A 57,671-nucleotide genomic window follows, 5' to 3' on the forward strand; every position below is an offset into this window, starting at 1 on the left:
GAATGTGGACTGTATAAGTAAGAAGTTTGAATATAGCGATCAGATATCTCTCTCGCAACAATTCTAAAAAATATATTATTTTGCTTTTTATTTTTATTGATAAACAAAAAAATTGAAGCTAATAATTTTATAAAATGCTCATTATTTTTTACTAAGTTGGCAGTATTCATACTTTGTCCAGCTCTACCAATTAAATATTGGTAAATATCTAAATTGTAATAGACGAAATTTTTGGCAAATATAAATGGATATAAGATGTACTCATTGTCCACATAATATATCCCTTCTGTAAGTCGTATATTATTCTTTCGTAAGAGCTCAAGTTTATAAATAACACTATGCATTGGCATTATAGTTGTTAACTCTAAAAATGATGTTAGCTGATTTGCAGGATATAATTCATTGTATCTATGATTTATAACAGTATTATTATACACATGCTGTTCAGTGAAATTTGTAAATACTACTTCAGCCTCTTCATTAGATAAATTAATAAGCAATTTTTCAAAATCCTTAGGATTTATCCAATCATCTCCATCAAGACTTAAATAGTACTTCCCTATAGCCTCATCGATACCCCTATTAACCGCTGAACCGTGACCACCATTTTCTTTAGTAATGATTCTAGCATTCAAATAGCTTTTTGATAAAAATTCTTCAATTACTTGAACTGTATCATCTTTACTACCATCATTCACAAAAATTAATTCAAATTTACAATAAAAATCTTGTGAAACTTCTGAAAAACTTTCTAAACATTTTATCACATAATCCGATATGTTATATGACGGGATGCCAACCGATAGAATAATTTCCTTATTCATATTTATCTCCACAACTTCCTAATAATTCATTTTTTAAAATTTCTTCAAGTTTAATGGCATTAGTATGCCACGAATTTCCTCTCATATCCTCACTAGCCTGCTTTGCAATGCGCAACCTTAATTCTTGATCCTCAATTAATCTAATGATATTATTAGTCAATGAATCTATATCATTTATGTCTGAAAGCAATGCATTTTCATTATGTCGTGCATATTCAAAGACACCTGCATACGCGGTTGATGCCAATGCGCATCCACAAGCCATGCTCTCCGCCCCAGTAAGTCCGAATCCTTCATTTATACTTGCACAAACAAATATAGAAGCGGCATTATATATTTTTTTTAGCTGTAGAGGAGTTGCTGCACGTTTATAGGTAATCCAATCTTCTAAAAATTTTGGTTCTGCAGGAACTCCAAACAAAGCTAATTGCAATTCAGGGAACTGCGACTTCACTCTTTTTATAGCTTCGAAAGCTATAGGAAAACCTTTATGCTCATCTACATGGTATAAAGCAGCTAACTGATATGGGTTACGTGAACTAATATCTTTTTCTACATAAAACTTATTTGTATCAATAGTATTAGAAATGAGCTTCACATTTTTGTCCGTCTTTACTACAATATCTCTTAGCCATTTAGAAACAACGATATTTAGCATACCATAACTATAAGTATTTCTTACTTCTTCATCCGACATGGCCCAATTTTCAAATCCCTGTATCAAATAGGCTTTACGGCCTTTTGTATTATCCAATTTCTTAACGAAATCGACTGTACTAATTGCAGTAGCAAATACGAAATCTGCTTTTGGAATATCTCTTCCATCAGAATAAGGTGTCACCTTCAAAATAACCTGAGGTAATAAAGTGAACCATTTAGGTCTCTTAAAAATATTACCAATTATTCTTTTTATAAAATTGGAACTAGTAATTTTTGATAATTGTTTATCTACTAAGAAGAATATATTAACTTCATGTCCTAGTGCCACTAATTGATTAGCATACTCAAAAACAACTTTATAACCACCGATAGGCTTTCGACTAATTGACGGTAAACAGAACGTTATCTTCATGTTTCTTACTCTCTCTATCCATATTTATCTTATCAAGGAGGTTGCTTCCTAGCAAAAGGAAAAGAAATGGATTATGCCATAATAAAAATAGTTGAGGATCTATAATTGCCCTCAATGCCCAAAAAATTAGTACAATAACAAGAGATACGAATTCTTTATATTGAACCAACCTCCAAATTAAGTAACTGTAGCTAATTAATATAATAGCAAATAACACAACACCGTAACTTATCAGCATATTTATATATGACGAATCAATATAAAAGTATGAAGAGCTTGATGATTCCCATTTTATATTTGTTCCAAAAAGAGTTACAGGATACGTTTGCAATCCTAATTGCCCAAAACGTAACCTTTGACTTAATATTACATTTAATGAATTCAAAAAGGGATTGTTTGGAGAGTATTTTATTGTCAATATCAATGCTAATAACGCTGAAAGTATATATATACCTATATATACTCCTCGTAAAATCGTTTTAGAAAAGTCTATACCTTTAATTCTATCCCATAAAAAAACTAACAAAATTCCCCAAACCAAAATATAACCTGTTCTAGTTTGTGTATATTGATATATAATAAAGTTAAACCCTCCAACGATAATTAATTCAGTAATTGTCCATTTCATTCTTTTTTTCAAATACGCATACTCTAATACTATACTTGTGAAAAAATTAGGAAGAAATGTCGAATAAGTAAATCCCAAAGAATATCTAGTTCTAATAAATGTAGTCGCAACCGATGTTTCTACTAAGTTAGGAAGTATATTAAATATAGCTCCTAATACTGTCATAAAAACTATTACAAGTTGGCAAATCATTGTATTCCTTACAAGATTATCAAATTCTATAGTTCTAGAAGACAGTATTAAAAATATGCTGTAAGCAACAAATGAAGCATTGCCATTCCCAATAGTTATTATAATTCCGATTATTCCCATTAAAATTGATAATAATAAATAAGATATCTTATTTGACTCTAGTATCAATTTTATAAATAGGAATATCAAACCTACATACTGCCAAATATTAATAAAAGCATATGGAGACAAAAAATCTTTATAAAAAGTTGCAGTCAATATCCAAGCTAATATCCACGGGTAATAAGCAAACGCAAACAACAATTCACTTGATTTTACTTTAAACGTCATTTTTATTTTCTCCATAAATACCAAAATTAACATTTAAGCGTTTGTGATGATTCCTTGAACTTTCTGGGGGAAGTTGCATATAATCTCCATATAAATGTTTCAAATATATATCTATGTTCTGAAAGCTCGTAAACAATCTATCTTCAAACATATAAACATCAGATTCTTGGAGCCATTTTTTGGGAAATGTCTCCTTTGTTAAACCGTAGCTACCATCACTTACTACAACATAATCGGCATCTTCATTTTTGGCAAGAGTAATAAAATAGTTTTTTGCTTTTTTTAAAAAATAAATACTGAAAAAACTTGAAAATATTCTTCCAACTCTGTATCTAACTCCCTGTTTTCTATCGTCTTCTCCATAGCCACACTTTATCCATAGAAGGTTTCTAAAAAACCAAAAACCTTTTAGCTGAAAAAAACGTTTTATTGGATTAAGTGAGACATTATCAATAGGAAAAATATCTATATAGATACCAGTATGAACATCTGCTTTTTGAGAGAATTCTTCCAAAACACTAGTCCCATTTAATCTTATTTTTATAAAATTGAAAGGATAAAACTTATCATTTTCATCTGACTGTAAAAAAAATCTACTTTTATCAAGTTCAATATTACAAATATTTTTAAATTCTTCAAAATCTGAGCGAAGCATACCAAAATCCATATCATCATCCCATGGAATAAATCCTCTATGTCTAATAGCTCCTAGGGCTGTGCCTGCTAACATAAAAATTGGCAAATTGTATTTTTTACAAATCCTAACTAACTCATCAGCAAGAAGGAGTTCTAACTGATGTAATTTTTGTAATTCATTATTCATTCTCATTTCCCTTTTATAAAGATTATCAAATCTGCAAAATATGATTTAATAGACCAATATAAGCTTCTATACTTAAACAAATAAAACCAATATATTAATTTTCTATCTGTATATAATCTCTTCCTATACATTATCCATTTTTGATATTCCTTGAATATTTTGTACTCATTCTCATTTTTATCCTTGTTATAATTACTATTAAATCTTTCTAGCCTTTGTAACATATTATAATAGTAGTCTATCTGTTCTTTACGCTTTAAATATCCTCTTACTTTTTCACCTGTTGCATTATTGCTGTGTCTTCGGAAATCAATTGTCGAATATGCATATAAACGGAGACCTCCAAGCATAGCTGCTAGTCTCCAAAGTAAAGCATCATGTGGATCTCTATCATCATGAAATTCTTTGAAGTAAGTAATTAAACTTTTATTAATAGCATAAACACAACCAGGTCTTCGGATATAAAAGAAAAATCTTTTAAAATCTGGTACGTATACTCTACCACTATCATCTAAATCAGTATGATCTAAGTTAATTGTATTTCCCTTCCCATCATAGAACGGAGAATAATTTGAAGATAGTAATAATATACTTGGATCATTTTGCATGATTTTAGACATTTTTTCAAGTTTATCTAAGTGCCATATATCATCTTGATCACAAGGGAAAATAATATCTCCTTTTGCTTTTATTAGTAAATCATAAAAATTTTTTTTCCAACCTTTATTTCTATTGTTAATAGTCACTGACCAATTACTTAATTTATGATTCTCGATATAATTTTTTATAATCTTGACAGTATCATCCGTAGAACAATCATCACAAATGAGAACCTCGTCGGCTGAAATAGTTTGGTCTTTTAAAGAATCTAATTGCTCAACGATATGTTTCTCCCCATTATATGTAGATAACACAATAGATATTGTCATTTTGTTCTCCTATTTAATCCCTTTTAATAATCTATTATAAAGAGTAACCAATTCAACTGATTCCAGTTCAATATCATAACCAGCTTCTCTCGCAAGTCTTTGATTCTCAATTGATTGTCTCAATCTATCTTCTGAACAGAAATCTCTTATCGCTTTTTCCCAATAAAGAGGGGTCTCGATTGGTAAAGAAGCCACTTGTTTAGTGAAGATACACTCCTTTGTTATAGTATCAGATAAGATACATTGTATTCCATTTATTTGCCATTCTACTGATACCAGAGGAAGACCTTCGTACAGACTTGGGAGAAGCATTATATCCATAGCAGACACAAATGATTTCATATCATTTAGATGACCTAAAAAGAATACCCTATCTTCTAGAGATCTTTCAGAAACCATATTCTTAATTTTTGATAAAGTTGACCCCTCACCCACTAAAAATAATTTAACATCTAATCCTTGTATTACTAAATTTTCCATTAATAACACCAGAAATTCATGATTTTTTTGAACATTAAAGCGACCAACATGACCTAAAGCAAGAGTTGTATCTTTAAGAGATAGTTTTTTTCGAAATTGTTGCCGTTTGGACTCACTAAATTGATAACGCTTTATATTTCTTGCATTATGAATAATAGTATATTCTCTATTAGTAAAAAGCCATTCCCCAGCTCCTTCCCCACATGCCCATGCCTGCGTATATAACTTATGAAATACTGGCCGTAATGCTTTATCTAGTTTTATATGGTCACAAGTAGTATTATGACTATGGGCAATCCTTACTGGGACCCCTACAATTTTTGCAACAGATAGCTCGATTGACATTAAAGAACTACTACCATGAACGTGAATTATATCATATTTATTAGCTCTTATTAATTTGTATAATTGACGCATATAGTGAATAATCGCAGTTTTTTTCCGCTCTAGAACTACTACCTGGACACCCAAATTCTCAAATTTTGCTTTATCTTCTAACAGTGGAATATTAGTAGCTAAAACTGTCACTTCCCATTTATCTAGATCCATACATTCTAAATAAGAATAAATAAACGTCCCTATTCCATCTGAAAATAAGCCACCCGTTGGAATATGCAAAATTTTCATTCATCTTCTCCATTATTTCTTATCAAATACGAATAGTAATCATTAGAATATAAAATTCACTATTTAATAACGATATAGTTTAAAAAGCTCTGACTATGTGACAATTATTAGTAACACAAAAAACGGCAATCACACATATCTTATATAAACATATTTTCAATTATACCTGACAGTTCATTAGTAAACTGACTATTATGAGAACTAACTTGCTGGATTTTTGAATATTTAATATTCTCATTAAGTTTATCAATTTCATCGATTACAACTAGATCGTATCCTTCGCCTAGTAACTTTAAGCAAAATTCCATTTGGTGATCATTTACATGCTCGCCAAATTTTTCTTGTCGAGGTACTACAATCGGTCTCTTCCCCTTGGAAATCACTCCCATAAATGTTGCAGGTCCGCCATGTGTAATGATAATATTTGCTTCATCCATATGGCGATTCATCTCGTCATAAGAAATCAGATTCTTCCATTGGCAGTACACTGGTTCATAATCTGAAAAACCTGTCTGAATAAAAACATCATCCTGAATAAGTCCCTCACCTTTTAATCTATCAACCTCTTTAATAAGTCGATTAAACTGTTGCTCATGAGTACCTACTGTCACAAAAATCATTAGAAAATCCCTCCAAGATTAATTGCTTTCGGATATACTTTTTTCATTTCCTCCCACTGAACTATGAACTTATCTGTTACTGGATATACTAACTTCCCTGTTAAGGTTGGCGCATCAATACGGTCAAAAACTTCAATATAGACTGTCTTAGCACCAAATAGTTTTCCTAAGTAAAAGAAAGGAACTGCCACAGCAGCCCCTGATGAGATGATAACATCAGGGTGTTCCTTTCTCAAAATATTGAAAGCAAGAATCGTATTTTTAATAAGATTTTTTAAATTACGATTAGTAGGATAATGGCAAGGATAAAATGTCTCATTTTCCAAGATACTTCTTGCATCTTCTTTATCAAAAGTTACCCAAAATCTTTCTTTCTTTTCCCAAAACGGCTTCAACAAATATAAATGTGTTAGATGTCCTCCGCTTGAGCCAACTAAACATATTTTCATATTCTCACCTTACTTCTTTAATTCTGACTTAATTTTAGTTGTACTAATCTCCGGCGTGCGTGGAAGATAGACAACCTCAACACCTTCATTCTCTAAAAAATCAAAGTGCCCTTCCCAATCATCACCCATTACAAATAAATCTATATCGTACTTATGAACATCCTCTTTTTTTTGATTCCAACTTGATTCTGGTATCACTAAATCAACATAGCGTATTGCTTCTACCAGAGCTTTTCTCTGTTCATAAGTAAAGTAACAAACTTTATTTTTCTCTTCTAAATTAAATTCATCAGTTGAGATTGCAACAATAAGGTAATCTCCCTTACTCTTAGCTCTTTTTAGCAAATTAATATGACCATAATGCAGTAAGTCAAAAGTACCGTAAGTAATCACTCTTTTCATAATCCCTATTTTGCTCCATCTTTCATTAGTACGACTTTAACAGTCTTTAGTAAAATTTTAATATCTGACCAGATGGTCCAATCATCAATATAAGACACATCTAGTTTTACAACATCATCAAAATTCGTGATTTCACTACGGCCGCTGACTTGCCAGAGGCCTGTGATACCTGGTTTGAAACTCAAACGTTTTTTCTGTTCAGGCGTGTATTTTTCATACTCATCCACAGTTGGCGGACGCGTACCGACCAGACTCATATCGCCTTTGAGGACATTCCAAAACTGAGGCAACTCATCGAGACTTGTCTTGCGAATAAAGTGTCCAATCGGTGTGATACGAGGGTCATTATCGACCTTAAACATACCGTCTGACATCGTATTTTGCGCCATCAGCTCTTTTTTACGCTCTTCAGCATCCACAGCCATGGAGCGGAATTTATAAAATTTAAAGATACGACCATTCTTTCCAACTCGATCTTGAGAGAAAATAGCTGGACCACCGTCTTTTTTGATCTGGGGCACTAGGAAAATAGCAGCTATCCCACAGAGCAATAAGCCAAATAGGGCACCAACAATGTCTAGAAGTCGTTTCAAAAGAACATGGTAGTAACTATAAAAGCGAGTCGAAAACGTCACGATATTGAAACCAGCCACATTACGAATGCGCTTCTCGCCATTGGTTGGAAAATCTAGGGCATTGATATTAACATTGACATCGATTCCCATATGCTCAAACTGAGAAATCAAATCTTCCAAGCGATAGAGATCGCTAGGTAGATTGATAAACACTTCATCCACTACCGACCGAGTCGCATACTCAATCATATCTTTTTCCGGCACCACATCAAAAGCAGAACTTGTAAAGGAAGGATCATCCACTACTGTAACTGCCACTATCTGACCAGCAAAGTCTTGTGCTTTTTCTATTTGAGCAAAAAACTTTTCTATCCTAGAACTTGTAGTAATGACAAAAACTTTCGTACTGTTTTTTGACCGAGCATGAATAGACGAATAGTAGTTTTTAAACAAAATATTGGCTGCGTAAACTAGTAGGCCATTTAGTAAGATAAAATAGATGAGCCCCCGGCGCGAGATAGAAAAATGTTCCTCCATGATAAAGGAAGCAAAAGTGACAAAAAGAGCATAGAAGGCACTGTATTTTAAAGTTTGGATAAACTCTACAAAGTAACCTCTACGGAAAAAGTGATGAAAATAATTACTAATATAAAAAGCAAGGATATGAAGCAAAGAGAGGATAAAGACACTTGTCCTTGTCAAGTCAGAATTAGAAATAAGGCTCACTAAAACCGCTGCTAGCATAGACACCAGCAGTTCCAATACAGCTACTCCTAACTCTTGGATTTCCCTTTGCTTTCTAAACATATATTTTTCTCGCTTTTCTACTATTCTTTACTCAAATTATCCCCATAGTGTCCATAGGAACCATAGAAACCGTATGTATCTGCTTGAACATTGTATTTATTCAAGACCACACCAAGAAAAGGTGTAGAGGATTGTTCCAACTGCATTTTAGATCTTTGAACCATCTTCCGCTTAACTTCCTTTGGTGCCACAACCAAAAGGCTAGCATCACAGACCCTAGAAATAAGAGTCGCGTCTACTACCATACCAATCGGTGGTGTATCTACAATAATATAATCATAGTGACGGCGCAAAACGTTCATCATCGTTGCAAATCGATCACTCTGAAGAAGTGCAGTCGGGTTAGGGGAGATTTGCCCCGAAGAGACAACGAAAAGATTTGGCTCATCCGTTTCGCACAATCCTTGAGATAGATCTGTAGTCCCAGACAGATATTCTGTCAAACCAGTGACTTTTCCATCACTCTTAAAGACTCCACCTAACATTTTAGAATTCCGAATATCTGCATCAATCAAAAGTGTCTTGTGACCCGCTTTAGCAAAGGTCAGAGCGAGATTGGTTGAAGTTGTTGTCTTTCCTTCACCCGGGAAAGTGGAACTAATAGCAATTACTCTGATGTTCTCTCCGCTAAGCTGGATGTTGGTTCGAAGAGCATTATAGTACTCCTCTACCCGTGAAATAGACATTTTCTTCTTTCTTGCTAACTCTAATATTGGCATTGTATCTCCTAACCTACCTTATTCATATCTGGGACGACACCAAGCAAGGTCATTCCTAAGACTTCTTCAATATCTTCTGGCTTCTTGACACGGTCATCAAGGATCTCAACAATCACTACTACAATGACCATCAAGACACCACCCGCAAGCACTCCAATGATGGTATTGCGACGGATGTTCGGAGAAGACGGTGTTTTTGGCGTTTCTGCTTCTTCCAGCGTTGTAACATCAGATACCTTGGTGACAGCAATGATTTTCTCAGCAGCAACTTCGCGCAAAGTATTGGCAATACGGCTTGCTTCTGCCGGATCCGCATGCGTAACCGTAATAGACACAATCCGAGTATCTGTCGGTACGGTCACAGTTACCTTAGATGCCAAATCAGATGGCGAACCTGACAGTTTCAATTCTGAAATGACGGATGCCAAAACATCCTGAGACAAGATGATTTCCTTGTAGTCCTTTACCAGATAAGAACCCGCCTGCAAGTCTTGGTTGGTCAAGGTAGGATTTTCGCCCTGCTGACGATTGACAACGTAGATACGCGTCGTGCTCTTATAAGTAGGCTTAGCAATAAAAACGCTGTAACCTAGGGCTAAAATCCCCGTCAATAAGGCAGTTAAGATGATTAAAAACTTCCGTTTCCAAAGTGTCTTCAACAGAGACAACACATCGATTTCGATCATTTGATTTTCTTGATTCATGTATTTACTTTCTCCAGAGTTTGATTGATTAAATAAACTCGTTACTTAATAAGATTTCTTGGTTTGTCTTAAAGAGTTCTTCCGCACGCTCAGCGCCATATTTTTTCGCGACAATCTGATAGGCCTTTTGCATATAAGGCGGTCTGTCATCGAGATTGTGCATATCGCTGGCAACGAAATGAACCAAGTCCCGTTCTAGAAAGAACTGAACACGCTTTTTCATAAATTTGTAACGATCACCAAAGAGCTTGGGTTTCAAAACATTTGAACTGTTGACCTGCATATAGCAACCCATATTGATCAATTCGCTGACCCTATCTTCATCATTTTCCAGACAGTGATAGCGCTCGATATGGGCCACCACCGGAGTCATGCCGAGGCGGATAACATTGCCCAAGGCTGAGTGAATATCCTTATAGGGTGTATTCATACTAAACTCGATCAAGACATACTTGGTACTGCCTAGACTGGGAAATGTCCCCTCTTCCAGTTTTTGCAAGATATCACTAGTATAGTAAATCTCAGCTCCATATAACACGGTCAAGTCGTCAGCAACTTGCTTGGCTAAGTCCTGCACTTGCTTGAAGTTTGCTGCAATCTTTTCCTCAGGTGTTTCAAACATGCCCTTTCGGCGATGAGAAGTAGAAATAATGGTGCGAACGCCCTGACGATAGCTCTCTTCTAGCAGACGTCGGCTATCCTCTAACGTCTTAGGACCGTCATCCACATCAAAAATGATATGCGAGTGAATATCAATCATGCTTTACTTCCCTTCCATCACTTCTTGGATCGCTGCTTTGGCTGCTGCTAAGCTGTTTTGATCAATTTCCATCATGTAGAGATTGGCTTCTGGCATGGCATAAGAAGGCAGACCTGTATTTCCAGTTCCGGTCAAGGCCTGAGAAGTCACATGATAACTTCCACCTGACTCCAGCTGAGTATTGATCAGATTCATCATCGTTTCCAAGCTCATATCGGTCTGGACAGAATCCTGTAGTCCTGAAAGAATGGCGTTGTAATTCTTCAGTGCATCTGTCGAAGTCAGTTTCTTAATGACTGCTGCAATAACCTTTTCTTGGTTCTTACCACGATCATTATCTCCACCATTTAGAGAATAACGCTCACGGACGAAGCCTAGAGCTTGGTCAGAATTCAGATGGATCTTGCCTACAGGGAAATGGTAATTGCCGTGCAGACTAGTGAATTCTTGGTCGTTCTCAATATCAATTCCGCCCAGCAAGTCAATCAACTTGAGGAAGGATGTGAAATTCAGGCGCACATAATAATTCAAATCAATGCCGTAGAGGTTTTCCAAGGTGTGAACTGAAGCATCCACGCCGTAAATACCTGCATGGGTCAGCTTATCTGGCTGATTGAGGCCACCGTCCGCAATTGGAACATAGGCATCCCGTGGTGTTGTTGTCAGCAAGACTTTCTTGGTCTTACGGTTGACTGTCATGATAATGTTGACATCCGAGCGTGACACAGAAGAAATTGGTCCATAAGTGTCAATTCCACTGACATAGATATTGAAGACCTCTGCATTCGGATCTTGCTTGCCAATAGCTGTATCAATCTTCTTGCTAATCTTGTAAGTATAGATTTTTTTAATTTTTGAAGCATAGTCAGGATCTTCACCACGAATCGTATCTTCAAAGACGCTATTCAGAACCATAGCCTTGGCTTCACCAGAAGTCAGCGACTTATAGGCAGCGAGATAAGAAGATGCTGTATCTACTGTCAGCTCATGCCCTTGTATCTGACTGATATTTTTCATCAGCGCTTGGACATTGTCTTGGTCATTTCCTGATGGGGCTAAGACATTTGTCAACTGCTTGAGGTCCTTAACATCACTATCTGCCGGCACCACGACACTCATTTCATACTCAGAGTAGTTAGAAGTAGAGTTGACGCCAGCCGACAAGTCGACTAAACCCTTTACAGCATACATAGACACAGACCCCATAAGCAGGGCTACTATTAGGATAGCACTAGTGGTCTTGCCTGCCTTACCCTTGAAAATCAGGAATCCTGATAGAACCGCCACTGCTAGGATGAGGGCTGCCACTAAGATATTCACATAGCGAAAAGCTAGAAAATGATAGCGGAAAATTGTGAAAATCAAGAAGGCTGCTAACAAAGTATAAACACCCAAGAGGGTGCTATTAACTATTTTTAATCGATCGCTTTTCTTTTTAGACTTTTTTGCTCTCTGATACATTCACCTTACTACTTTCTGTGCGAAATTACTCTAGTCTATTATAGCATAAAAACATGGCTTTTTTAAGAAATTCTTAAGAATATTACATAATTGTAAAAAAATCCTATTCTTTTGTCAACGACTTCAACTTTGAAATCGAATTCAAGCCAAAACATAGAAAAATAAAGCGATATCAAGGCATTGACACCACCTTATTCTGGTAGATAAGATAGAACTCTGCTCATAAAATCCAGAGAGCCGCTAGCATATAATAAGGACATTTTAAAAATTGTGGACAAAGTTGGACAAAATGTTCTATTTTATACTGAAAGTTTTGCTCCAATCTAGACGATTATAACAAGCCATCTCGATCAACTTGCTCATAGGCTTGGAGGCCATCATTGAGCTTGTCCCAGATGACTACCTGACCTGATTGAAGGGACTTCTGGACATCAATGATACGCTGATTAGAAGAGCCACGAAACTGCAACATGAGATTCTTCTTCGTGATATCAAAACGGCCGTCCACCAAAATATCAATCAGACTCAGCAGCTCCAGCTTGTCCTCCGTTTCTAGCATCATCTCCTCCCAAGTGTAGCCCGTCCAGGACCAGATATCCTTGTCTGGAAGCTCTCTCCGAATCCGCTTGACCAGAGGCAGGAGAATTCCTGTATTGAGAAAAGGCTCGCCGCCTAGGAGGGTCAGCCCCTGCACATAAGGCTCCGCCAAGTCTTTCATAATCTGCTCCTCCAGCTCTTGCGTATAAGGAATGCCAGCGTTGAAAGACCAAGTAGCTGCATTATAGCAGCCCTCACAGTGAAACATACAGCCACTGACATAGAGGGAGTTGCGGACACCTTCGCCATCCACAAAGTTAAAGGCCTTATAGTCAATGATTCGCCCCTTGCTCAGCTCCTCACTTTTCCATTCTTGAGGTTTGGGATTGTTCATGACACCTCCCCATCTAGCTCTATCCAGTAACGCTGACTTCTGTCGATTGTATTTTCGTAAACACCGCCAGCAGAGAGAATGGTACGGCGGCTGGCTTCGTTGTCTTCATCGCAGGTAATCAGCACTCGTTCCAGTCCTTGCTTGCGAGCCTCTGCTAGCCCTAGCTCTAGCTGCAACTTGGCCAAGCCCTTTCTACGTTTGCTAGGTCGAATAGAATAGCCAATATGACCACCCTCCACAAATAATTTGTCATTTAAGGACAGGCGCAGAGCTAAAAAGCCCAGAGGCAAGCCGGTCTCATCAAAGGATAAAAATTGGATGGCAGGAACCCAACCTGCTGGCAAGTTTGCCACATCTTCCTTCCATTCTACAATTTTCAGCCAATCCTCATAATCCTTTGCTCGTTTCCAAGTAGAGCCCATGCCGCCGTGCATATAGGATTTTGCAGCATCAAACTCCGCAATCATCTCTAAAATCGCATCTTTATCTTCCAAAGTTGGTCGTCGTAACTTCATAAACTTTCCTCAATCTAAATCAATCCAATAGCGCTCTTTACCAGCTCGAATATCCTCTAAAGTTCCGCCATTAGCCAGAATCACTGCCCGACTGGCAGCATTGTCACAATCACAAGTCACTAAAGCACGTTTGATATTTTTACCTTTAGCTACTTGCAAACCTTGCCGCAACTGCTCTTTGGCCAATCCTTTCCCACGCGCAGACGGACGGATACTATAGCCGATATGCCCGCCTTCTTGGAGCAAATGGTCATTGAGCCGCAAACGCAAATTAAGAAAGCCCACTGCCTGACCATCCACAGCAAAAGCGACCAGTTGAATATAAGGCACAAAACCTTGTGGCAAGCCTAGACCTGCTTCAGCTAGCTGAATCGTCTCCAGCCAGTCCTCATAAACAAAATCCGCTCCGCCAAAGAAGCCATCCTGTCGGCTACCAGCCGCTTCAAAGTCAGCCAGCATCTCTAAAATCTTTTCCTTGTCTTCTAGTTTCGGTCGTCTCAGCTCCATAGTTCCTCCTGATACGAAGAGAGTGAGACCGCCTTGCGCCCCACTCTGACTTCTATTATTTCTTGTTCTTTTCTAAAAATTGCTGACGCAGTTTGGCCAATCGCTCTTTTTTGTCATTGCCTCCCCGCGAATGCTTTTCATGGAAACGCTGCACCTGAGCCTTTCCTTTGTCGTCCAATTGATACTTTCCCATCTTAATCTCCCTCATACTTAATAGTCGAGCCATTCATGTGCTTGACCCGAGCTGATATTTCCTTGTGGCGGCCGTTGACCATTGGACGAGCTTGCGGATTTCCTAAGTAACCGCAAGTCCGCTTGACCACATCGACCGTCTTAGGATCGCTGTTGCCGCAGTTTGGACAGGTGAAGCCCCGCTCAGTTGGCGTGAAGTCGCCCTCAAAGTTACACTTATAACAGCGGTCAATCGGCGTATTGGTTCCCAAATAGCCGACTCGGTCATAAGCATAGTCCCAGACAGCCTCCAGCGCCTTAGGATTTTGCTGCAGCACAGGGTACTCACAATAGTGGATAAAGCCGCCTGAGGCTCCCACTTCAGGATAAATCTTCTCAAAGTCCAGCTTTTCAAAAGGCGTTGGACTCTTGCGCACATCGTAGTGGAAGGAGTTCGTATAGTATTCCTTGTCAGTAATATCCGGAACGACGCCAAACTTCTCTGTATCCAAACGGCAGAAACGGTCGGTCAGGCTTTCAGATGGTGTCGAGTAAACAGAGAAATGATAGTCATACTGCTCGGACCATTCTTCCACCCGACGCTTCATATCTTTGACAATGGCAACTGTAAAGTCCTTAGCTTCTGGATTGGTCTCCCAATTACCGCCGTAAAAGACTGCTGCCACTTCATAGAGGCCGATATAGCCCAGGGAAACCGTTGCACGACGGTGGGTAAAGAGCTGGTCTACCTGATCATACTTGCCCAAGCGTTTGCCAAAAGCCCCATACTGATAAAGAATCGGTGCATTGGCTGGACTAGCTTCCTTGGTCCGCTCCACTCGGTAGACCAAAGCGTCTTCAGCGATATTCATCCGCTCGTTAAAGATTTCCCAGAATTTATCCAAATCTCCCTCGGACTCAAGCGCAATCCGCGGCAGATTGACAGTAACGACACCAAGATTCATACGGCCGGAATTGACTTCCTGACCATTTTCATCCTTCCAACCTTGTAAGAAAGAACGGCACCCCATTGGTACCTTGAAGGATCCAGTTAAGTCGATAATCTTGTCGTAGGAAAGGACATCTGGATACATACGCTTAGTGGCACACTCCAGAGCCAGTTCTTTGATGTCGTAGTTAGGCGTTCCCGGCTCGAGATTGAGCCCACGCTTAAGGGTGAAAATCAGCTTAGGGAAAATCGCTGTGCGGTGCTCACTTCCCAGTCCCTTGATACGGATATTGAGAATGGCCTTCTGAATTTCCCGCTCAAAACGATTGGTCCCCAGGCCAAAGCCCAGCGAGGTAAAAGGCGTCTGACCATTAGAGGTAAAGAGGGTATTGATCTCATACTCCAGCGACTGCATGGCATCGTAGATGTCCTTCTTAGTCTTCGCCCAGGCGTATTCTTCCTGCTTATCTGGCAAAACCCACTGCTCCGCATCCTTGAGGTGCTTTTGATAATTAAGCTCAGCATAGGGCGCCAAGACTTCATCAATCCGATCGGCTGAGCAGCCACCGTACTGGCTGGAAGCTACATTGGCAATGATTTGCGAGATTTGCGCTGTCGCAGTCTGAATAGACTTGGGACTCTCTACTTCTGCATTGCCAATCTTGAAGCCATTTTTCAGCATGCCGTCAAAGTCAATCAGACAGCAGTTCGTCATTGGCGTATAAGGGCTGTAGTCCAAATCATGGTAGTGGATGTCCCCCTTTTGGTGGGCATTGGCCACATGAGGCGGCAGCATCTTAAGGCCGATGGATTTGCCGACAATCCCAGCCGTCAAATCCCGTTGGGTATTGAAAACATCGCTGTCCTTATTGGCATTCTCATTAACCACCGTACGATCTTTGTTGAGGAGCTTGTCGATGGTAAAGTTGATATCAGTCGCTTTTGAGCGCTCAAAATCCCGTTGGGTGCGGTAAGTGATGTAGTTCTCTGCAATGGCATATTCCTTAGCATTCAAAAGCTCATGCTCAACGATGTTCTGAATCTCATAGATTTTGACGTACTTAGCGAAGCGACTGCTGATTTCTGCCACAATACGGTCTGTGATAGCTTCTAGCTTGGCTTCCAGCATCGGATTCAGCGGACCGACTTCCTGAGCCGCTCGTACCATAGCCTTATAGATCTTAGTCACATCAAAAGCTACTCTCCGGCCGTCTCGCTTCTCAACGTAGATGGTAGGCGCTGTATCAAATTTTGCTTCTCTTAAAATCATCACAAACACTTCCTCTTCTCAATTAATCATCTACCAAACATTATATCACTCCAAAATAAAAAATCAATATGTTGTGGTAAAATTGTTATTTTTTTATTTTACACACAACATATTGATTTAATTATTTGATTTGATAAAGCTTGAAGTGATTGAGTTTTAGGTTCACTTCTTCATAATCTTGAGAAATTTTCTTTTTCACATCCGAAAAGAGTTTCACATCTTTATTGACTAAAATAAACTTTGGACTTGCTTCGTTTAAAGCATTACGCAAGAAAATGCGATTTTCCTCCGTTCCTGTATAAAGCGACGGACTCAGTAGAGAAACAGCGGATAAACGCTGCGCTTTTTTATAGAGGCTAGCTGTATTGTCCCAAGCATAAATGCTATCCTTGCTAGTGCTGTTTTCACGAATATGTTGGGCAGCCAGATTTCTCTCTGCTGAAACTCTGTTGGATAGAATATACTCATTTACAAACGGATAAGCTACGAGATAAAGCATCGCAAGCAAAGGCAAAAAGAGTTGCTTGCCCAAGTAACGATTCCAGCCAGAAGTCTGGGTAGGCTTACGGTGGCGTCTTTCATGTCCATCCCTGTCTCCACCTGTATCCAGCCACAAGGCCAGTAACAGCAAGGCAAAAGGCAGAGTTGTCAACAATTGATAAGCGCCCTTCTCTGGCAAGCCTAGAACTCCAATAAAGCTGATAGGAAGACCTAGCAAACCAATGAAGCGCATACCACGCGCAGCAGTTGGTTCTTCTTTGAAAGCAAAAGCCGTCATCAGCGCTGTCGCAAAACCTAATCCTAGGAAAAGCAAACCATAATAGAGCAAATGATCTAATATATAGCTGCCATTAAGACGAAAAGCCTCTAGAACATAAGTAGCTTGGCTAATCGCTACACCAAAAGAACCATTCAAAACTGTATAGTAGCCCAGTGGATAAAAGACTAAAGAAAAACCTAATAGACCTGCTAACAATTGATAAAAACCACGCGCTTTTCGCTTGTCAGCGATATTGTACAGAAGCAAAAACAGCGTCGTCAATGAGTAAAAGAGCAGACTAAAAGCTGGCTCGATTAGAAAAGCCAAGGCTCCAACCATTCCAAAACGAATAAAAGACTCATCGCGGACACGCCCTTGTAAGTATTTCACAAGATGGTACAAACTCCGAAAGATAAATGGAAAAGCAAAAATAATAGAATAAGTTCCACCAAATCCCAGTGTCAGCACAAACAAATAGAACAGGACTGTAATCTGGCGAGCTAGACCACTTCTAACCGTTATTTGTGAAATTGTCTGGAAGAGATATATTCCTGCCAAGGTCAAAGCCACTACTTGGAAAAGTAAAAACAATAGCTGACCAAAAAACAAATTCCCCAACCAGCTTACTAAATAGTAGAGAAGACCGCTAGTTCCATAAATATTTGCATAGGCAACTTCTCCCTGAGTCAAGGCCCAGCCAGCATATAGATTTTGCGATTGCAAATTGGTGGCCAAGCTGGTTAGTAGAGGATTGATGACACTGGTCAAACTGATCAAGATACTCCAAAAAAATAGTTTTAAAGAAGGAACTGGCTCGATTATTTTCTCTAGCCGCCGTCTCTCACTCGTATTTTGCCAGGTTTCTGCGGACATAGATACTAAAATTTCCACGTTTTCCTGTTGGTTTCTATCATTCATAAAAGTTCTCCTTGATTTCCATACTCTATAGTATATCAAAAAGCACTCTTTCTGTCAGCCTTATCTTGGCTCCCTTTCTTTTCCTGTCTCTTCTTTGCCAAGCGCTCCAAATCGCGAAATTTCAAGTAAACTAGCCGCTCTTCTGGACAAGGAAGTCGATAAATTATTTTTGCTATTTCCATCTATAATTCTCCTCTGATTCTCTGTCCCCTACTTACTATTCGTAAAATAAAGGTACTAATCACAAGAATGCATGATGCGTAGCTAATATCTCAGCAAGAGACAGAAAAAAGAGAGTGGGACAGAAATCGGTAATTCATTAGAATTCGATTTCGTCGTCCCACCTCTGCACAGTTGAGTAGGGCTGTAAAAGCTGATGAAATCAGCCTAGTAGAGCCCACTCAACCACTGCGTCTTGCTCGACAATCCAAAGACAATTGAGAGGCTAGGACTTTTGTCCTAGCCTCTTTAAAGTAGCGGAGCAAATAATTGCATGATTTCCTTCAGTAAACGCTGGTACCAGCTATTCTGAAGGGTTTCAAGGGAGATTTCTTTGGAAACATCAAACAAGTCTTCAAAATCCTGCTTAATATCCGCAATCGATTCTGTTTGATACATAAGGACGGCATTTTCATAATGATGCACCAGACTACGGTAGTCAAAATTAATAGTTCCGACCACGGCTAACTCATCATCCGAAATAACGTTCTTACTGTGGATAAAACCAGGAGTGTACTCATAAATCTTAACACCAGCCTCCAGCAAGTCTGGATAAGCACCACGAGTGACTATCTGAATCAGCTTCTTATCAGGAATAAATGGCGTCACAATGCGAATATCCACCCCTCTCATGGCTGCATTTTTGATATCCTCTGTCAAATCATAGTCAATAATCAAATAAGGGGTCGTAATATAGACATAATCGATGGCTTGATTGATAATATTCTGGTAGACAGCCTTGCCCACCTGTTCCTTATAAATCGGCTTAGGGCCACTACCATACGGAATATAAAGCCCTTTGCCTTCCACTCGCTGGCTATCAAAGTGATAACGGTCAAAGTCTGTAATTTCCCCGCGATTGATGTACCAATTCATCAAGAAAAGACGTGTCAAGGCCTTTACTGCTCGCCCTTCCAGACGGACACCGCCATCTTTCCAATGTCCGAAACGCACGATATGATTAATGTACTCGTCTGCCAGATTGATACCACCTGTATAGCCGACTTGCCCATCGACCACCAAAATCTTGCGGTGATCACGATTATTATAGGCCACCGTCATCCGTGGAATCACCTTATTAAACTTATGGGCATCAATTCCCATCTTGCGCAACCTTTTCGTGTAATCTCCTGGGAGAGTCGCCATACAGCCAATATCATCGTAAAGCAGCTTGACTTCAACTCCCTGCTGGACTTTATCTACTAAAATCTGAAGGATACGATTCCACATCAAACCTGGATCAATGATATAAAATTCAAGAAAAATGAATTTCTTGGCTGAGCGCAAATCATCTAGCATGGCCTCAAACATCTCTTCGCCAAGGGGGAAATACTGAGAAGTCGTGCCATCGTAGACATCAGCATTGTGATCCATACTCAGCAAAGACTTGACAATGCCAAAGGCTGATTTATTTTCCTGCTTGAGTTCGACTCGCAGGTCATAGCTGTTGTCCTCTCGAAACTTCATTGAGTCCATTTTTTCCAGCTGCTGGATTTCTTTTTTGGAAAGGCGTCGCTCCCCAAACATCAGATAAAGCAGAAAACCAAAGACAGGTACAACTGCGAACAAGAGCCAGGTCACCTTGCTTTCAGGAGGCATATTCCGATTGACAATCGTCAAAATAGTCCCGATGTATAAAGAAACAATGACAAGGGCTGACAACCAATTAGGAACCAACTGACTAAAATAGAAAAAGGCCGCAAAAACAAGAAATAATTCCAGCAACATGATAATGATGCTAAAACCATACTTGGACATCAGCAAACGAAACTTGCCTAGATTCATCCTAATCCTCCCTCATCTCACATTTTATCTAGTATAACAATAATTAGCAACAATTTCAAAACTTTTTAAAAGAAAACAGTCTCTAGTCCAAGATTAAAGAAAGCCATAGCACTCCATTATCCAAACACACAAAAAGCTGGAGCATCTGTCCAGCCTTTTTAGGATATTCTTTTTTGAAAATTATTGCTTGGTGAAGACAATTGTGTCGTCATCATCGTTTTCCTGCGATAAATCTTCCAGAGTCAGTTGTTTTCCCTCTACACGATAACGCTTAACGTCATCTCCAACGATCATGGTTTGATTGGTTGGATCAACCTGCACCTGTTCAATTTCCTGCTCACCGTCGCGTTCGACCTTGGTCAGGGTTCCTTTATTTCCAGAAACTTCTAGGGTTAAGGCATCGCCTTCATGAGTGGCCTTATAGGTCCCATCCAAGTCACTAGCTGCCGTTTGACTGGAAGCAGAAGCCTCTGAACTACTAGTATTTTCGCTACTATTTGTATTGCTACCTGCCTTGCTAGTTGATGACACTGTCTCAGATGACTGAGAAACAGAGGAACTCGCTTGAGATTGAGCAGCCTGATTGGATGGATTTTGACCAGAATTGCCACAAGCTACCAATACAAAAGCGGTCATAGCCGTGAGGGCTGAAAGAACTAATTTTTTTGAAACCTTCATTTTGTTTCTCCTTTCTTTGTTCCACTTCTATTTTACCAAACAGGGCTTTCTATGGTCAACTTATACACTCTGGAGGTAGGCTCGAACCTCTGCAATAAAATAGAGTGAGCCCGTTACAAAAAGAATTTGATCAGCCGTCTGCTTTTGTTTGAAATTCTTAATAAAGGCTCTATAATCCGCCACATAATCAAAGTCCGCAGCTTCTGCCTGCCCCACAGATTCCCCATAGTCAAAGCTGGTCACCGTCACCTGAACCTCCGGCAGAGCCTCCTGCAAATAGGCCAGCATACCGCTATAATCCTTGCGCTTCAAAGCTCCAAACAACAGGCTGCATGTCTTGCCCTTCTGTCCCTTAATAAACTCGACCAGACGCGCCAAAGCTGGTAAATTATGGGCACCGTCCAGATAGATATTCGGGCTAATTTCCTCTAGCCGCCCCGCCCAATGGGTCTTCTGCAAAGAAGAAGGAAGCATAGAAAAATCAATTTCCCAGCTCATTTGTTTCATAAAAAGCAGAAAAACCTGCAAAGCCAGCGCTGCATTTTCTTCTTGATAAACACCCTGGAGTCCCAAGATTAAATGCGATAAAAGAAGATCTTGATTCTTAAAAGAACCATCAGAAAACGAAAAATCTCGCCCGTATTCATACAAATCCAAGTCCAAACTTGCTGCTCGCTGTTCACAAACCTGACGAGCCTCCTCCGGCAAGGGACCAATGACTGCAGAGCGACCGCTCTTGAAAATGCCAGCCTTTTGCTCCGCAATTGCTGTAAGCGTCTGCCCCAGCGTTTCCTGATGATCCAAGCCCACCGATGTCACCACTGCAACTTGCCCATCCAAGACATTGGTCGTGTCCAAGAGTCCGCCAATTCCCACTTCGATGAGAGCCAGATCAACCTGCTCCTCTCTGAAATAAAGAAAGGCTAGCAAGGTCAAAATTTCAAAATAGGATAGCTGGTCGTGCGTCTTGACCAATTCTCTCTCCATCTCCTGAATCTGCCGCCCCAAGCGAACAAAATCAGCATCCGAAATTGGAAATCCATTGATACAAATACGATCATGAATGCTGACCATATGCGGAGATGTAAAGCTGGCTACCTTTTTCCCTTGATCGGCAAATAGATTCCGCATAAAAGCAATGGTAGAGCCCTTGCCATTCGTTCCCGTCACATGAATGACTGGATAAGCCCGTTCAGGATTCCCCAGCAAATCTACCGCTCTCTGCATCCGTTCCAGACCTGAACGAAAGTTTAAGCCAATACGACCGTTCAACCATTTTTCAATTTCATTCATCACTTTTCCTACATAAAAAGAGAAGCGAAGCGGACTTCAAATGTGAATCACCACTCGCTTCTCGCTTTTCTATTCTTCGTAAAGGAACTAGCTGTGGCCAAGCTAAGATAAGTTCTCAAGCTGGCTGATTTTCTAGTTTCTAGGTTCAGGCTAAAAAGGTCCCCCGGACCTTCCTCGCTTTCTAGTTTTCAGGCTCGGGCTAAAAAGGTCCCCCGGACCTTCCTCGCTTTCTAGTTTTCAGGCTCGGGCTAAAAAGGTCCCCCGGACCTTCCTCGCTTTCTAGTTTTTAAGCTCGGGCTAAAAAGGTCTCCCAGACCTTTTTACTCCTCCATAAAGCTGTTGAAGACTTCTTCAATCATATCCCATTCTGCATCAGAGTCTTCTGGGATTGGCTCCAATTCGCCTTCTGTTCCGTCTTCATTTTCTGTAAATGAGTAAGCTTGGATTTCAACTTCGCCGTTCTCATCTTCTTCAGCATTGACCGGTACCAAGAGTACGTAATTTTTCCCAAACTCTTCTTTGCCATCAATCGTCAAAAGAATTTCAAATAAATTCTCGTTACCTTGCTCATCTACCAAGGTAATCAATTCAGGCTGTGCCTGTTCGTGGTCATGATTATGATCGTGTGCCATAATTGTTTCCTCAATTCTTTCTAAAAGTTTCTATCTAAATAATTTTGTAAAATTAGCTGAGCCGCCAATTTATCAATCACTTTTTTGCGCTTGCTGCGGCTGACATCTGCCTGTTCAATCAGCATGCGCTCAGCAGCCACCGTCGTCAGACGCTCATCCTGATACTCGACCGGGATTTGGAAAAGCTGGGCAATTTTTTCGCCATAGGCCTTACTCGCTTCCACTCGTGGACCGCTGGTATTGTTCATATTTTTAGGGAGGCCAAGCACAAACTTGTCCACCTTATATTGCTCGACAAGCTCCGTCAAACGCTCAAAACCGAACTGCTCTTTCTCTTCATCAATCTGAATGATTTCAAGTCCCTGAGCGGTGAAGCCAAGCGGATCGCTAATTGCAACACCTACTGTTTTCGAGCCGACATCTAGTCCCATAATTCTCATCAGAGGTCAATGCCTTGCCCTTTCAGATAATAACGCACCAGTTCTTCTACGATTTCATCGCGTTCGTATTTACGAATCTGATTTCGAGCATTATTATAACGAGGCACATAAGCAGGATCTCCACTCAGCACGTAACCTACGATTTGATTGATTGGATTATAGCCCTTATCATTGAGTGACTTGTAGACATCGGTCAAAGTCTCGCTAATTTCTTTTTTGTTTGAATCATCAAGATTAAAACGTACAGTTTCGTCTGTAAATCCCACAATTACACCCTCTTTCTTTAAGAATACCATCATTATAGCATAATTACAGCAGTTTCACAAACTTAATCCATGTAAATTTTCTACTTTTTCGACATTTTTTCAACCATTTACCGCTCCTTCCCATCAAAAAACTAGCCCTTTTTCAAAGACTGGTTTTCATCAGAAATATTAAGACGGATTGCTAATTTCCTTGCCCCCTTCATCTTGGAAGGACTTGATAAATTCTTCTGGAGTCTGAGACTTCATTTGGCTAAAGATTGGCCCATAGGTCGGTACTTTAGAAGCCGCATCATAATCAAGATTTGTCGGATCGATAATAAAATCAATATCAACAGTGCCTTTTTCGGTCACTTTAACATTCACTTGAATACCTTTTACTTGTTCAAGTTTATCCACTCCTGAACTTTGCTTGAAGCTCTTGCTCACCTCTTCTTGCAGAGAGGACAAGTCTTGACCAGCTAAGGCAGACTTAGCTTCTTCTGGCAAATTTTGTGAAATAGCAATATTCACTTTTTCATACTTCTTGCCCGCGTAGGTAACTGTCAAGGTCATCGTTTGATCAAGGCCTTGTACCTTTTGATTTAACTGATAAGACTTGGTAACCGATTTATCTTTTGTCTTGCTTTGAACAGACTGATTGCTACCAGCTTTTCCACTATGTGATTGTTGTCCACAAGCTGTCAACACTGCCAAGCTAGCCATTAAAAGTACTACTGATTTTTTCATTTCTTTCTCCTTTTTGGTTTTCTATAATTGACAAGAAGCTTCCTTACCGTTGCTCCTCAGCCCCGTTTATCAATAAATTATTGATATATTCTTCAGGTGGCATCTTTGTCATTTCTTTTAGATTGCTATTTTTAAAATAATTTAAAGTGAGTGCCTTTTCAATATCCAAATTGTCAAAATCGTAAGTTGACGTGATTTTCAGTTCATTTTCATTAAGAATCTGAACGGTTCCAGTGAAACCAGCAACAGTTTTTGCTTGAGTATAGTCCGTATCCTTTTGCATTGATTCATCCAAAAGTCGCTGAGTCTCCTCCAGCCCCACTTCTTTAATAGCATTTTTGATACTATCATCCGTTGGAGTAATTCTCTCCATCATCACCTTGATAAAACGTTTCCCTTGATAAGTGATAATTTGACTAGATTGAATTCCTTGCTCATCTTTTGGAAAAACTAGTTTTTTGGTGATGACTTCCTGCTTTTCAGCCTGACTGATAATGGGAAGATTAGTTGTAATTTCCTCTTTTTTCCCCTTTGGCTTGTCCGCTTTCTTATGAGCGCAGCCAGTCAATATCACAGCTGCTAAGCCAAAAATTAGTAAAAATTTCTTCACGTTCCGTCCTCCTCAGAGATATTGTATCATAGTTTAACCGCTTGTCAATCATTTTTAGGTACTGAGACAGAAAAAAGGCAGCCTAAAAGGCGCCTTTCCTTATCTAATTATAGAGCTGCTCGTAAGCGAGCTTCTGTATTCTCAACATTGCGCACTGCACGAGGTAAGAAGGCACGGATATCATCTTCCTTGTAACCAACTTGGAGACGCTTGTCATCCACCAAAATCGGACTTTTCAGAATCCGCGGTGTTTCCATGATAATGTCAATAACTTCGTTTACACTCAAATCTTCAATATCAACACCGAGTCCCTTTGCATAACGGTTTTTTGAAGATACAATGCTGGCAATGCCATTTTCAGTTTTTGCTAAAATATCAAGAATTTCTTCTTTGGTAATTCCTTCCTTACCAAGGTTTTGCTCCTTGTAAGTCAATTGATGGGCGTTTAGCCAGGTCTTTGCTTTTTTGCAGCTAGTACAACTTGAAACCGTATAAATTGTGATCATGCAAGTACTCCTTTCGCTACACGATACTACTATCGTAGTATATTATACCACAAAAACCATCGGTCTTGCGACCTATTTTGAAAAATTATTCCTCAATGTCAAAAGCATCATCTAAGTCAAGAGTGACTTCTTCCAACTTTTCAATAGGAGCCTCAGCCTTACCCTTCGCAGTTTCTGCTGGCTCATCATCTTCAATCAAACCGTATCGTACACGAACTTGACGGTCGATTTCGTCAAAGACTTCTGGATGATCAGCCAAGTATTTCTTGGCATTTTCAGAACCTTGGCCGATTTTTTCATCGTTGTAGGAGTACCAAGCACCCGCTTTTTTAATGATATCCCAATCAGTTGCAATCTTAATCAGCTCGCCTGTCTTAGAAATACCTTCTCCGTACATGATTTCCACAAAGGCTTCCTTGAATGGTGGAGCCACCTTGTTTTTAACGACCTTGATTTTGGTTTCCTTACCGACATTGGTATCCTTCGCATCACCCGTACCTTTGATTTGGGTATTGCCACGGACATCCAGACGCACTGAAGCGTAGAACTTGAGGGCACGTCCACCTGGTGTTGTTTCAGGATTTCCAAACATAACACCAACTTTTTCACGTAGCTGGTTGATAAAGATGGCAATCGTCTTGGTTTTATTGATAGAAGCAGACAGTTTGCGCATGGCTTGGCTCATCATCCGAGCCTGCAAGCCAACATGGCTGTCACCGATATCCCCATCGATTTCCGCACGAGGTACTAGGGCTGCAACCGAGTCGATAACGACTAAATCAACTGCACCAGAGTCAATCAACTTACCAGCAATTTCAAGACCTTGCTCCCCAGAGTCAGGTTGAGACAGCAGCAATTCATCAATGTTTACACCCAGAGCTGCAGCGTAGGACGGATCCAAAGCGTGCTCTGCATCGATAAAGGCTGCAATCCCACCTTCTTTTTGAGCTTGAGCCACTGCGTGAAGGGCAACGGTTGTCTTACCAGAAGACTCTGGGCCGTAAATCTCAATAATCCGTCCCTTAGGATAGCCACCCGCACCGAGGGCGATGTCCAAAGCCAGAGAGCCTGAACTCATGACTTGAACCTTTTGCTCAGCTCGCTCGCCCAGACGCATAATGGCTCCCTTACCAAAGTCTTTTTCAATGTTTTTTAGGGCATTGTCCAAAGCTTTTTGGCGTTCATCTCCAAATTTCTTTGTAATTTCATCCAAATTTTTCTGTTTTTTTGCCATTTATTTCTCCTGTTTTTTTCTAAAATGTCTTTTGGCCATCTGTTTATTATACCAAAAATCAGTCTTTTAATAAAGTTTTTCGTACGAGGTTGAAGGCGTGCATGACGGCAATCTTCCGCACATCCCGTCGGCTGCGACCAGCAATATTGACCTCAATCATTTCCGTTCCTGATTCACTCGCTAAGCCGATAAAAACAGTTCCAGCTGGATGGCCTTCCAGCGAATCTGGGCCAGCCACACCTGTCAGACTGACAGCTAAGTCGCTTTCGGTTAGCTTTCTAACCTGCTCTGCCATTTTCCCTGCCGTAAAAGCTGAAACAACTCCATGCTTCTCCAAGTCTACCAACGGAATATCCAGCATCCGGCTCTTTTCCTCCATGCTATAGGTGACAAAGCCACCTGAAAAAACGGAAGAGGCACCAGCAAAATCTGCCAACGTCGCTTGAAAGAGGCCTGCTGTCAGACTCTCCGCCGCCGAAATCGTCTTGGCTTGACTCTTGAGCAGATCAAAGGCAACTTGAGCAAGCGAATTGTCATCCCCATAACTGTAGAAAATCTCAGACAAAGGCTGCCCCTCAAAAGTCTTATGAGACAAAATTGACTTTTCCACAGCCTCAAACTTGGCATCTGCTTCAGCCTGACTCAGAGCCTTGGTAGACAAGCGCAGAGTCACCTCCCCTGTCTTTGCATAAGGTGCAATAGTCGGATCACTCTGTTGATCAATCATCTCAGCCAGAATAGTCACCAACTGACTCTCGCCGATACCGAAGAAGCGCAGCACCCGTGAATACAATTTCTGGCCTGTGGATAAGAGGGGAACCAGCTCGTTATTAACCATGGGCTTGAGCTCACTAGGCGGTCCTGGCAGGACCACATAGGTCGCTCCATCAACCTCTAGTAAACCACCAACGGCCAGACCTGTTGCATTTGGTAACGGAGTTGAGCCTTCGACCATCTGGGCTTGACGCTCATTGTTGGGCGTTCGGGCATAATCTGGTCGGCTGGCAAAAAAACGATCCAACTTTTCCACAGCCGCTGGGTCGAAGCTCAAATCTCGACCGATAAACTTAGCCAAGGTCTGCTTAGTCAAATCATCCTCCGTTGGCCCCAAGCCTCCTGTCAGGACAATTAAATCACTGCGCTCTTTGGCAATTTCTAAGACGGAGAGAAGACGATTTTCATTGTCCCCCACTGCTGTCTGAAAATAGACATCAATTCCTAGACTAGCTAGCTTTTCAGATAAAAATTGGGCATTGGTATTGACAATCTGACCTGTCAGAATCTCGGTGCCCACAGCAATAATCTCTGCTTTCATAGAACCTCCTACCTTACTATTCGGAATTGGCTTTATTTTATCACAAAAAATCTTAAAAAAGGTGATTTTCTTTTCAGGAAATAAAAAGAGTTGTCAATTTGATTGACAAAGTTGTCAACATCCTGTGGATAACTTTTGAAAATCTGTTTGTTATGGAGAATAACTGGATTGTTAGGCAGATGCTATTGGCAAAGGAGACTTTTCTTTTTATAATAAAAATGAAAAGGGCGTAAAAAGTAATTTATTCATTTCGTTAGAAAGGGAAACATCATGGAAATCTCTCAAGTTCTCAAAGATATTCGTCAACAACATCAACTCACTCAGGAAGCCTTAGCAGAAAGACTCAAGGTTTCCCGCTCCGCCATTGCCCGCTGGGAAAGCGAAAAAGGTATCCCTGATATTGGAAATCTCATCGCTATCAGTCGGGAGTTTGATATCAGTCTGGACACACTCATCAAGGAGGATGGGCGCTTGGAGAAAAAGGTTATCGAAGACAGCAAGGCCAAGAAATGGCACTATCTGGTCATTCTCTACCTCTTCTCCGTTTTGGTTGAGATTGCTATTTTTGCCTATTTGCATCATATCTTTATGGCTGGCTTCCTCATCTCCACTCTCTTTTTGCTTTTCTACGAACTGCGCATCTTTATCAAGGAAAAGATTTGGATGCAGAAAGAGGAGTAAGAGAGTAGAGATTATAAAAGCCTAGAAGTTTTGAACTTCTAGGTTTTTATTAATTTATAGTCAATAAGGTAATAATGAAAGCAATGATATTGTTGCAACAATGGAGGACAATTGGATACCAGATATTTTTGTCCTTTCTCAGATATAGGATCGAGAGAAGAAGACCCCCAGCAATGTAGGAAATAGCTGTCACCCACTCTGATAAGTCCCAGCTGTGCATATGAAGGGTGGCAAATAGAAAGGTGGTTAACACAATACCTAGCCAGTTAGAGAATTTTGCCAAGAAAGTGCCTAGGAAAAAGCGACGGAAGAAAAACTCTTCAACGATTGGCCCGATAAAGCAACCGATCACCAAGATTAGAAATGGATTTTTCAACAAGGCACCTTGAATATTGGCTTCATTCTGTCCCTGCAGCGGCAAGCCCAGACTGTACTTGATGAAGGCTGAAAGCAGGTTGCAGGCAATAGACAAGAGGAAAACAAAGACCATATACAAGGAAATCGTTTTCAGAAATTCCTTCTTTTTAGTCAGAATCAAGGCTAGCTGCTCCTTTAATTCTTCCTGATAAGCTAAGATTCCCAAGATAAATAAAAGGAAATAAACTGGGTAAATCAACCAATTTATCCCAAGCAGTTGCAAGCCTCTACCTAAAAAGAAGATTGTATAGAGGCTTATAAAAATAAGGAGAAATTTTCTTGTTTTCATTGTTCTACTTCCAATCACAATTATTTTCATGGTCATTGATAAGGCCAGCTGCTTCTAGGAATGAATAGACACAAACTGGACCAACAAATTTGAAGCCCTGCTTTTTCAGCGCCTTGGACATGGTTTCTGATAGCTCTGTCTTAGTTGGGGCTTCCTTGTAGTTCGTAATTTGATTGTCAATCGTTTTGAAATCGACAAAGGACCAGATATAGTCATTAAAAGAGCCAAACTGCTTTTGAACAGCCAAAAAAGCTTGGGCATTAGCCCTAGTCGCATAGATTTTCATCTTATTGCGGACGATATTAGGATTATCCAAAAGAGCAGCCAGGTCTGCATCCGTCATCTGGGCAATTTTCTGGGCGTCATAGAAATGAAAAGCTTCCCGAAAAGCCTGGCGTTTATTCAGAATGGTCTCCCAAGAAAGTCCGGCCTGATAGGTCTCCATGCAGAGCAATTCAAATAATTTCTGATCATCATGGAGAGGCTTGCCCCACTCCTCATCATGATAGGCCACATACAAGGGGTTATTCATTTTTACCCAGCCGCAACGTTTGGTCATATCTTCCTCCTATTTCACTAACATCTTGAGAGCAGACTTGATATAGTTTTCTGCTGTATCCGTCGTTCCTTCAAAGAATTTCTTGATTTTCTTAAGTTCCGCAGCTTTGTAGCCTAAAGCCAGCATAGCTTCCATAGCTTCTTCCAGCTCTTGGTTTTCATTACTAGCTTGCACTGCAGCCTTGGCAGGAAGTTCGTCACCAGCTACTGCCACTTTCCCTTCCAAATCCAGCACCATCTGCTGGGCTGTTTTCTTACCAATCTTAGGAAACTTGGTCAGGTAGGTGATGTTTTTCTGCTCAATGGCTTGTACCAAGCCAGCATTATCATCAGCCGCAATGATAGCTAAGGCAGACACTGGGCCAATACCTGAGACTGAAATCAAGTTGAGAAAAAGTTGCTTCTCCTCCTCGGTTGCAAAACCATATAAGAGTTCCGCATCTTCTCTTACCACTTGGTGAACATAGACCTTGGCTTCCTGATGAAGATGACCTGAGTAAGCATAAGGATTGGCCACATGAAGAATATAGCCGATAGAGTTGACTTCCAATACGATGTACTTGGCTGTAATTTTGCTGATGATTCCTTTAAAATATTCGTACATAATCTTCCTTCTTTTTGTATCATTTTGCCTATCTAGTATATCATATTTTCTGCCTGGAAACTGCAAACAGAAGTGCAACCGGTGGTTGACAAAATGTACAGGAAGCTGTATTCTCAAGATAAATAAAACCTGTTAGGATAGAGTTAGCAAAGAAAAGGAGGCTACAATCATGAAACTCGCTGATAAATTATTTGAACTAAGAAAAGAAAAAGGCTGGTCACAAGAAAAACTGGCTGAACAAATCAATGTCTCTCGCCAGAGCATTTCCAAGTGGGAATCTGGCCAAGCACTGCCCGAGCTGGAAAAAATTGTAGAACTGAGCAAGATTTTCCAGGTTACGACAGACTATCTGCTTTTAGAAGACAGTGACAAGTCGGAAATAAAACCCGTCCTCTCAGAAGACGAAAAAGACCGCTACTATAAGCAAGTAAAATCTTATGGCTTCTGGCATATTTTGTATATTCTTGTATCAGCCTTGGCTATTTATCTCTTTTCCGCAGGTTCTATCTTTCCAGCAAAATTCACTGCCCTAGTCTGGCTAACTTTTTTCCTCCTAGTCGCATCAGCAATGGCTATTAACAAGGCGCTAAAGATTAAGGAAAAGTATCTGGACAAGGTTATCGGCTTTGATGAGGATTCTAAGAAAGAAGGTGCTCAAGATGAAGCTAAAAACTGACAATCCCATACCTGTCAAAACTCGTCTGAAAGAACTGATTGGAGACTGACTCTTCATCTCATTCTATCTAATTTCTCTTTTTTACTAGCTATGGGCTTTTATAATCTGGTTCTAGGGGACATTCCTGTATTCACTGAAGCCCAGAGCCAGCTTCTGGCTTTTTCTACCTCAGTCCTGCCTCTAACTATTATCTTTGCTTGGCTAGACTATAGAAAAGGAAGTTTTGGCAAGCGTTTGGCAGGTTTACAGTTGGTTTACAAACATAGGAGCCTTGCCCACAGTCTTTTGCGGTCTGCTATCAAGTTTCTCCCTTGGCAGCTGGGACATATGGGAGCTATTCGTAGTGCTTATCAAGCAGATGCTTTGTCAATTTTCTTGTCAACTTCAGCAGGTATTCTCTTCTTGATTTTTCTGCTGATGGGACTTCTTTGCAAGGACAAACGCCATCTAGCCGATTTTCTTGCTGGAACGCAAGTTCAGCTCAAAAATTCAAAACAGCTCTAGTTCTATGACTAGGGCTGTTTGATCTTCTATAAAGTTTAGTATTTCCCTAACTCCCGCAGGCTAGTATGATTTTCCTGAATGCGGCGGAACATTTTTTCCATATCCGACTTGGTAAAGTTGACCAAGACCGGCCGGCCGTGTGGACAGTTATAAGGATTATCACACTGGGACAGCTGAAAGAGCAAGTCACGCGCAGAATAGTCATCCAGATTGTGGTTAGCCTTGATGGAGCGTTTGCAGCTCATCATAATGGCCAGCTCTGCTCGATATTTCTTGATGGAAACTTCCTTGGTCAGGAGAAGCATATCACACATTTCATAGATGCCGGCTTCAATCTCCTCTTCCTTGAACCAAATGGGATGCTCGCGGAGGATAAATTGATTGGCTCCGTACTCTTCTAAAAAGATGCCAGCATCTTCTAATAGCTCCATCCGCTGCTTGATTCGCAGCATATCGTCTGCTGGAAATTCAAAGATATAGGGCACCAAGAGCTGCTGCTGACTATTGTCCACATCCCCAATCTTCTCCCGATAATACTCATACTTGACCCGCTCTTGAGCAGCATGCTGGTCAATAATGTAAAGACCGCCCTTGCCCTGAGCAAAGAGATAGGTACCATGCATCTGGCCGAAATATTCTAACTCTGGGAAGCTTGATTTCTCTTCCTGTTCCAACTTATCCACAGCCCGCTCCAGACTGGCCTGGTCTAGCTCTGGATGGTCTAGTTGGTCATAGCTGACTGGCTTTCTCTCTGCGAATTTGACCGAAGTTGATTGTGGCGGTTCTGCTTTTTCATCTGTCGCTTCATGAACAGGCTCCGCTGATTCTTCAAAGAATAGCTGCTGCTCAGCCACCTGCGGCTTGAGGAAGAAATCATTCTGCTCCCTATCGTAGTAGAGGCGATTTTCTTTAAGGGGAAGGCTGGTCTGTTCAGGCTTATTGGCACGCTTAACAGTTGATTTGGCTAGATTTTCCAAAGCATCTGGGATAAGGTCCTGCTCCTTGAGACTAGTCGCAATGGCTTGTGAAATCAAGGCCATGAGTTCGCGCTCTTTAGAAATGCGCACCTCCTGCTTGGTCGGATGAACATTGACATCAGCTAGATAGGGATCAATCTGAATATTGATGACCGCGAGTGGAAAGCGACCTACCATAAGCTTGCTGCCGTAGCCGTCCAAAATAGCACGATTGAGCAGGAAATTCTTAATATAGCGGCCGTTGATGAGGATGGTAATATAGTTACGATTCGCACGAGTCAGCTCAGGTAGACTAACATAGCCACTCACCTCAAAATCCAAATCCGAAGCAGAGATTCCCACCATTTTCTTAGCTGTTGCCAGACCATAGATGCCCGCAATAGCCTGACGCAGATTGCCACTGCCGGCAGTCCGTGTCATTTCGCGGCCGTCACTGATAAGGGTGAAAGCCACTTCCGGATGGGCCAGACTAAGCCGATTAATCACATCAACGATATGGGACAGCTCAGCCTGCTGGCTCTTCATATACTTGAGCCGGGCTGGGGTGTTAAAGAAAAGATCTTCTATCTTGATTTTCGTTCCTATCGGACTGCTGGTCGGCTCGTGCTCTTCTATCTCACCGCCTTGGGCAACTAGCAGAGTCCCGTGCTGGCCAGATTCAGTCGCTGTTTCAATGGTAAAACGTGAGACAGAAGCAATGGAAGGAATAGCTTCACCTCGGAAACCCAGCGTCCGAATCCGAAAGAGATCCGCTTGCTTCTTGATTTTACTGGTCGCATGGCGTCGAAGGGCCAGAGGGACATCTTGGTGGTCAATGCCCTCGCCATTATCCGTCACCTGAATGCTCTTGAGTCCGGCCTCTTCGATTTCGATGGTAATCTGGCTTGCACCCGCATCAATTGAATTTTCCACTAGCTCCTTGACCACGCTGCTAGGCCGCTCAATGACTTCACCGGCCGCAATCTGATTGGCCAGAATTTCTGGAAGTTCGATAATTTTTGACATCTTGTTCTCCGTATTTGTTCTGCTATCTATTATAACACATTGGACTCTTTCTAGCAGAGGGCAGCCTTGTCTTGACCATTCTGCTCGCCAGCCCAACCAGATAGACACAAATAGCTGCCACATAGACAAAAGGGCTTGTTTTCGCTGCTAAGTTGCGGTTTAATAAAGGGGAAAGGAGGAAGTTATGAAAGTTAAGCTAAGAATCGATTCTCAAGTCACCGAGGACTCCGTCAGCATTGAGGCTCGCATCATGACAGAAAGTATTCAGGAATTGGTCCACTTTGCTCAACATCTAGGCAAAGAGGACAAGATTCATGTCAAGAAAGAGGACGAAATCTATTTGCTGGATGCTAAGGAAATCCACCGAATCTATACAGAAAATCGTCAGGTCCGAGTCCGAACAGCAAAAGACGGCTACCGAGCTCAACAAGCTCTTTATCAGTTGCTGCAGGTCCTGCCGGACTATTTTCTGCAGATTTCTCAATCGGAGATTATCAACAGTCGACAAATCAGCCATCTCAAGCTGACTCCAAATGGCCTGATCCAAATATTTCTGAAAAACGGCGACCAGACATACTCGTCTCGCCGTTATCTCAAATCTATCAAAGAAAGGTTGCAATTATGAAAACTCGTCTTAAAAAACTCTTTTTCGGAGGGATTGGAGGGATTTTCATCGGTCTCTTCTTCTCCATGATTGTTTCTTATTTTTACAATCCAGCTTATCTACCGCTGCACCCTCGCTCTCCTATCGGCCACTTCTTTTTGAGCCAGCATGTCCATGTTTCCCTCATCATGCTCTACTGTCTGCTTATCTGGTTTATCATGGGAGCTATTTTTAGGTGGAGCGGAAGTTTCTTCCAAAAAGACTGGAGCATCCTGCGCTCCATCGTCAGCCACTATGGTGTGATGATTCTGAGCTTTGCACTTTTGGCTAATCTAGCTGGATTTTTCCCAAGAGAAAAAATACTCAGCCTAACACTGACTGCCGTCGGGGAATTCACCCTCATTTATCTAATTATTTCAGGAATCATCTACTACCACACCTACCGCAAAATTCAAAAGATCAATAGCAATTTGTCTAGCAAATCGTGAGAAATAAAAGAGAGTGGGACAGAAATCGATAATTCGTTAGAATTCGATTTCGTCGTCCCACCTCCGCACAGTTGAGTAGGGCTGTAAAAGCTGATGAAATCAGCCTAGTAGAGCCCACTCAACCACTGCGTCTTGCTCGACAATCCAAAGACAATTGAGAGGCTAGGACTTTTGTCCCAGCCTCTTGTTTTTACAGCTTTTTCTTGAGCTCGGCTACCGCTGCCATGACTTCCAGGGGAGTCATATTATAGATGTCCAAGTCTCGTAGTTCATTCAGGACTGGATTTTCCGGTCCTTCTGCGAAAAGAGACATCTGCTCAGCCACTTGTGACTGCTTCGGTCTGGATGCAGCAGGAAGCTCTGAGCCTAGTCCAGTGTCCTGACTCTCCAAATGACTCAAAATGTTATCCGCCCGCTCTAGTAATTTCTCAGGAAGTCCGGCAATCTTCGCCACATGAATTCCGTAGGACTTGTCAGCCGGACCCGGCTCAATCTTATGCAGGAAAGTCACCTGTCCGTCCTTTTCCAAGGTTGCCACATGGACATTTTCCAAATGCTCCAGACTATCCTCTAAGGCTGTCAGCTCATGATAGTGGGTGGCGAAGAGGGTTTTGGCCCCAGTATAGTGATGAATGTGCTCGATAATAGCCTGAGCCAGCGCCATCCCATCGTAAGTCGCCGTCCCACGGCCCAGCTCATCAAAGAGAATGAGCGAACGCTTGCTGGCCTGCCGAATGGCCCGATTGGCCTCCATCATCTCCACCATAAAAGTGGACTGGCCAGACACCAAATCATCCGCTGCACCGATGCGCGTGAAAATCGCGTCGAATAGTGGCAGACTGGCAGACTGAGCGGGCACATAAGAGCCCATCTGAGCCATAATGACGATGATCGCCAGCTGGCGCATATAGGTCGATTTCCCACTCATATTAGGCCCAGTAATCAGCTGGATGTCTGTTTCCTGATCCAGCAGAATACTATTTGGAATGTAGCTTTGGGCACCCATGACCTTTTCCACAACAGGATGACGACCTTTTTCAATCTGCAGACGGCGCTCCGCAGTAAAGACGGGACGCACCAAATGCTGCTGTTCTGCCACCGCAGCAAAGCTCTGCAGGACATCCACAGCTGCCAGCGTTTGTGCCAAGGCCTGCAAGCGCTGGATATATTTGCCAACTTCCTCGCGAATCCGCATGAAAATCTCGTATTCCAAGTTGGCAGATTTTTCACGCGCCTCCAACATCTCACCTTCAATTCGTGCCAGCTCCTCCGTTCCGAAACGCTCAGAATTTTTCAGGGTCGCCTTGCGGAAGAAATGACTAGGCACATGAGCCAGCTGGGAATTGGTTACGTGGAAATAGTAACCATCTTTTTTGTTGTAATCAATCTTCAGATTGCTGATGCCACTGTTGGCACGTTCTTTAACTTCCAGCTCTGCAATCCATCCGGTCCCCTCCCTCAGCACAAGCCGATACTGATCCAAGGTCTCATCAAAACCAGTCCGAATAATATTGCCCTCAGTGATGATATGAGGTGCATCCGGCGAAATGGCCGAGCTAATCAAGACTGCCAACTCTGGAATAGGATCCAAGCCCTCAATCAAACGAGCTAGATGCGGACTGCCAATCCCTTGCAAGATAGCCTTAATCTGAGGCACATTGCTCAATGTTGCTGCCAGCTGCAGCAGATCCTTGGGATTGGTCTTACCAAAGGAAACTCGACTGGCCAACCGCTCAATATCATAGACTCCCTTGAGGCTTTCTGTCAAATCACTTCGCTCAAAGAAATGATCTAGAAAAACCTCGACGACATTCTGCCGCTGGCTAATTCGCGCTTCATCAATCAGCGGACGCTGAATCCAAGAGCGCAGCATGCGACCGCCCATGGCCGTCTTAGTCTCGTCCATCAGCCAATAAAGACTGCCGTGCTTCTTGCCTGAGCGAGCATTTTCTGTCAAATCCAGACTCGCCTTGGTGGCATAATCCATTTGCAGAAAGTCCTTGATTTCATAATGCTGGGCCTTCTTCAAATGGCTGAGCTCCCTCATCTGGGTCCGGTGCACATACTCCAGCAATTTCCCCGCTGCCTGACGCTCCATAGGAGACAGTTCCTCGCCCAGCAGCTGGACATCGTCCAAGGCCGCCTGTACATAGGACAGCAAAAGGTTCATCTGTCCAGCCAAAACCTGCTCCTCAGCTTCCGGCAAGGCATAGCCCAGCACCACTTCCCTAGCTTTCAAATTGCGGATTTCCCCGCAGACCAAGGCAAAATCCTCTAGACTGGTCACCTGAAACTCACCGGTCACCAAGTCCATATAAGCCAGACCATAGAGGCCGCCTGAGTAATCCAGAGCCACCAGAAAGTTATTCGCAGAATCCGGCTTAGTGGAGTCCACCACCGTCCCCGGCGTGATAACCTGAACGACCTCCCGCTTAACAACTCCCTTGGCTTCCTTGGGATCTTCCATCTGCTCCGCAATCGCTACCTTATAGCCTGATTCGACCAAAACATCAATATACTGCTGAGCCGAATGATAGGGAACTCCAGCCATGGGAATGGGATTTTCAGCATTTTTATTGCGGCTGGTGAGAGAAATCTCTAAAATCTGGGCGGCATTGACCGCATCATCATAAAACAACTCATAGAAATCCCCCATCCGAAAGAGCAAGAAAGCATCTGGATAGTCCTTTTTGATATCCAAATACTGCTGCATGCCTGGCGATAACTTTTCTACTGCCATCTCTATCCTTTCTAAAAATAAACGAGGTCAGGACTTCCGTCTCAAACCTCTCCGTCAATCTAAGCTTTTGGCTATTCCATACTTTCTTTGACACTCATCTCGATTTCTCTAGCCGCTTCCTGATCCCGGCAAATCACAAGCAAGGTATTGGCCCCTGCAACGGTTCCTAAAATCCGACTATCCAGCGAACCATCTACCACATTTGCCAAGACCGTCGCTTCGCCCAGTCCTGTACGGAAAACCAGCGTAAACTCCGCTCTAGAAACAGCCTGAACATGACTGGCCAAAAATCCAGCTAAGTCCAACTCCTCTGCTTCATGAGCCAGCACATAGTAGACTTGCCCGTCTTTCTTCAGCTTGGTCAGGCCAATCTCTCTTAGGTCCCGCGAGAGGGTTGTTTGGGTTACAAATATCCCCTCGTCTTCCAGTCTTTTTTGAATATCCTTTTGTGTTCCTAACTTTTCTTCCTTGATCATCCATTTAATAAGCTGATGACGCTCGCTTTTTCTCATACTCGACCTCATTGACTGAATATTTATACTCTCAATTATATCAAAAAATCTATCTTATACCAAAAAAATTGAAGATTCCTCATAAAATATGATAGAATAGTAACAAAAGACCCAAAGGAGCAAATATGGATAATAAACAATTAATCGCTAGCGAGTTGGCTAAAGTTATTGACAGCTTGGACCAAACCGCTATCTCTAACCTACTAGAGCAACCGAAAAGTTCCGATCTTGGAGATATTGCCTTCCCAGCTTTCTCACTTGCAAAAGTAGAACGCAAGGCTCCTCAAGCTATCGCTGCGTATATTGCTGAAAAGATCGACCCAAGTCATTTTGAAAAAGTTGTCGCAACTGGACCTTATGTCAACTTCTTCCTCAACAAAGCTAAAATCTCTGATCAAGTTATCAAAGAAGTCATCAAGGAAGGCGCTGACTATGGTCAACAGAACGAAGGTCAGGGCGGAAATATCACAATTGACCTTTCCAGCCCTAACATTGCAAAACCTTTCTCTGTCGGTCACTTGCGTTCAACCGTTATCGGTGATGCCTTGTCTAATATCTTCCGCAAGATGGGCTACAATACCATCAAGATCAACCACTTAGGTGACTGGGGCAAGCAATTCGGTCTTCTCATGGTTGCCTACAAGAAGTGGGGCAACAAGGAAGCCGTTGAAGCCAACCCAATCGATGAACTCTTGCAACTTTACGTCCGCATCAATGCTGAAATCGAAAACGATCCAGCCTTGGACGACGAAGGCCGCCTCTGGTTCAAGAAACTGGAAGATGGCGATCCAGAAGCAACAGAACTCTGGCAATGGTTCCGTGACGAAAGTCTCGTTGAATTTAACCGCATCTATGAATTGCTCAGCGTTGAATTCGATAGCTTAAACGGAGAAGCCTTCTACAATGACAAGATGGACGAGGCCGTGAAAATTCTGGAAGACAAGGGTCTCCTGAAAGAATCAAAAGGCGCTAGCATTGTAGACTTGGATGATGTCAATCTCCCACCAGCTATGATTAAAAAATCAGACGGTGCTACACTTTACATCACCCGTGATATTGCCACTGCTATGTACCGTGCACGCACTTACAACTTCGTCAAGAACGTTTATGTCGTTGGTCAAGAACAATCAAACCACTTCCGTCAACTCAAGGCCGTCCTTAAGAAGATGGGATTTGACTGGAGCGATGACATGATCCACGTGGACTTTGGTCTGGTTACGAAGAACCGCCAAAAACTTTCAACACGTAAAGGAAACATCATCCTTCTGGAACCAACTCTGCAAGAAGCGATCAGCCGTGCAAAAGCTCAAATCGAAGAGAAAAATCCAAATCTGGAAAACAAAGAAGCTGTCGCCCATGCAGTTGGTGTCGGTGCCGTTAAATTCTACGACCTTAAGACTGACCGCCGCAATGGTTATGACTTTGATTTGGAAGCCATGGTTTCCTTTGAAGGTGAAACTGGACCGTATGTGCAATATGCCTACGCGCGTATCCAGTCTATCCTGCGCAAAGCAGACTTCAAGCCAAGTCTTGATGCTAACTACAATCTCAACGATGCTGAAAGTTGGGAAATTATCAAACTTCTCCAAGACTTCGCTCGCGTAGTCAAACGTGCATCCGATAACTTTGAACCTTCTCTGATTGCCAAATACGCGATCAGCCTAGCTCAAGCTTTCAATAAATACTATGCTCACACTCGCATCTTGGATGAAAATCCTGAACGCGACAGCCGTCTAGCTCTCAGCTATACTACTGCTGTTGTACTGAAGGAAGCTCTCCGCATGCTTGGTGTAGAAGCACCAGAAAAAATGTAACCCTACACAAACCTTCCAGTTTTGGGAGGTTTTCTTAGGAAGAGATATTTTATGAATGAAACTGCTTATATTTTAGTTGCCCTTAGCTTGGTCATTCTCTTTTTGTACAACAAAAGAGAAAAGGTAAAGTTGCAGATTTTGCTGCAGCAGGAACTCCTAAAAAGTGATCATTTTCGACAAGAACTCCAAGAAAAAATGGCTACTAGTGAAAACCAAAATGACCTTATAGCTTACGTTAACAAAAACTACCGTTTAGGAATTTTATATTCAAAAGAGCTGGTCGAAACTATCGCCGGCAAGCAAACAAGTCAAGAATAGAAACAAAAGCCGCTTGGTCAAAAATATTGATCGAACGGCTTTTTACTTATGCTTTTATTCCGTACAATTCCTCGATAATGCCAGCTACTTTTTTAATATCGCCTAGCATACCACGCATTTCAAAATCAGCTAAAATCGGGAAACCGAAACGTTGGCTATACTGCTTAGCGGTCAGACAGTATTGATTGTTAAAATTACGGTTGCCACTTCCAACAACTCCAAAACACTTGCTAGCATTTTGCCCATAGGCAATAAAATCGGCTACATCCGTCGTGAGAATTTCGACATCGCCATTATCCACACCATTACCACCTTCCAGATAGGTCGGTAGAAAAGTGATGAAGGGATTGGCCATTTCAAAGAACGGATGCCCCTCTTTCACTAAGTCTTTGATGTGAATTTTCTCAATTTCTAAACTCGGATGCTGCTCTAATAAATAGTCGCTCAAACGACGGACAAAACTCTCTGTATTGCCACTCAAGCTGATATAAACTAAGGAAACTTTCATGTTTATTTGCTCCATTCCAAAAAATAACATTTATCCGCTTATCTAGCTTATCAGCAGTAAATGTTATTTGCTAAATCTTAATCTTCTTCAGCCACTTCTACACTCTCAGCTTCCTTTTGCTGCTTGATCAACTTAAAGATAACGATGGAAAGGAAGATAAGACTAATCACAACAGAGAAGCCAATAGTGAAGTTCAGTCCCAGCAGCTGAGATGAGAGTAAGGATGGATCTGAAAAAGAAGACGTTGCAATCCCTTTTGCTACCACATAACCATACGCTGTTCCAATCAGGCCAATAAGAACGTTCGCGATGTAAATAAGATTTGCTTTGAAAATATCTTTCTTAAAAACAAAGAACCAAGCTGCAATCAAAAGAAGCAAGCCAACATAAAAGAAAATATTATTTATTAGCGAACCTGACAGTTCAGCGCTCTTACTAAAGTAAGTTGCATACTGAGATTTTGCTGGCTCATTAACCCCTTTTAGCAAGGTTTCCACGGCATCATTTGAAGAGGAGAACTTCGAAATAAGCCCCCACAAAGTGCCTACTGTTTCTAACCCCAGTAAGACATAGAGATAAATTGGTTTCTTTTTCATAACAACCTCCTGTAAAGAAATACTTTTTCCTATTATACACCCAAAAGAAAAGACTGACAAGAGACAAGGTCTGCTACGATTTTAAAAGCTCTATCTACCAGAAAAGCTTATCCTCCAAGGCTACTTACTCGAGTCTTCTAACACGAGAAAAGCCCAGACAGGACTGTCTAGGCTTTTTAAGTTATTCAATTTATTAGTTATCCAAATGCCATACTTCGTCATTGTATTGTTGGATTGTACGATCTGCTGAGAAGAACCCAGCTTTTGCAACGTTAACGATCACTTTATCCAACCATGCATCGCGGTCTTCGTAGTCAGCAAGCATTTGCTCTTTAACTTTGATGTAGTCTTCCAAGTCAAGAAGCGTCATGAACCAGTCTTTGTTAATCAATTCGTTGTAAAGACGTTCCAAACGTTCTTTCTTACCTACCGCAAGAACCGCATCGCTGATGATAAAGTCAACCAACGGTTTGATAGCTGGACGAGCGTAAAATTCACTTGATTTGTAGGCTGCTTTTGCGTAAAGGTCGATAACTGTTTCTGAATCTTCACCAAAGATGTAGATGTTGTCTTTGCCAACCAACTCAGCGATTTCCACGTTAGCACCATCCATAGTACCAAGTGTCAAAGCACCGTTGAGCATGAATTTCATGTTACCAGTACCTGAAGCTTCTTTAGAAGCAAGTGAAATTTGCTCAGAAATATCACCAGCTGCAATCAAGAAGCTTGATGCTGTAACGTTATAGTTCTCAACCATAACCACTTGCAAGTGTGGTGCCACTGCTGGGTCTTTCGCAATGATTTCTGACAAGCAAAGAATCAAGTGAATGATGTCTTGGGCAATTGTGTAAGCAGGCGCTGCCTTACCACCAAAGAAGACAGTGATTGGGCGAGCAGGAATGTTACCAGCCTTGATGTCCAAGTACTTGTGGATGACATACAATGCATTCATTTGTTGGCGTTTGTACTCGTGTAGACGCTTGATTTGGATATCAAAGATAGAATCTGGATTGATTTCTACACCTTGAGCTTCCTTCAAGTGACGAGCCAATTTACGCTTGTTGTGAGACTTGATGCCTTCCAGCTTTTCTTTCACTTCTTGCTTGCCAGCAAAGTCAAGTAGACCTTCCAACTTAGCAGCATCATGGTGCCAATCGCGACCAAGAAGTTCATCTAAGTAGCTGGACAAACGTGGGTTAGCGTGCATGAGCCAACGACGGAATGTGATACCATTTGTCTTGTTGTTGAATTTCTCTGGATAAATATCGTAGAAAGCTTTCAACTCAGAGTTCTTCAAGATTTCAGTGTGGAGTGCTGCAACCCCGTTGACGCTGTAGCCATAGTGGATATCCATGTGTGCCATGTGAACACGGCCACTCTCGTCAATGATTTGAACAGCTGGATCTTTGTATTCTGCTTTGACACGACGATCCAATTCTTCGATGATTGGTACCAAGTGAGGAACCACTTCTTGCAAGAATTCAAGAGGCCATTTTTCAAGGGCTTCAGCAAGGATAGTGTGGTTTGTGTAGGCAGTCATGCTACGCACGATTGAGATTGCTTCATCAAGCTCGATACCACGTGCAGTCAAAAGACGGATTAACTCAGGAATAACCAGTGATGGGTGAGTATCGTTGATTTGTACAACTGCATAGTCTGCAAGGTCATGCAAGTTGCTTCCTTTTTCGATTGCTTCGTCGATGATCAATTGTGCACCGTTTGAAACCATGAAGTATTGTTGGAAGATACGGAGCAATTCACCTTGCTTGTCACTATCATCTGGATAAAGGAAAAGAGTCAAGTTGTGAGCGATATCTGTCTTGTCAAATTCGATTCCCTCTTTGATGATTGAAGAATCAACTGAATCCAAGTCAAACAAGCGCAAACGGTTTTTAGTAGCTGTCTTGTAACCAGGAACATCAATATCGTAAAGAGTTGATGTCAAGGTAAAGTGTGCAAATGGCACTTGGTAGCTACGACTTGAGCGAACCAACCAGTTTTGCTCTGTCAACCAGAAGTTTGGAATAGTTGTTTGCTCATTATTTTTAAGAACTTGTTGGAAAAGACCGAAGTGGTAGTTAAGACCCACACCGTCACCATTGAGACCCAAGGTTGCGATAGAGTCCAAGAAGCAGGCTGCCAAACGGCCCAAACCACCATTACCAAGAGATGGTTCCAATTCTACTTCTTCAACTTCGATCAAGTCTTTACCAGCAGCGGCAAGTTCTTTTTTCACATCGTCGTAAAGACCAAGGTTAATCAAGTTGTTTGACAAGAGTTTACCAATCAGAAACTCAGCAGAGATGTAGTAGAGTTTCTTTTTACCAGTATTGACTGGCTTTTGAGCGCTCGCTAATTTTGTGTAGTTCAAGAGAGCCAGATAAAGCTCTTCATTGCTACAATCAGCAATTTGCTTTTGATAAGTTTTTTGGATATATGTTTGTAAGTTTGACATGTTTTCTCCTAGTATTAGAAAATATTGAAATTTATTGTCTTATGAAAGTAAGTCCGTATTCAGACGACGATAGACCTTAGTCAAATGATAAAGCTGACCTTCCACAATCGGATTTAGCTCTTCAGCTGTCATCCGCCATGCCCAGTTACCACCAATTGTAGAAGGCAGGTTCATGCGGGCAGAGCCATCTAGCTCTAACAAATCTTGCATTGTCGCGATAGCCATGTAGCTAACAGAAGCAAAGATTGTACGAAGCATTGCATGTGGCACCGTTTCGTATTCTTTGCGGTTGGTGTACTGAGCCATGTATTCACGGGTTGGATCATCTATCTCATCCTTATACCAGCCCAATACAGTATTATTGTCGTGAGTACCAGTGTACATTACAGAATTATGTGGCGCCAAGTGTGGACTATCGATGCTTTCATCATCTGGATTGAAAGCGAATTGCAGAATCTTCATACCTGGGAAGCCAGTTCGTTCACGCAATTCAATGACTTCATCCGTCATGAATCCAAGGTCCTCTGCAATAATGTTCAAATCACCTAAAGCTTCTTTCACTGCGGCAAACAGCTTATAACCTGGACCTTTGACCCAGTGACCAGTAGCCGCTGTGTCAGACTCAGCTGGCACTTCCCAATAAGACTCAAAGCCACGGAAGTGGTCAATCCGAACAATGTCGTAAATCTTAAAGCTTTCGCGAAGACGCTCAATCCACCAAGCATAACCATCTTGATCCATGGCATCCCAATTATAAATTGGGTTACCCCACAATTGGCCAGTCTCTGAAAATTCATCTGGTGGGCAGCCAGCAACCTTGACTGGGCGACCTTGCTTATCTGTCTTGAAGAAGTGAGGCTGAGCCCAAACATCTGCGCTGTCAGCAGCTACATAGATTGGCATGTCTCCAACGATTTCGATGTGATGGTCATTGGCATATTTCTTGAGTTCTAGCCATTGTTTAAAGAAGAGATATTGAGTTACACGATGGTACTCCAGCTTGTCTGCCAATTTCTCACGGTAGCTAGCCAAGCTTTCTGGTTGACGACGACGAATCGCTTCATCTGGCCATTCTGTCCAAGCTTTCAGATCAAAATGCTCTTTAATAGCCATGTATTCCGCAAAAAGCTCCAACCAAGCTGCATTTTCCGCAACAAAGTGACGGAATTTGTCAAGATCGCCAACTTCAAGGAAACGAGCAACCGCTTTTTCCAAAAGAGGACGACGTGCTTCAAATACTTTTGCATAATCCACAGCTTTTGGATCATCACCAAAATCAACATCTTTTAGATCTTCTTCTGTCAGCAGGCCTTCATCGATCAAGAAATCTAAATCAATAAAGTGAGTATTTCCTGCAAAGGCTGAGAAAGACTGGTAAGGAGAATCACCATAACTGGTAGTTCCCAAAGGCAAGATTTGCCAATAACGTTGCTTCGTTCTAACTAAGAAATCCACAAAATCATAGGCAGACTGACCAAAAGAACCAATCCCGTACTTGCCTGGCAAAGAGGAAATGTGCATCAATACACCACTTTGTCTCGCTTTCATATGTAACACCTCAAAAATTTTTTCATGCTTGTTTCCTACTTTATTTAGCGAAAACGTTTGCGTTGCTTGAATTATAACCTATTTTTTTTTCAAGTGCAAGCTTTTTAAAAAACTTTTTTTATTTATTATACCATAGATTTCCATTTTCTTTCCTTATATATTATCTAAATTAACATTCTTTCCTTAAAAATTTTTTAAAATTTTCTTAAAAACGCTTGCAAGCGTTTACCTTTTGTGCTAAAATTATTTTAAATTCAAGAAAACGTTTGCGCTATGCAAGCGTGTTCTTAGATGATATTATATTTTTATTCTTTAGGAGGAATAATCATGAAAAACAAAATGTTGAAGAGCGTTGCTGTTCTCGGTACTGTTGCTTTAGCAGGTTTTATTTTGACAGCCTGCGGTAGCAAATCTTCTAAAAAAGAAACTGCTGCAAGCAATGAGCTCACTGCATATGTAGACGAAGGCTACAAGAGCTACATGGAAGAAGCTGCGAAGGCTTATGAAAAAGAAACCGGAACAAAGGTCACTATCAAAACTGGTGATGCTCTTACAGGTCTTGATAACCTTTCACTTGACAACCAATCTGGTAAATCTCCAGATGTTATGATGGCACCATACGACCGCGTAGGAAGCCTAGGTGCTGACGGACAGCTTTCAGAAGTTGAGTTGGGCAAAGATGCAAAAGCTGATGACACTACTAAATCTCTTGTAACAATCGATGGAACTACTTACGGTGCTCCTGCTGTTATCGAGACTTTGGTAATGTACTACAACAAAGACTTGATCCAAAAAGCTCCTACAACATTTGCTGAACTTGAAGAGTTGGCTAAAGATAGCAAGTATGCTTTCGAAGGCGAAGATGGCAAAACATCTGCATTCCTCGCTGACTGGACAAACTTCTACTACGCTTACGGTCTTCTTGCTGGAAACGGTGCTTATGTCTTCGGTAAAGACGGTACAGATCCTAAAGATATCGGTTTGGCTAACGAAGGTTCTATCAAAGGAATTGAATACGCTAAAACTTGGTATGAAAAATGGCCTAAAGGTATGCAAGATACAGAAGGCGCTTCTAACTTGATCCAAACTCAATTCCAAGGTGGAAAAACTGCTGCAATCATCGACGGACCTTGGAAAGCTGCATCTCTTAAAGAAGCTAAAGTAAACTACGGCGTAGCAACTATCCCAACACTTCCAAACGGAAAAGAATACAAAGCCTTTGGTGGTGGTAAAGCTTGGGTCATCCCTGCTGGTTCTAAGAACGTTGACGGCGCACAAAAATTCGTTAACTTCCTTGCATCAACTGCACAACAAAAAGCTCTTTACGATGCAACAAACGAAGTTCCTGCTAACACAGAAGCACGTGAATACGCTGTAAGCAAGAAAGATGAATTGACAGACGCGGTTGTTAAACAATTTAAATCTGCAGAACCAATGCCAAACATCTCTGAAATGAGTACTGTTTGGGATCCAGCTAAGAACATGCTCTTCGATGCTGTAAGCGGCAAGAAAGATGCTAAAACTGCAGCTGAAGATGCTGTTAAATTGATCAAAGAAACTATCGATCAAAAATTCGGCAACAAATAAGCAGACTAAAATAAAGGGGTGGGAATTTTCCCTACCCCTTGTTTGATAGAATGAGGCTTTATTCTATCTTCTAATAAGAAAAACTCGGATTAGGACTTGTACTTGCTACACTTCCTCAATCTTTCTCGTATCTAAGGAGACTACAATGACAAAAAAAGATCCCAAACAAGCCATGTTGCGCTCCCTCATTCCAGGGTTGGGGCAAATCTATAATGATCAAAAGGCCAAAGGATACATCTTTCTTGGGGTTACGGTTGCATTTTTAGCTTATTTCGTAGCTATTGCCCTACCAGAAATTGAAAATCTCATCACTCTTGGTGAAGTCCGTGGGGACAACTCACTCTTCATGCTGATCCGCGGTGCCTTCCACCTCATCCTTGTGGCATTTTTCCTGATTTTCTATGGATTTAACTTGAAGGATGCCCGTACAGTTGCCAAGCAGTGGAACAATGATTATCCTGTTCATACTACCTTAAAGGAAATGACGAACGGAATCTATGAAAATGGCTTCCCTTACTTGCTGATTATTCCTTCTTATTTGGCGATGACCTTTGCCATCATTTTCCCTGTATTGGTAACACTCTTGATCGCCTTTACAAACTATGATTTCAAACACTTGCCACCAAATAAACTCTTGGATTGGGTTGGCTTTACCAACTTTGCTAACATTTGGCAATTGAGCACCTTCCGTGCGGCCTTTGGTTCTGTCTTGACTTGGACTATCATCTGGGCACTGGCAGCCTCTACTTTACAAATCGTAATCGGTATTTTCACTGCTATTATTGCCAACCAACCATTCATCAAAGGAAAACGCATCTTCGGTGTTATCTTCTTGCTTCCTTGGGCAGTTCCAGCCTTTATCACTATCCTGACTTTCTCAAATATGTTCAACGATAGTATCGGGGCCATCAATACTCAGGTTATCCCACTTCTCGGCAAGGTTCTTCCTTTCTTGAATGGACATCTGATTCCGTGGAAGACTGATCCGACTTGGACTAAGATTGCCCTTATCATGATGCAAGGTTGGCTTGGATTCCCTTATATCTACGTCCTGACCTTGGGTATTTTGCAGTCTATTCCAAATGACCTTTACGAAGCAGCCTACATCGACGGAGCCAATGCTTGGCAGAAATTCCGCAACATCACTTTCCCAATGATCTTGGCAGTTGCGGCACCAACTTTGATCAGTCAATACACCTTTAACTTTAATAACTTCTCAATCATCTACCTCTTCAATGCAGGTGGTCCTGGTAGTGTCGGTGGAGGAGCCGGTTCAACTGATATCCTGATCTCTTGGATTTATCGATTGACCACAGGTACAGCACCACAATATTCAATGGCGGCGGCCGTTACCCTCATCATCTCCATCATCGTCATCTCTATCTCTATGATTGCCTTCAAGAAACTACACGCATTTGATATGGAGGATGTATAAGATGAATAGTTCTGTTAAATTTAAACGTTTTATCAACCATAGTTTGACCTATCTCTACCTTGTAGTGCTTTCCATTATCATTCTCTACCCGCTCTTGATCACGATCATGTCTGCTTTCAAGACGGGGAATGTCGTAGCCTTCAAGCTAGACACAGACATCAACTTTAGTCTGGAAAACTTCTCTCGTCTCTTCTCAGAGACTCTATATGGTACATGGTACTTTAATACTATCATCATTGCCGTCTTGACAATGATTGTCCAAACCAGTATAGTGGTACTTGCAGGCTATGCTTATAGCCGTTACAATTTCATCGCTAGAAAGCAAAGTTTGGTCTTCTTCTTGATTATCCAAATGGTACCAACCATTGCAGCTCTGACCGCCTTCTTCGTTATGGCGCTGATGCTCAATGCCCTTAACCAAAGCTGGTTCCTCATCTTCCTTTATGTGGGTGGTGGTATTCCAATGAATGCTTGGTTGATGAAAGGATACTTCGATACCGTTCCTATGTCTCTGGATGAGTCAGCTAAATTAGACGGTGCTGGTCATTTCAGACGTTTCTGGCAGATTGTCCTGCCTCTCGTTCGTCCAATGATTGCTGTGCAAGCTCTCTGGGCCTTCATGGGACCTTTCGGAGACTACATCCTCTCTAGCTTCCTTCTTCGTGAAAAAGAATTTTATACGGTTGCAGTTGGTCTTCGTACCTTCGTCAGCGATGTCAAGAATCAAAAAATTGCCTTCTTTGCTGCCGGTGCAATTCTCACTGCCCTACCAATCTGTATTCTCTTCTTCTTCCTGCAAAAGAATTTTGTATCTGGTTTAACAAGTGGTGGAGACAAGGGATAATCTTGTCCCACCCTGTTTTTGATTTAAAGACAATTATAGTTATATGGCAGCCAATAAGTTCTTTATTGGCCACCACCTGATTATAATTTTAGAAAGAGGCAGCTATGTTACCTTATCCTTTTAATTATTTTTCGAGCTTGATTGGTTTTAGAAAAACCTTCGCCAATCGTCGGATGCTTAGCTGGTTCCAGCTCATCTTTACCAGCATCTTTTTGATTTCTCTGTCTTTGATTCCTGTGGCTATTCAGACAGCGTCTTTGACGAGCTATGCTCTGGATACCTTTGTTGATAAGGCTTTTGACACTCTAGATGAAGACGTGATGATTGACTTTGACCATCATGCCCAGATGAAAGACCATGTGCTGACCACTGAAAATCCTGAAGGAATTCATCGCAATGCCGCTGGGACCGTCATTATCGGCCATCACGAGGAGCTTAAATTAGGCAAGGAGCTGACGCTTTACTTCGACAAAGAAAATCTTAAAATCACTAAAGAAGGAAAAGAACTGACCAATATCCGCTACCAAGCTATTGACCAGAAGGCTCTGAAAAGCAAAGAAGCCCTGACTAAAGCTATTTCTAAAGATTGGTTCCAACAAAACCGCTTGGTGATTAGCCTCTTTCTAGTCCTCTCCGCAGGCTTCCTCTTTAGCATCAACTTTGCCTTTCTAGCGATCGGTGCTTCCTTCTTGCTCTATCTGACCAAGAAATCACGGTTATTTTCTTTTAAAACCTTTAAAGAATGCTATCATTTTATCCTCAACTGCCTAGGATTACCAACGATTATCGGACTTATCTGCGGCTTATTTGGGCAAAGCCTGCCTACGATTATCACCGTCCAAAATATCTTGTTTGTTCTTTATTTGGTGATTATTTTCTACAAAACACATTTCCGCGATGAGGATTTCAGAAATTAGGAGGTTATTATGCGCGTTACGATTAAAGAAGTAGCGAAACTAGCGGGTGTGTCTCCCTCAACGGTGACACGCGTCGTACAAAACAAGTCAACTATCAGCGATGAAACTAAAAAACGGGTTCGTGCTGCTATGAAAGAGCTGGACTATCATCCAAATCTCAATGCCAGAAGTCTGGTCAGCCAATCAACCCAAGTCATCGGCCTAGTGCTGCCAGATGATTCGGATCTTTTTTACCAAAACCCATTCTTCCCAACTGTCTTGCGGGGGATTTCGCGCATCGCGTCTGAACATGACTATGCCATTCAGATTAGCACCGGACAGGACGAAGAGCGTCGTTTAGAAAATATCAAACAAATGATTTTCGGAAAACGCGTCGATGGTTTGATTTTTCTCTATTCTAAGCCAAACGATCCGCTGGTTGACTTTGCGATTAAAAACCAGTTTCCTTTCTTGATTTTAGGGAAAGCAGTGTCACCATTTGTTTCTTTGGTCGATAATGATAATATCAAGGCTGGCTATGATGCAACCAAATATTTCCTAGATCAAGGTTATAAAAAAATTGCCTTTCTAGCTGGGAATAAAGAGCTTGTCGTATCCCAAGACCGGTTTGCCGGCTACAAACAAGCCCTAGAAGAAGCAGGTATTCCTCTCGATGAGAACATCGTCAAGTTTTCTTTCGGTTTCCTCTTGGAAGATAGCAGTTATAAGATTATGGAAAAGATGCCTATTCAGGAAATCGAAGCCTTTGTGACATCGGATAGTATGGTTGCCGAAGGGGCTCTCCACTATCTCAAAGACATTGACTACCGTTTCCCTATTATCACTTTTGACTCTATCAAACCACGCATTGATGTAGATGCCTACATTAATATCAACACCCTCGAGTTGGGGAGGGAATCTTTCCGTACCTTGCTCCAAATCATTAAAGATAATAAGGATGACAAGCATACTTGCTATCGCCAAGTCATCTCCCACAGCATTCTTACTCGTTAGTTAAGGAGAAATTTTATGGTTTATCGTATTTTCCAAGCCTACTTAGATGATGAAAATAGCATCACTATCGAATTGGAAAAGTCCTTTGACGCTTATTCTATCCACTTCACTCTAGAGGACAAGCATAGCTCCAGTCCTTTGACCATCAAAAAAATTGAGAATCAAGAACACCAGATTATCTACACTCTTTCAACCAATGATCCGATTGATTTGACTGAATCCTACACAGTCTATGATCAGGATCGCAATCACACCATTCTTCAGTATCGCCACATTGTCCAAAAGCCAATTTTTGATGAATTATTTAGCTACCAAGGAAGAGATTTGGGAGCTAGCTATAGTCCTCAGGCAACAGATTTCAAACTTTGGGCTCCTATTTCAGAAAAAGTCTTGCTGCATCTGGAAGAGCAGATTATTCCTCTCCAAAGGCAAGATAGGGGCGTCTGGCATACGCAGGTCCTTGGGGACTTAGAAGGCAAGGCCTACTATTATATCCACAAGGTGAATGGAAAATGGGTAGAAGTACATGACCCCTACGCCCTCTCTTCAGATGCCAACTCTGGCCATAGTTATGTCATTGACCGCAAAGAGATTAGCAGACCTATTCAGCGGGCTACCAGCCAAGTAAAACCAACAGAAGCCGTTATCTATGAAATGAGCGTGCGAGACTTCTCTATGCAAAAGGAAGCTGGTTTTTCACAGCCTGGTAAATTTGCTTCTCTGTCCGAATCTCCAACCGTACACGGCCAGACCTTTGGGCTAAAATACTTGCAGAATTTAGGCATTACACACGTCCAACTTATGCCTGTATACGATTTTGGTAGCGTTGACGAAAAACACCCCGAACTCGTTTATAATTGGGGCTATGATCCCGTCCAGTATAATGTTCCTGACGGCAGTTTGTCAAGCGACCCGCACAACCCTTATAGCCGTATCTTTGAACTGCAAGACGCGATTGCGGCTTATCACAAGGCCGATATGAGCGTCATCATGGATGTTGTCTATAATCACGTCTATGAAGCAGATAACTATGCTTTTGAAAAGATTGTGCCAGGCTACTTCTATCGTCTAGACGAGCGAGGCATACGGACAAACGGTACCTTCTGCGGAAATGACGTGGCCAGTGAAAAAGCTATGGTACGGCATTATATCCAACAATCCGTCCAGCAATGGGTTAGCCTCTACGGGTTTGATGGTTTCCGCTTTGACCTGATGGGCATCCTCGATATAACCACCATGAAGCAAATCGCTCAAGAACTAAAAGCTATCTATCCAAACATCTATCTTTACGGAGAAGGATGGCAGATGCCGACTGGACTTGATAGCGACCTTCTGGCTCACCAATTCAACGCTGAGCAACTAGCTGAATATGGCTTCTTCAGCGATCATTTCCGTGATACGATCAAGCAAACCATCGTCCAAGGTAGCCGACTAGACAAAGAGCACGCGACTAGCTGGCTAGAAAATGTCCTGACAGCCAATGTCGGCCTGACAGGAGAGCCACATTTCCTAGCGCCTCATCAGGCGATCAACTATGTAGAATGCCATGACAATGCAACGGTGTTTGATTATTTTGATATTCAAAATCCAAATATCAGCCTCCGTCAGCGCCTAGCCAACTCTCGTCTAGCACTGCATATCGTTCTCCTAGCACAAGGAGTTCCTTTCCTCCACAGCGGCCAGGAATTTTATCGGACCAAGAATCTGATTGACAACACCTACAACCTGCCTGATGAGATCAACAAGCTCGACTGGCTGCGCTCTCTTCACTATACAGAAGACATTGAATTTTTGAAGCAACTCATTGCCTTTAGAAAGGCTCACCCACTTCTGACTCTGGCAACTAGCTCTGCTATTCAAAAAGCTTGTCAGGTCAAATGGCTCAGCCCTAGCCTCGTTGAATATAAGATTCAAAAAGATAAGCAAGCGCTGACCATCTTGATTAACTTTGGTACTGAAGCAGCGACTTATGAAAACAAAACCAAGCAAAGCATCCACCTTCAGTATCCGCATATTAGCGCTAAAAAACCAATCGCCCCGCTAGCAGACTCTTATACAGTTCCTGCTAAGCAAGTCTTGGTTCTGAAATAAAGTAAAAATATAAAAAGGAACAGGTTCTTTTGAGATGGAAAGACATCCAGCTGAACTTGTTCCTTTTTTATGTATAAATGGAAGCATTGCGTTTGAGTAAGATCCGCTAACAATGTCGATAATCGAGACTACTCTTCTACAAATCTTCCTAAAATATGTACGTTGTCAGATACGGAGACAAAGGCTGTCGGATCCGTCTGCTTCATGATGTACTTAAATTCGCTAAATTCAGCACGCGTAATGACTGTAATCAGCACCGCCTTTTGCTCGTGATTGTAAGTTCCCTCCGCCCCGTTGATAATGGTTGCACCACGGTGGAGTTTGTTGTGAATCTTGTTAATCACCACTTCAGGATGACTGGTGATAATCATGGCTTGCATCCGCTTTTGCTTGGTAAAGACAGCGTCCGTTACACGGCTCGATACAAAGATGGTAATCATTGAGTAGAGAGCGTATTCCCAACCGAAGGTCAGACCAGCAATCAGCATAATAATGCCATTGACAATCAGGGAGATACTACCTACATTGCGGCCAGTTTTCTTACGGATGGTCAAACTGACAATATCCGTTCCCCCACTCGAAATGCTTGACTTGAGGGCAAAACCAATCCCCGTTCCCATGACAACTCCTCCAAACAGGGCGTTGATAATGGGATTGGTCGTCAATGTCACCTCTGGAACAAAGTGGATGAAAAATGAACTCATCGATACCGTGATGAAAGTAAAGACAGTAAACTTATGTCCGATTTGGTACCAAGCCAAAATCATCAGCGGAATATTAATGGCATAAAAAGTGATGGAAACTGGAATAGTAAAACCGATAAAGCGTCCGCTGAGAGCCGAGACAATCTGCGCCAAACCTGTTGCCCCGCTTGAGTAGACATGCCCCGGTTGAAAGAAGAAATTGACCGCGACCGCTGAGAGAAAACCATATATCAGAGAAGCCGAGATTTTCTCATCATATTTTTCACGCGAAATGCTTTTCAGGACTTCTAGCAACTTGACATGGTAGGCAAAGCGATGAAGATAATAGCGAAAAAGTTTCCGCAAACTAGTCTTTTTCATGTGATTCTACTTGTAAACTTAATTCCTCTAATTGTGCAGGAGCGACCAAGCTTGGCGCTTGCGTCATCGGGTCAGAAGCCTTGTTATTCTTAGGGAAAGCAATGACTTCACGGATGTTTTCTTCACCAGCTAAAAGCATGACGAAGCGATCCAGACCCAAAGCCAGACCTCCATGCGGTGGGAAACCATAATCCATAGCTTCTAGAAGGAAGCCAAACTGGTCTTGCGCTTCTTGAGCTGAGAAGCCTAAAGCCTTAAACATACGTTCTTGCAAATCTTTTTGGTTGATCCGTAGGCTACCGCCACCTAGTTCATAGCCATTGAGTACGATATCATAAGCAATCGCACGAACCTTGCTCAGGTCTCCTTCCAGCTCCTGCTCAGAATCTTTTTGAGGCAAAGTGAATGGATGGTGGGCACTCATATAGCGGCCTTCTTCTTCCGACCACTCAAACATTGGCCAATCTACCACCCACAAGTAGTTAAACTTAGCAGGATCAATCAAACCTAATTCCTTGCCTAGGCGGACACGAAGAGCACCTAGAGCTGCGTTGGCAACATCCAAGGTATCTGCCACAAAGAGAACCAAGTCGTTTTCTTCAAGATGTAAAGCAGCTGTCAACTCGCTTGACAAGTCTGTCAAGAACTTAGCAACAGGTCCAGCCAGTTCTCCACTAGTGAATTTGACCCAAGCAAGTCCCTTGGCTCCATGCTGCTTGGCTTGCTCTGTCAGCTTATCAATGTCTTTACGCGAGTATTTGTCAGCAGCATTCTTAATCACAATCGCCTTGACAGCTGGTGCCTCAGAAAAGACTTTAAAGTCAACATCCTTGACAAGTTCTGTCAAGTCCTGCAATAACATGTCAAAGCGGGTATCTGGCTTGTCGCTACCATAGAGAGCTATGGCGTCATCGTATTTCATCCGTGGGAAAGGCAAGGTGACTTCAATTCCCTTGGTTTCCTTCATGACACGGGCAATCAAACCTTCTGTGATGTCTTGGATTTCTTGCTCAGATAGGAAAGAAGTTTCCAAGTCCACCTGTGTAAACTCTGGTTGACGGTCTCCACGCAAGTCCTCGTCTCGGAAACACTTGACAATCTGGTAATAACGGTCAAAGCCAGCATTCATCAACAGCTGCTTGGTAATCTGTGGACTTTGAGGCAGTGCGTAGAAATGACCTTGGTTGACCCGGCTCGGCACCAAATAATCACGCGCACCTTCAGGCGTTGACTTGGTCAAAAATGGTGTCTCCACATCGATAAACTCCAGCTCATCCAAGTAATTGCGGATGGAATGAGTCACTTTAGCACGCAACTTGAGATTTTCCAGCATTTCTGGGCGACGCAGATCCAGATAACGGTAGCGCAAGCGCGTATCATCATTGGCTTCAATCCCGTCCTTAATCTCAAAAGGAGTTGTTTTAGCAGTATTCAGTACTGTCAGACTGTCCACGTGAAGCTCTACACTTCCTGTTGCCAGCTTGTCATTGACCTGTTCACGCGCGGCTACCTTACCAGTCACTTCAATGACAAACTCGCTGCGCAGGCTCTCAGCTGTCTTCATGACCTCATCTGAAACACTCTCAGGATTAATAACTAGCTGCATAATGCCTTCGCGGTCACGCAGATCAATAAAAATCAAGCCTCCCAAATCGCGACGGCGGGCAACCCAACCTTTCAAAGTAATTTCCTGACCGACATGCTCACTCCGAACACGTCCCGCATACATTGAACGTTTCATCTTTACTCTCCAAAATTTTAATTCTGTTACTATTTTACCACAAAGAGCCTAGGAAAGCCCCTCTACCTGTCCTTTTTCTGAAAAAAATTAAAAGTCTTTATTCTAGTGACCACTTTTATAAAAAAGGTCTGGAATCAATATTCCCAGACCTCCTAATTTTATATAGACTATTCCTTTTTCTTCCCATCCTCATAAAGACTGGGAGCCAGCGCTTTTGTCACCATGGCTGTCAAGAAGCGAAAGGCTCCAGCTGCCAGACCAAAAATCGGCGCCAAAGCACGGAAGAAAAAATCCCCTCGCATAAAATAACAGAGCAGACCCGTTATCACAAACAAGGCCACTCCCTGCGCCACAACCACTAATAATATTTTCTTCATCATTCCCTCGACTTTCTATAAACTATTATAGCATAAGGGGGGGAATGAGTGGAGAAAATTTTATCTTTTTAGAATATAGAAATATAATAAGATTTCTACAAAATAAACAGTGTTCTTATTATCATCTAATTGACAGATTGACGAGCAAAAAAATCTGAATAATGGAGATAAAAGAGAAGGCAACTGTCTCCTCTATAATTGCTCTACTCTTGTACTAAACAAAGAGCCCCAAAAGTTAGATTTTGTGTCTAACTTTTGGAATGCCTCTCACTCTGTCATACTATTTTGGCTTTTTTTATATTCTTTCGACTTTTCACCATACCAATCTTTAACTGAGTAGCCGAATTGTTTCCGATATTGTTCAGAATATTTAAAAAGATAATAGCCTCTCAGAAGGTCAATAGAAAAGACATATACAGCAAATAAAAGAATCGCAGGCACAAAAGGTGTGACAATAGTATTGATTGCCCCCCTAGTATCACTTCCTGTCGAACGATCAAATAGTGCTAAAAAAGCAGTAATTCCCGTTCCCCCTATAAAAATGAGGCCATCAGAGACTTTCTCTGTAAACAAAGCTGATAAAGGAACAAATGGTTCTCTTTTTTCTACCGATTCTCTTATTTTTCTAGGAACGGTTCTCATGAGATAATAGCAGACAATTACAAACAGAAATCCCGATAGAATTCCTAGAAGATTTCTTCGTGAAGCTATTGATAAAGTTAAACAAACTTCCATTATGAATATTAACAAAAGCATATAACAAAAAGTTATATATTTTAAAATCATTGGATTGTTTCTATATTTTATAGAAGAAATAATATAAACGATATAAAACATAAGAAACATAATAATTAAAGGTAAATTGAACCAACTAAAATTTTGTGTAGAATATATAGTATCACCGCTTAATAGTACAGGAACTACTAAAGATAAAACATATAGCAAGATTGAAAACAATGCAAATCCTATAAATCTTTTATAACTCCCTTTAGTCTTTACCTTATTTATAATATCTTCATTAACAAAAGATTGACTTTCTTCAAATGTATAATTAAATAATCTCATTTATATCCTCCATTATCCAAACCATCCTAGGGATTGTTTTTAATCTAATTCATCACTATCAGGGTGCTTTTTCACATAAATAGCTGCATAAATCGCATCTACCATGACAGCTGGCAAAGTCAAGGTCAACAAAATT

59 protein-coding genes and 1 pseudogene (1 of these 60 running past the window's edge) are annotated in these 57,671 nt (G+C 41.6%); 13 read left to right on the forward strand and 47 right to left on the reverse strand.

What is annotated here, in order from left to right:
- The 32 genes from FZ941_RS08800 to FZ941_RS08955 all read right to left on the reverse strand — a co-directional run.
- Positions 1–824 (reverse strand): glycosyltransferase family 2 protein (locus FZ941_RS08800; RefSeq protein WP_148887600.1); only part of this gene is annotated, 824 nt, incomplete at its 3' end.
- Positions 817–1,896, reverse strand: a complete 1,080-nt coding sequence (locus FZ941_RS08805) for a glycosyltransferase family 4 protein (RefSeq protein ID WP_148887601.1) — start codon at positions 1,894–1,896, stop codon at positions 817–819. The genes FZ941_RS08805 and FZ941_RS08800, both read right to left, overlap by 8 nt.
- A complete protein-coding gene (locus tag FZ941_RS08810) occupies positions 1,865–3,046 on the reverse strand; it encodes a hypothetical protein (protein WP_148887602.1) in 1,182 nt (393 codons plus the stop codon). The genes FZ941_RS08805 and FZ941_RS08810 overlap by 32 nt, the downstream gene beginning before the upstream one ends.
- The gene (locus FZ941_RS08815) at positions 3,036–3,869 is read right to left on the reverse strand and encodes a phosphorylcholine transferase LicD (RefSeq protein ID WP_187418410.1); all 834 of its coding nucleotides are present in this window, start codon (positions 3,867–3,869) and stop codon (positions 3,036–3,038) included. Before FZ941_RS08815 ends, FZ941_RS08810 begins: the two co-directional genes overlap by 11 nt.
- 2 nt (positions 3,870–3,871) lie before the next feature.
- On the reverse strand, positions 3,872–4,798 hold the full coding sequence (locus FZ941_RS08820) for a glycosyltransferase (protein WP_148887604.1): 927 nt from the start codon (positions 4,796–4,798) through the stop codon (positions 3,872–3,874).
- 9 nt (positions 4,799–4,807) lie between these two features.
- On the reverse strand, positions 4,808–5,905 hold the full coding sequence (locus tag FZ941_RS08825) for a glycosyltransferase family 1 protein (RefSeq protein WP_148887605.1): 1,098 nt from the start codon (positions 5,903–5,905) through the stop codon (positions 4,808–4,810).
- Positions 5,906–6,045: 140 nt separating this feature from the next.
- Positions 6,046–6,525, reverse strand: a complete 480-nt coding sequence (locus FZ941_RS08830) for a glycosyltransferase (RefSeq protein WP_148887606.1) — start codon at positions 6,523–6,525, stop codon at positions 6,046–6,048.
- Positions 6,525–6,974, reverse strand: coding sequence for a PssD/Cps14F family polysaccharide biosynthesis glycosyltransferase (gene pssD / locus FZ941_RS08835; RefSeq protein WP_148887607.1), 450 nt, complete (start codon positions 6,972–6,974; stop codon positions 6,525–6,527). Before pssD ends, FZ941_RS08830 begins: the two co-directional genes overlap by 1 nt.
- A 9-nt stretch (positions 6,975–6,983) precedes the next feature.
- A complete protein-coding gene (gene tagD / locus FZ941_RS08840; protein WP_148887608.1) occupies positions 6,984–7,376 on the reverse strand; it encodes a glycerol-3-phosphate cytidylyltransferase in 393 nt (130 codons plus the stop codon).
- A gap of 5 nt (positions 7,377–7,381) precedes the next feature.
- Positions 7,382–8,758 (reverse strand): sugar transferase, encoded by a 1,377-nt coding sequence (locus FZ941_RS08845; protein ID WP_148887609.1) that lies wholly within the window; start codon positions 8,756–8,758, stop codon positions 7,382–7,384.
- A 20-nt stretch (positions 8,759–8,778) separates the two neighbouring features.
- Positions 8,779–9,477: a tyrosine-protein kinase gene (locus FZ941_RS08850; protein ID WP_148887610.1), complete on the reverse strand. Its 699-nt coding sequence runs from the start codon at positions 9,475–9,477 to the stop codon at positions 8,779–8,781.
- 8 nt (positions 9,478–9,485) lie between these two features.
- On the reverse strand, positions 9,486–10,181 hold the full coding sequence (locus tag FZ941_RS08855; RefSeq protein WP_148887611.1) for a CspC family polysaccharide chain length determinant protein: 696 nt from the start codon (positions 10,179–10,181) through the stop codon (positions 9,486–9,488).
- Between the two features lie 28 nt (positions 10,182–10,209).
- Entirely contained in the window at positions 10,210–10,941 is a 732-nt protein-coding gene (cps4B, locus tag FZ941_RS08860; protein ID WP_148887612.1) for a capsular polysaccharide biosynthesis protein Cps4B, read from the reverse strand.
- A gap of 3 nt (positions 10,942–10,944) precedes the next feature.
- Complete coding sequence (locus FZ941_RS08865; protein WP_148887613.1) at positions 10,945–12,402, reverse strand: LCP family protein; 1,458 nt, start codon at positions 12,400–12,402, stop codon at positions 10,945–10,947.
- Positions 12,403–12,733: 331 nt separating this feature from the next.
- Positions 12,734–13,333 (reverse strand): anaerobic ribonucleoside-triphosphate reductase activating protein, encoded by a 600-nt coding sequence (gene nrdG, locus FZ941_RS08870; RefSeq protein WP_015605938.1) that lies wholly within the window; start codon positions 13,331–13,333, stop codon positions 12,734–12,736.
- Positions 13,330–13,848 (reverse strand): GNAT family N-acetyltransferase, encoded by a 519-nt coding sequence (locus FZ941_RS08875; protein WP_148887614.1) that lies wholly within the window; start codon positions 13,846–13,848, stop codon positions 13,330–13,332. Before FZ941_RS08875 ends, nrdG begins: the two co-directional genes overlap by 4 nt.
- A 9-nt stretch (positions 13,849–13,857) precedes the next feature.
- Complete coding sequence (locus tag FZ941_RS08880; protein WP_048766240.1) at positions 13,858–14,355, reverse strand: GNAT family N-acetyltransferase; 498 nt, start codon at positions 14,353–14,355, stop codon at positions 13,858–13,860.
- A gap of 55 nt (positions 14,356–14,410) precedes the next feature.
- The gene (locus FZ941_RS08885) at positions 14,411–14,548 is read right to left on the reverse strand and encodes a hypothetical protein (RefSeq protein ID WP_187418411.1); all 138 of its coding nucleotides are present in this window, start codon (positions 14,546–14,548) and stop codon (positions 14,411–14,413) included.
- 1 nt (position 14,549) lies between these two features.
- Positions 14,550–16,745 (reverse strand): anaerobic ribonucleoside-triphosphate reductase, encoded by a 2,196-nt coding sequence (gene nrdD / locus FZ941_RS08890; RefSeq protein ID WP_148887616.1) that lies wholly within the window; start codon positions 16,743–16,745, stop codon positions 14,550–14,552.
- Between the two features lie 121 nt (positions 16,746–16,866).
- A complete protein-coding gene (locus tag FZ941_RS08895; protein WP_148887617.1) occupies positions 16,867–18,423 on the reverse strand; it encodes a heme transporter CcmD in 1,557 nt (518 codons plus the stop codon).
- 35 nt (positions 18,424–18,458) lie between these two features.
- The gene (locus FZ941_RS10620; RefSeq protein WP_187418412.1) at positions 18,459–18,605 is read right to left on the reverse strand and encodes a hypothetical protein; all 147 of its coding nucleotides are present in this window, start codon (positions 18,603–18,605) and stop codon (positions 18,459–18,461) included.
- Positions 18,606–18,891: 286 nt separating this feature from the next.
- Positions 18,892–20,427, reverse strand: coding sequence for a cardiolipin synthase (gene cls, locus FZ941_RS08905; RefSeq protein WP_148887618.1), 1,536 nt, complete (start codon positions 20,425–20,427; stop codon positions 18,892–18,894).
- A gap of 180 nt (positions 20,428–20,607) precedes the next feature.
- Complete coding sequence (locus FZ941_RS08910) at positions 20,608–21,105, reverse strand: SP_0198 family lipoprotein (protein ID WP_148887619.1); 498 nt, start codon at positions 21,103–21,105, stop codon at positions 20,608–20,610.
- 60 nt (positions 21,106–21,165) lie between these two features.
- Positions 21,166–22,398: a folylpolyglutamate synthase/dihydrofolate synthase family protein gene (locus FZ941_RS08915; RefSeq protein ID WP_148887620.1), complete on the reverse strand. Its 1,233-nt coding sequence runs from the start codon at positions 22,396–22,398 to the stop codon at positions 21,166–21,168.
- A gap of 320 nt (positions 22,399–22,718) precedes the next feature.
- Positions 22,719–23,030, reverse strand: coding sequence for a DUF1292 domain-containing protein (locus FZ941_RS08920; protein WP_005591498.1), 312 nt, complete (start codon positions 23,028–23,030; stop codon positions 22,719–22,721).
- Between the two features lie 20 nt (positions 23,031–23,050).
- Positions 23,051–23,470, reverse strand: coding sequence for a Holliday junction resolvase RuvX (gene ruvX, locus FZ941_RS08925; RefSeq protein WP_005591497.1), 420 nt, complete (start codon positions 23,468–23,470; stop codon positions 23,051–23,053).
- Positions 23,470–23,736, reverse strand: coding sequence for an IreB family regulatory phosphoprotein (locus FZ941_RS08930; RefSeq protein WP_005592119.1), 267 nt, complete (start codon positions 23,734–23,736; stop codon positions 23,470–23,472). The genes ruvX and FZ941_RS08930 overlap by 1 nt, the downstream gene beginning before the upstream one ends.
- A gap of 168 nt (positions 23,737–23,904) precedes the next feature.
- Positions 23,905–24,462, reverse strand: a complete 558-nt coding sequence (locus tag FZ941_RS08935) for an SP0191 family lipoprotein (RefSeq protein WP_148887621.1) — start codon at positions 24,460–24,462, stop codon at positions 23,905–23,907.
- A gap of 43 nt (positions 24,463–24,505) precedes the next feature.
- Complete coding sequence (locus FZ941_RS08940) at positions 24,506–25,072, reverse strand: SP0191 family lipoprotein (protein WP_148887622.1); 567 nt, start codon at positions 25,070–25,072, stop codon at positions 24,506–24,508.
- A 107-nt stretch (positions 25,073–25,179) separates the two neighbouring features.
- Positions 25,180–25,578, reverse strand: a complete 399-nt coding sequence (gene spx / locus FZ941_RS08945; protein ID WP_005591493.1) for a transcriptional regulator Spx — start codon at positions 25,576–25,578, stop codon at positions 25,180–25,182.
- An 85-nt stretch (positions 25,579–25,663) separates the two neighbouring features.
- Positions 25,664–26,812, reverse strand: coding sequence for a recombinase RecA (gene recA, locus FZ941_RS08950; protein ID WP_148887623.1), 1,149 nt, complete (start codon positions 26,810–26,812; stop codon positions 25,664–25,666).
- A 58-nt stretch (positions 26,813–26,870) separates the two neighbouring features.
- Entirely contained in the window at positions 26,871–28,127 is a 1,257-nt protein-coding gene (locus FZ941_RS08955; protein ID WP_187418413.1) for a competence/damage-inducible protein A, read from the reverse strand.
- A 270-nt stretch (positions 28,128–28,397) separates the two neighbouring features.
- On the opposite strand from FZ941_RS08955, the gene FZ941_RS08965 reads away from it, so the two are divergent.
- On the forward strand, positions 28,398–28,808 hold the full coding sequence (locus tag FZ941_RS08965; protein ID WP_148887625.1) for a helix-turn-helix domain-containing protein: 411 nt from the start codon (positions 28,398–28,400) through the stop codon (positions 28,806–28,808).
- A gap of 49 nt (positions 28,809–28,857) precedes the next feature.
- Here the strand turns inward: FZ941_RS08965 and FZ941_RS08970 are convergent, their stop codons facing one another.
- Genes FZ941_RS08970 through ruvA form a run of 3 tightly spaced genes read right to left on the reverse strand, consistent with a single transcriptional unit; the run spans position 28,858 to position 30,676 of the window.
- Complete coding sequence (locus FZ941_RS08970; protein ID WP_148887626.1) at positions 28,858–29,514, reverse strand: CPBP family intramembrane glutamic endopeptidase; 657 nt, start codon at positions 29,512–29,514, stop codon at positions 28,858–28,860.
- A 4-nt stretch (positions 29,515–29,518) separates the two neighbouring features.
- Positions 29,519–30,073, reverse strand: coding sequence for a DNA-3-methyladenine glycosylase I (locus tag FZ941_RS08975; RefSeq protein WP_148887627.1), 555 nt, complete (start codon positions 30,071–30,073; stop codon positions 29,519–29,521).
- 9 nt (positions 30,074–30,082) lie between these two features.
- On the reverse strand, positions 30,083–30,676 hold the full coding sequence (gene ruvA / locus FZ941_RS08980) for a Holliday junction branch migration protein RuvA (protein WP_148887628.1): 594 nt from the start codon (positions 30,674–30,676) through the stop codon (positions 30,083–30,085).
- Positions 30,677–30,845: 169 nt separating this feature from the next.
- Between ruvA and FZ941_RS08985 the strand changes: the two genes are divergently transcribed.
- Both FZ941_RS08985 and FZ941_RS08990 read left to right on the forward strand, forming a co-directional pair.
- Positions 30,846–31,352 (forward strand): helix-turn-helix domain-containing protein, encoded by a 507-nt coding sequence (locus tag FZ941_RS08985; protein ID WP_148887629.1) that lies wholly within the window; start codon positions 30,846–30,848, stop codon positions 31,350–31,352.
- Positions 31,336–31,856: pseudogene (locus FZ941_RS08990) on the forward strand (RDD family protein). Before FZ941_RS08985 ends, FZ941_RS08990 begins: the two are co-directional and overlap by 17 nt.
- A 35-nt stretch (positions 31,857–31,891) precedes the next feature.
- Here the strand turns inward: FZ941_RS08990 and mutL are convergent.
- Entirely contained in the window at positions 31,892–33,838 is a 1,947-nt protein-coding gene (gene mutL, locus FZ941_RS08995) for a DNA mismatch repair endonuclease MutL (RefSeq protein ID WP_148887630.1), read from the reverse strand.
- Positions 33,839–34,022: 184 nt separating this feature from the next.
- Between mutL and FZ941_RS09000 the strand changes: the two genes are divergently transcribed.
- Positions 34,023–34,463 carry a LytTR family DNA-binding domain-containing protein gene (locus tag FZ941_RS09000; RefSeq protein WP_148887631.1) on the forward strand — a complete coding sequence of 147 codons (441 nt, stop codon included), beginning with the start codon at positions 34,023–34,025 and terminating at the stop codon, positions 34,461–34,463.
- Positions 34,460–34,930, forward strand: coding sequence for a DUF3021 family protein (locus tag FZ941_RS09005; RefSeq protein ID WP_148887632.1), 471 nt, complete (start codon positions 34,460–34,462; stop codon positions 34,928–34,930). Before FZ941_RS09000 ends, FZ941_RS09005 begins: the two co-directional genes overlap by 4 nt.
- Positions 34,931–35,120: 190 nt before the next feature.
- Here FZ941_RS09005 and mutS read toward each other — a convergent pair whose 3' ends face one another.
- Both mutS and argR read right to left on the reverse strand, forming a co-directional pair.
- Complete coding sequence (gene mutS, locus FZ941_RS09015) at positions 35,121–37,670, reverse strand: DNA mismatch repair protein MutS (protein ID WP_148887633.1); 2,550 nt, start codon at positions 37,668–37,670, stop codon at positions 35,121–35,123.
- Between the two features lie 71 nt (positions 37,671–37,741).
- On the reverse strand, positions 37,742–38,182 hold the full coding sequence (argR, locus tag FZ941_RS09020; protein ID WP_148887634.1) for an arginine repressor: 441 nt from the start codon (positions 38,180–38,182) through the stop codon (positions 37,742–37,744).
- A gap of 125 nt (positions 38,183–38,307) precedes the next feature.
- On the opposite strand from argR, the gene argS reads away from it, so the two are divergent.
- Both argS and FZ941_RS09030 read left to right on the forward strand, forming a co-directional pair.
- Positions 38,308–39,996, forward strand: a complete 1,689-nt coding sequence (gene argS / locus FZ941_RS09025; protein ID WP_148887635.1) for an arginine--tRNA ligase — start codon at positions 38,308–38,310, stop codon at positions 39,994–39,996.
- A gap of 51 nt (positions 39,997–40,047) precedes the next feature.
- Positions 40,048–40,314, forward strand: coding sequence for a MarR family transcriptional regulator (locus tag FZ941_RS09030; RefSeq protein WP_148887636.1), 267 nt, complete (start codon positions 40,048–40,050; stop codon positions 40,312–40,314).
- Positions 40,315–40,360: 46 nt separating this feature from the next.
- Here FZ941_RS09030 and nrdI read toward each other — a convergent pair whose 3' ends face one another.
- The 4 genes from nrdI to malQ all read right to left on the reverse strand — a co-directional run bounded on the left by nrdI (position 40,361) and on the right by malQ (position 45,430).
- A complete protein-coding gene (gene nrdI / locus FZ941_RS09035; RefSeq protein WP_398587589.1) occupies positions 40,361–40,837 on the reverse strand; it encodes a class Ib ribonucleoside-diphosphate reductase assembly flavoprotein NrdI in 477 nt (158 codons plus the stop codon).
- A 62-nt stretch (positions 40,838–40,899) separates the two neighbouring features.
- Positions 40,900–41,418 (reverse strand): lantibiotic ABC transporter permease, encoded by a 519-nt coding sequence (locus FZ941_RS09040; RefSeq protein WP_148887638.1) that lies wholly within the window; start codon positions 41,416–41,418, stop codon positions 40,900–40,902.
- Between the two features lie 193 nt (positions 41,419–41,611).
- Complete coding sequence (glgP, locus tag FZ941_RS09045) at positions 41,612–43,873, reverse strand: glycogen/starch/alpha-glucan family phosphorylase (RefSeq protein ID WP_148887639.1); 2,262 nt, start codon at positions 43,871–43,873, stop codon at positions 41,612–41,614.
- Positions 43,874–43,912: 39 nt separating this feature from the next.
- Complete coding sequence (gene malQ, locus FZ941_RS09050; RefSeq protein WP_262366294.1) at positions 43,913–45,430, reverse strand: 4-alpha-glucanotransferase; 1,518 nt, start codon at positions 45,428–45,430, stop codon at positions 43,913–43,915.
- Between the two features lie 318 nt (positions 45,431–45,748).
- Here malQ and FZ941_RS09055 point away from each other — a divergent pair, with 318 nt between their 5' ends.
- The 6 genes from FZ941_RS09055 to pulA all read left to right on the forward strand — a co-directional run bounded on the left by FZ941_RS09055 (position 45,749) and on the right by pulA (position 53,288).
- Positions 45,749–47,008: an extracellular solute-binding protein gene (locus FZ941_RS09055; protein WP_148887641.1), complete on the forward strand. Its 1,260-nt coding sequence runs from the start codon at positions 45,749–45,751 to the stop codon at positions 47,006–47,008.
- A gap of 145 nt (positions 47,009–47,153) precedes the next feature.
- Positions 47,154–48,443, forward strand: coding sequence for a carbohydrate ABC transporter permease (locus FZ941_RS09060; RefSeq protein WP_015605972.1), 1,290 nt, complete (start codon positions 47,154–47,156; stop codon positions 48,441–48,443).
- 1 nt (position 48,444) lies between these two features.
- Positions 48,445–49,287, forward strand: a complete 843-nt coding sequence (locus tag FZ941_RS09065; RefSeq protein WP_005592080.1) for a sugar ABC transporter permease — start codon at positions 48,445–48,447, stop codon at positions 49,285–49,287.
- 104 nt (positions 49,288–49,391) lie between these two features.
- A complete protein-coding gene (locus tag FZ941_RS09070; protein ID WP_148887642.1) occupies positions 49,392–50,204 on the forward strand; it encodes a DUF1189 family protein in 813 nt (270 codons plus the stop codon).
- A 9-nt stretch (positions 50,205–50,213) separates the two neighbouring features.
- Positions 50,214–51,197, forward strand: coding sequence for a LacI family DNA-binding transcriptional regulator (locus FZ941_RS09075; protein WP_148887643.1), 984 nt, complete (start codon positions 50,214–50,216; stop codon positions 51,195–51,197).
- A 15-nt stretch (positions 51,198–51,212) separates the two neighbouring features.
- Positions 51,213–53,288, forward strand: a complete 2,076-nt coding sequence (gene pulA / locus FZ941_RS09080) for a type I pullulanase (protein ID WP_148887644.1) — start codon at positions 51,213–51,215, stop codon at positions 53,286–53,288.
- A 128-nt stretch (positions 53,289–53,416) separates the two neighbouring features.
- Here the strand turns inward: pulA and FZ941_RS09085 are convergent, their stop codons facing one another.
- The 5 genes from FZ941_RS09085 to FZ941_RS09105 form a co-directional block, all read right to left on the reverse strand.
- Complete coding sequence (locus FZ941_RS09085) at positions 53,417–54,352, reverse strand: YitT family protein (RefSeq protein WP_148887645.1); 936 nt, start codon at positions 54,350–54,352, stop codon at positions 53,417–53,419.
- Positions 54,339–56,093: an aspartate--tRNA ligase gene (gene aspS / locus FZ941_RS09090; RefSeq protein WP_148887646.1), complete on the reverse strand. Its 1,755-nt coding sequence runs from the start codon at positions 56,091–56,093 to the stop codon at positions 54,339–54,341. The genes FZ941_RS09085 and aspS overlap by 14 nt, the downstream gene beginning before the upstream one ends.
- Before the next feature lie 167 nt (positions 56,094–56,260).
- On the reverse strand, positions 56,261–56,473 hold the full coding sequence (locus tag FZ941_RS09095) for a hypothetical protein (RefSeq protein WP_148887647.1): 213 nt from the start codon (positions 56,471–56,473) through the stop codon (positions 56,261–56,263).
- 264 nt (positions 56,474–56,737) lie between these two features.
- The gene (locus FZ941_RS09100; protein WP_148887648.1) at positions 56,738–57,535 is read right to left on the reverse strand and encodes a hypothetical protein; all 798 of its coding nucleotides are present in this window, start codon (positions 57,533–57,535) and stop codon (positions 56,738–56,740) included.
- A 39-nt stretch (positions 57,536–57,574) separates the two neighbouring features.
- A protein-coding gene (locus FZ941_RS09105) for a hypothetical protein (RefSeq protein WP_148887649.1) crosses the window boundary here: on the reverse strand, positions 57,575–57,671 show its end. Its footprint extends 626 nt past the window's final position; only the last 97 of its 723 coding nucleotides appear in the window; its start codon lies beyond the right edge, outside the window; its stop codon occupies positions 57,575–57,577.

Source organism: Streptococcus sp. Marseille-P6264 (genome assembly GCF_902460355.1).
In the GTDB taxonomy this organism is placed as follows: Bacteria; Bacillota; Bacilli; order Lactobacillales; family Streptococcaceae; genus Streptococcus.

Coding starts and splice junctions, on each gene's coding strand:
- FZ941_RS08955 (WP_187418413.1), bottom strand. CDS start 28,127: ATGAAAGCAGAGATTATTGCTGTGGGCACCGAGATTCTGACAGGTCAG.
- FZ941_RS09070 (WP_148887642.1), top strand. CDS start 49,392: ATGTTACCTTATCCTTTTAATTATTTTTCGAGCTTGATTGGTTTTAGA.
- FZ941_RS09060 (WP_015605972.1), top strand. CDS start 47,154: ATGACAAAAAAAGATCCCAAACAAGCCATGTTGCGCTCCCTCATTCCA.
- FZ941_RS08820 (WP_148887604.1), bottom strand. CDS start 4,798: ATGACAATATCTATTGTGTTATCTACATATAATGGGGAGAAACATATC.
- FZ941_RS09100 (WP_148887648.1), bottom strand. CDS start 57,535: ATGAGATTATTTAATTATACATTTGAAGAAAGTCAATCTTTTGTTAAT.
- FZ941_RS08830 (WP_148887606.1), bottom strand. CDS start 6,525: ATGATTTTTGTGACAGTAGGTACTCATGAGCAACAGTTTAATCGACTT.
- mutS (WP_148887633.1), bottom strand. CDS start 37,670: ATGGCAGTAGAAAAGTTATCGCCAGGCATGCAGCAGTATTTGGATATC.
- FZ941_RS09055 (WP_148887641.1), top strand. CDS start 45,749: ATGAAAAACAAAATGTTGAAGAGCGTTGCTGTTCTCGGTACTGTTGCT.
- FZ941_RS08855 (WP_148887611.1), bottom strand. CDS start 10,181: ATGAATCAAGAAAATCAAATGATCGAAATCGATGTGTTGTCTCTGTTG.
- pssD (WP_148887607.1), bottom strand. CDS start 6,974: ATGAAAATATGTTTAGTTGGCTCAAGCGGAGGACATCTAACACATTTA.
- nrdI (WP_398587589.1), bottom strand. CDS start 40,837: ATGGAGCAAATAAACATGAAAGTTTCCTTAGTTTATATCAGCTTGAGT.
- recA (WP_148887623.1), bottom strand. CDS start 26,812: ATGGCAAAAAAACAGAAAAATTTGGATGAAATTACAAAGAAATTTGGA.
- FZ941_RS08885 (WP_187418411.1), bottom strand. CDS start 14,548: ATGGGAAAGTATCAATTGGACGACAAAGGAAAGGCTCAGGTGCAGCGT.
- mutL (WP_148887630.1), bottom strand. CDS start 33,838: ATGTCAAAAATTATCGAACTTCCAGAAATTCTGGCCAATCAGATTGCG.
- FZ941_RS09085 (WP_148887645.1), bottom strand. CDS start 54,352: ATGAAAAAGACTAGTTTGCGGAAACTTTTTCGCTATTATCTTCATCGC.
- FZ941_RS08810 (WP_148887602.1), bottom strand. CDS start 3,046: ATGACGTTTAAAGTAAAATCAAGTGAATTGTTGTTTGCGTTTGCTTAT.
- argS (WP_148887635.1), top strand. CDS start 38,308: ATGGATAATAAACAATTAATCGCTAGCGAGTTGGCTAAAGTTATTGAC.
- FZ941_RS08880 (WP_048766240.1), bottom strand. CDS start 14,355: ATGGAGCTGAGACGACCGAAACTAGAAGACAAGGAAAAGATTTTAGAG.
- FZ941_RS09000 (WP_148887631.1), top strand. CDS start 34,023: ATGAAAGTTAAGCTAAGAATCGATTCTCAAGTCACCGAGGACTCCGTC.
- aspS (WP_148887646.1), bottom strand. CDS start 56,093: ATGAAACGTTCAATGTATGCGGGACGTGTTCGGAGTGAGCATGTCGGT.
- FZ941_RS08965 (WP_148887625.1), top strand. CDS start 28,398: ATGGAAATCTCTCAAGTTCTCAAAGATATTCGTCAACAACATCAACTC.
- FZ941_RS09005 (WP_148887632.1), top strand. CDS start 34,460: ATGAAAACTCGTCTTAAAAAACTCTTTTTCGGAGGGATTGGAGGGATT.
- ruvX (WP_005591497.1), bottom strand. CDS start 23,470: ATGAGAATTATGGGACTAGATGTCGGCTCGAAAACAGTAGGTGTTGCA.
- FZ941_RS10620 (WP_187418412.1), bottom strand. CDS start 18,605: ATGGAAATAGCAAAAATAATTTATCGACTTCCTTGTCCAGAAGAGCGG.
- tagD (WP_148887608.1), bottom strand. CDS start 7,376: ATGAAAAGAGTGATTACTTACGGTACTTTTGACTTACTGCATTATGGT.
- argR (WP_148887634.1), bottom strand. CDS start 38,182: ATGAGAAAAAGCGAGCGTCATCAGCTTATTAAATGGATGATCAAGGAA.
- nrdD (WP_148887616.1), bottom strand. CDS start 16,745: ATGATTTTAAGAGAAGCAAAATTTGATACAGCGCCTACCATCTACGTT.
- FZ941_RS09030 (WP_148887636.1), top strand. CDS start 40,048: ATGAATGAAACTGCTTATATTTTAGTTGCCCTTAGCTTGGTCATTCTC.
- FZ941_RS08935 (WP_148887621.1), bottom strand. CDS start 24,462: ATGAAAAAATCAGTAGTACTTTTAATGGCTAGCTTGGCAGTGTTGACA.
- FZ941_RS08910 (WP_148887619.1), bottom strand. CDS start 21,105: ATGAAGGTTTCAAAAAAATTAGTTCTTTCAGCCCTCACGGCTATGACC.
- FZ941_RS08985 (WP_148887629.1), top strand. CDS start 30,846: ATGAAACTCGCTGATAAATTATTTGAACTAAGAAAAGAAAAAGGCTGG.
- FZ941_RS08920 (WP_005591498.1), bottom strand. CDS start 23,030: ATGGCACACGATCATAATCATGACCACGAACAGGCACAGCCTGAATTG.
- FZ941_RS08825 (WP_148887605.1), bottom strand. CDS start 5,905: ATGAAAATTTTGCATATTCCAACGGGTGGCTTATTTTCAGATGGAATA.
- cls (WP_148887618.1), bottom strand. CDS start 20,427: ATGAATCTAGGCAAGTTTCGTTTGCTGATGTCCAAGTATGGTTTTAGC.
- ruvA (WP_148887628.1), bottom strand. CDS start 30,676: ATGTACGAATATTTTAAAGGAATCATCAGCAAAATTACAGCCAAGTAC.
- FZ941_RS08975 (WP_148887627.1), bottom strand. CDS start 30,073: ATGACCAAACGTTGCGGCTGGGTAAAAATGAATAACCCCTTGTATGTG.
- FZ941_RS08895 (WP_148887617.1), bottom strand. CDS start 18,423: ATGAATGATAGAAACCAACAGGAAAACGTGGAAATTTTAGTATCTATG.
- FZ941_RS08970 (WP_148887626.1), bottom strand. CDS start 29,514: ATGAAAACAAGAAAATTTCTCCTTATTTTTATAAGCCTCTATACAATC.
- FZ941_RS08915 (WP_148887620.1), bottom strand. CDS start 22,398: ATGAATGAAATTGAAAAATGGTTGAACGGTCGTATTGGCTTAAACTTT.
- FZ941_RS08875 (WP_148887614.1), bottom strand. CDS start 13,848: ATGAAGTTACGACGACCAACTTTGGAAGATAAAGATGCGATTTTAGAG.
- FZ941_RS09075 (WP_148887643.1), top strand. CDS start 50,214: ATGCGCGTTACGATTAAAGAAGTAGCGAAACTAGCGGGTGTGTCTCCC.
- pulA (WP_148887644.1), top strand. CDS start 51,213: ATGGTTTATCGTATTTTCCAAGCCTACTTAGATGATGAAAATAGCATC.
- nrdG (WP_015605938.1), bottom strand. CDS start 13,333: ATGAACAATCCCAAACCTCAAGAATGGAAAAGTGAGGAGCTGAGCAAG.
- FZ941_RS08845 (WP_148887609.1), bottom strand. CDS start 8,758: ATGTTTAGAAAGCAAAGGGAAATCCAAGAGTTAGGAGTAGCTGTATTG.
- FZ941_RS08805 (WP_148887601.1), bottom strand. CDS start 1,896: ATGAAGATAACGTTCTGTTTACCGTCAATTAGTCGAAAGCCTATCGGT.
- FZ941_RS08850 (WP_148887610.1), bottom strand. CDS start 9,477: ATGCCAATATTAGAGTTAGCAAGAAAGAAGAAAATGTCTATTTCACGG.
- FZ941_RS09065 (WP_005592080.1), top strand. CDS start 48,445: ATGAATAGTTCTGTTAAATTTAAACGTTTTATCAACCATAGTTTGACC.
- FZ941_RS09040 (WP_148887638.1), bottom strand. CDS start 41,418: ATGAAAAAGAAACCAATTTATCTCTATGTCTTACTGGGGTTAGAAACA.
- FZ941_RS08815 (WP_187418410.1), bottom strand. CDS start 3,869: ATGAATAATGAATTACAAAAATTACATCAGTTAGAACTCCTTCTTGCT.
- FZ941_RS09095 (WP_148887647.1), bottom strand. CDS start 56,473: ATGATGAAGAAAATATTATTAGTGGTTGTGGCGCAGGGAGTGGCCTTG.
- cps4B (WP_148887612.1), bottom strand. CDS start 10,941: ATGATTGATATTCACTCGCATATCATTTTTGATGTGGATGACGGTCCT.
- FZ941_RS08865 (WP_148887613.1), bottom strand. CDS start 12,402: ATGTATCAGAGAGCAAAAAAGTCTAAAAAGAAAAGCGATCGATTAAAA.
- spx (WP_005591493.1), bottom strand. CDS start 25,578: ATGATCACAATTTATACGGTTTCAAGTTGTACTAGCTGCAAAAAAGCA.
- glgP (WP_148887639.1), bottom strand. CDS start 43,873: ATGTCAAACTTACAAACATATATCCAAAAAACTTATCAAAAGCAAATT.